The organism is Roseomonas indoligenes, assembly GCF_017813365.1.
Classification (GTDB): Bacteria; Pseudomonadota; Alphaproteobacteria; order Acetobacterales; family Acetobacteraceae; genus Roseomonas; species Roseomonas indoligenes.
On the sequence record NZ_JAGIZA010000023.1, the window covers coordinates 1 to 56,365 of the forward strand.

52 protein-coding genes and 1 pseudogene (1 of these 53 cut by a window edge) are annotated in these 56,365 nt (G+C 70.0%); 36 read left to right on the top strand and 17 right to left on the bottom strand.

Annotated elements, in window-relative coordinates:
- The coding region (locus tag J5Y10_RS24070; protein ID WP_209376679.1) for a LysR substrate-binding domain-containing protein at positions 1–787 on the top strand (787 nt) is incomplete at its 5' end.
- Positions 788–915: 128 nt separating this feature from the next.
- Here the strand turns inward: J5Y10_RS24070 and J5Y10_RS24075 are convergent.
- A complete protein-coding gene (locus J5Y10_RS24075) occupies positions 916–1,710 on the bottom strand; it encodes a FadR/GntR family transcriptional regulator (RefSeq protein WP_209376680.1) in 795 nt (264 codons plus the stop codon).
- Positions 1,711–1,834: 124 nt separating this feature from the next.
- Between J5Y10_RS24075 and J5Y10_RS24080 the strand changes: the two genes are divergently transcribed.
- The 8 genes from J5Y10_RS24080 to J5Y10_RS24115 all read left to right on the top strand — a co-directional run bounded on the left by J5Y10_RS24080 (position 1,835) and on the right by J5Y10_RS24115 (position 8,659).
- Positions 1,835–2,629 carry an SDR family NAD(P)-dependent oxidoreductase gene (locus tag J5Y10_RS24080; RefSeq protein ID WP_209376681.1) on the top strand — a complete coding sequence of 265 codons (795 nt, stop codon included), beginning with the start codon at positions 1,835–1,837 and terminating at the stop codon, positions 2,627–2,629.
- A 5-nt stretch (positions 2,630–2,634) separates the two neighbouring features.
- On the top strand, positions 2,635–3,837 hold the full coding sequence (locus J5Y10_RS24085) for a cytochrome P450 (RefSeq protein WP_209376682.1): 1,203 nt from the start codon (positions 2,635–2,637) through the stop codon (positions 3,835–3,837).
- Positions 3,838–3,847: 10 nt separating this feature from the next.
- Positions 3,848–4,042, top strand: a complete 195-nt coding sequence (locus tag J5Y10_RS24090) for a ferredoxin (RefSeq protein ID WP_209376683.1) — start codon at positions 3,848–3,850, stop codon at positions 4,040–4,042.
- A 44-nt stretch (positions 4,043–4,086) separates the two neighbouring features.
- Positions 4,087–5,358, top strand: a complete 1,272-nt coding sequence (locus tag J5Y10_RS24095) for a CaiB/BaiF CoA transferase family protein (protein ID WP_209376684.1) — start codon at positions 4,087–4,089, stop codon at positions 5,356–5,358.
- Entirely contained in the window at positions 5,358–6,128 is a 771-nt protein-coding gene (locus tag J5Y10_RS24100) for an enoyl-CoA hydratase-related protein (RefSeq protein ID WP_209376685.1), read from the top strand. The genes J5Y10_RS24095 and J5Y10_RS24100 overlap by 1 nt, the downstream gene beginning before the upstream one ends.
- A gap of 10 nt (positions 6,129–6,138) precedes the next feature.
- On the top strand, positions 6,139–7,314 hold the full coding sequence (locus tag J5Y10_RS24105; RefSeq protein ID WP_209376686.1) for an NAD(P)/FAD-dependent oxidoreductase: 1,176 nt from the start codon (positions 6,139–6,141) through the stop codon (positions 7,312–7,314).
- Positions 7,315–7,327: 13 nt separating this feature from the next.
- Complete coding sequence (locus tag J5Y10_RS24110) at positions 7,328–7,621, top strand: DUF1330 domain-containing protein (RefSeq protein ID WP_209376687.1); 294 nt, start codon at positions 7,328–7,330, stop codon at positions 7,619–7,621.
- A 75-nt stretch (positions 7,622–7,696) separates the two neighbouring features.
- Positions 7,697–8,659 (top strand): Bug family tripartite tricarboxylate transporter substrate binding protein, encoded by a 963-nt coding sequence (locus J5Y10_RS24115; protein ID WP_209376688.1) that lies wholly within the window; start codon positions 7,697–7,699, stop codon positions 8,657–8,659.
- Positions 8,660–8,672: 13 nt separating this feature from the next.
- On the opposite strand, the gene J5Y10_RS24120 is transcribed toward J5Y10_RS24115, so the two are convergent.
- Positions 8,673–9,503, bottom strand: coding sequence for an SMP-30/gluconolactonase/LRE family protein (locus tag J5Y10_RS24120; protein WP_245215048.1), 831 nt, complete (start codon positions 9,501–9,503; stop codon positions 8,673–8,675).
- 8 nt (positions 9,504–9,511) lie between these two features.
- Entirely contained in the window at positions 9,512–10,555 is a 1,044-nt protein-coding gene (locus tag J5Y10_RS24125) for a cupin domain-containing protein (RefSeq protein ID WP_209376690.1), read from the bottom strand.
- A 190-nt stretch (positions 10,556–10,745) separates the two neighbouring features.
- On the opposite strand from J5Y10_RS24125, the gene J5Y10_RS24130 reads away from it, so the two are divergent.
- From J5Y10_RS24130 to J5Y10_RS24150, 5 genes are read left to right on the top strand one after another with little or no spacing between them, the layout of a single operon-like run.
- Positions 10,746–11,939, top strand: coding sequence for a 2-methylaconitate cis-trans isomerase PrpF family protein (locus tag J5Y10_RS24130; RefSeq protein ID WP_209376691.1), 1,194 nt, complete (start codon positions 10,746–10,748; stop codon positions 11,937–11,939).
- Between the two features lie 54 nt (positions 11,940–11,993).
- Entirely contained in the window at positions 11,994–13,010 is a 1,017-nt protein-coding gene (locus J5Y10_RS24135) for a cupin domain-containing protein (RefSeq protein ID WP_209376692.1), read from the top strand.
- The gene (locus tag J5Y10_RS24140) at positions 13,007–13,894 is read left to right on the top strand and encodes a fumarylacetoacetate hydrolase family protein (RefSeq protein WP_209376693.1); all 888 of its coding nucleotides are present in this window, start codon (positions 13,007–13,009) and stop codon (positions 13,892–13,894) included. The genes J5Y10_RS24135 and J5Y10_RS24140 overlap by 4 nt, the downstream gene beginning before the upstream one ends.
- A 14-nt stretch (positions 13,895–13,908) precedes the next feature.
- Positions 13,909–14,877 (top strand): Bug family tripartite tricarboxylate transporter substrate binding protein, encoded by a 969-nt coding sequence (locus tag J5Y10_RS24145; RefSeq protein ID WP_209376694.1) that lies wholly within the window; start codon positions 13,909–13,911, stop codon positions 14,875–14,877.
- A gap of 26 nt (positions 14,878–14,903) precedes the next feature.
- Positions 14,904–16,553, top strand: coding sequence for an FAD-dependent monooxygenase (locus tag J5Y10_RS24150; RefSeq protein WP_209376695.1), 1,650 nt, complete (start codon positions 14,904–14,906; stop codon positions 16,551–16,553).
- On the opposite strand, the gene J5Y10_RS24155 is transcribed toward J5Y10_RS24150, so the two are convergent.
- Positions 16,550–17,269, bottom strand: a complete 720-nt coding sequence (locus J5Y10_RS24155; protein WP_245215041.1) for a LysR family substrate-binding domain-containing protein — start codon at positions 17,267–17,269, stop codon at positions 16,550–16,552. The two genes, J5Y10_RS24150 and J5Y10_RS24155, sit on opposite strands and share 4 nt — an antisense overlap.
- A gap of 15 nt (positions 17,270–17,284) precedes the next feature.
- Positions 17,285–17,590: pseudogene (locus J5Y10_RS28950) on the bottom strand (LysR family transcriptional regulator); the annotation flags it as partial.
- A 554-nt stretch (positions 17,591–18,144) separates the two neighbouring features.
- Between J5Y10_RS28950 and J5Y10_RS24160 the strand changes: the two are divergent.
- The 18 genes from J5Y10_RS24160 (at position 18,145) to J5Y10_RS24240 (ending at position 38,998) form a co-directional block, all read left to right on the top strand.
- Positions 18,145–19,093, top strand: a protein-coding gene (locus J5Y10_RS24160; RefSeq protein ID WP_245215042.1) for an IS630 family transposase whose coding sequence is annotated in 2 segments (ribosomal slippage) — positions 18,145–18,488 and positions 18,487–19,093 — 951 coding nt in all. Because the reading frame shifts where the segments join, the coding sequence is not laid out codon by codon here.
- A 749-nt stretch (positions 19,094–19,842) separates the two neighbouring features.
- Complete coding sequence (locus J5Y10_RS24165) at positions 19,843–20,697, top strand: N-formylglutamate amidohydrolase (protein WP_209376697.1); 855 nt, start codon at positions 19,843–19,845, stop codon at positions 20,695–20,697.
- Positions 20,697–21,947 carry a M20/M25/M40 family metallo-hydrolase gene (locus J5Y10_RS24170; protein WP_209376698.1) on the top strand — a complete coding sequence of 417 codons (1,251 nt, stop codon included), beginning with the start codon at positions 20,697–20,699 and terminating at the stop codon, positions 21,945–21,947. Before J5Y10_RS24165 ends, J5Y10_RS24170 begins: the two co-directional genes overlap by 1 nt.
- Positions 21,948–21,972: 25 nt before the next feature.
- Positions 21,973–23,475 (top strand): ABC transporter substrate-binding protein, encoded by a 1,503-nt coding sequence (locus J5Y10_RS24175; protein ID WP_209376699.1) that lies wholly within the window; start codon positions 21,973–21,975, stop codon positions 23,473–23,475.
- 3 nt (positions 23,476–23,478) lie between these two features.
- The gene (locus tag J5Y10_RS24180) at positions 23,479–24,435 is read left to right on the top strand and encodes an ABC transporter permease (protein ID WP_209376700.1); all 957 of its coding nucleotides are present in this window, start codon (positions 23,479–23,481) and stop codon (positions 24,433–24,435) included.
- Positions 24,419–25,255, top strand: coding sequence for an ABC transporter permease (locus J5Y10_RS24185; RefSeq protein ID WP_209376701.1), 837 nt, complete (start codon positions 24,419–24,421; stop codon positions 25,253–25,255). Before J5Y10_RS24180 ends, J5Y10_RS24185 begins: the two co-directional genes overlap by 17 nt.
- Positions 25,252–27,258 carry a dipeptide ABC transporter ATP-binding protein gene (locus J5Y10_RS24190; RefSeq protein ID WP_209376702.1) on the top strand — a complete coding sequence of 669 codons (2,007 nt, stop codon included), beginning with the start codon at positions 25,252–25,254 and terminating at the stop codon, positions 27,256–27,258. Before J5Y10_RS24185 ends, J5Y10_RS24190 begins: the two co-directional genes overlap by 4 nt.
- Positions 27,255–27,926, top strand: a complete 672-nt coding sequence (locus J5Y10_RS24195; RefSeq protein ID WP_209376703.1) for a GntR family transcriptional regulator — start codon at positions 27,255–27,257, stop codon at positions 27,924–27,926. Before J5Y10_RS24190 ends, J5Y10_RS24195 begins: the two co-directional genes overlap by 4 nt.
- The gene (locus tag J5Y10_RS24200; protein WP_209376704.1) at positions 27,923–28,789 is read left to right on the top strand and encodes an N-formylglutamate amidohydrolase; all 867 of its coding nucleotides are present in this window, start codon (positions 27,923–27,925) and stop codon (positions 28,787–28,789) included. The genes J5Y10_RS24195 and J5Y10_RS24200 overlap by 4 nt, the downstream gene beginning before the upstream one ends.
- The gene (locus tag J5Y10_RS24205; protein ID WP_209376705.1) at positions 28,786–31,164 is read left to right on the top strand and encodes a xanthine dehydrogenase family protein molybdopterin-binding subunit; all 2,379 of its coding nucleotides are present in this window, start codon (positions 28,786–28,788) and stop codon (positions 31,162–31,164) included. The genes J5Y10_RS24200 and J5Y10_RS24205 overlap by 4 nt, the downstream gene beginning before the upstream one ends.
- A gap of 420 nt (positions 31,165–31,584) precedes the next feature.
- Entirely contained in the window at positions 31,585–32,448 is an 864-nt protein-coding gene (locus J5Y10_RS24210; protein WP_209376706.1) for a polysaccharide deacetylase family protein, read from the top strand.
- On the top strand, positions 32,441–33,256 hold the full coding sequence (locus J5Y10_RS24215) for a polysaccharide deacetylase family protein (protein ID WP_209376707.1): 816 nt from the start codon (positions 32,441–32,443) through the stop codon (positions 33,254–33,256). The genes J5Y10_RS24210 and J5Y10_RS24215 overlap by 8 nt, the downstream gene beginning before the upstream one ends.
- Complete coding sequence (locus J5Y10_RS24220) at positions 33,253–33,975, top strand: GntR family transcriptional regulator (RefSeq protein ID WP_209376708.1); 723 nt, start codon at positions 33,253–33,255, stop codon at positions 33,973–33,975. Before J5Y10_RS24215 ends, J5Y10_RS24220 begins: the two co-directional genes overlap by 4 nt.
- Before the next feature lie 34 nt (positions 33,976–34,009).
- On the top strand, positions 34,010–35,590 hold the full coding sequence (locus J5Y10_RS24225) for an ABC transporter substrate-binding protein (RefSeq protein WP_245215043.1): 1,581 nt from the start codon (positions 34,010–34,012) through the stop codon (positions 35,588–35,590).
- 72 nt (positions 35,591–35,662) lie between these two features.
- Positions 35,663–35,785 (top strand): hypothetical protein, encoded by a 123-nt coding sequence (locus tag J5Y10_RS28605; protein ID WP_280855959.1) that lies wholly within the window; start codon positions 35,663–35,665, stop codon positions 35,783–35,785.
- 50 nt (positions 35,786–35,835) lie between these two features.
- Positions 35,836–36,660, top strand: a complete 825-nt coding sequence (locus tag J5Y10_RS24230; RefSeq protein WP_209376710.1) for a polysaccharide deacetylase family protein — start codon at positions 35,836–35,838, stop codon at positions 36,658–36,660.
- Positions 36,657–37,412: a polysaccharide deacetylase family protein gene (locus J5Y10_RS24235; RefSeq protein WP_209376711.1), complete on the top strand. Its 756-nt coding sequence runs from the start codon at positions 36,657–36,659 to the stop codon at positions 37,410–37,412. The genes J5Y10_RS24230 and J5Y10_RS24235 overlap by 4 nt, the downstream gene beginning before the upstream one ends.
- 29 nt (positions 37,413–37,441) lie before the next feature.
- Positions 37,442–38,998, top strand: a complete 1,557-nt coding sequence (locus tag J5Y10_RS24240) for an ABC transporter substrate-binding protein (RefSeq protein WP_209376712.1) — start codon at positions 37,442–37,444, stop codon at positions 38,996–38,998.
- Between the two features lie 1,029 nt (positions 38,999–40,027).
- On the opposite strand, the gene J5Y10_RS24245 is transcribed toward J5Y10_RS24240, so the two are convergent.
- The 8 genes from J5Y10_RS24245 to J5Y10_RS24280 all read right to left on the bottom strand — a co-directional run bounded on the left by J5Y10_RS24245 (position 40,028) and on the right by J5Y10_RS24280 (position 47,759).
- Positions 40,028–40,285 carry a hypothetical protein gene (locus J5Y10_RS24245; protein ID WP_209376713.1) on the bottom strand — a complete coding sequence of 86 codons (258 nt, stop codon included), beginning with the start codon at positions 40,283–40,285 and terminating at the stop codon, positions 40,028–40,030.
- 278 nt (positions 40,286–40,563) lie between these two features.
- Positions 40,564–41,220: a DNA oxidative demethylase AlkB gene (alkB, locus tag J5Y10_RS24250; protein ID WP_245215044.1), complete on the bottom strand. Its 657-nt coding sequence runs from the start codon at positions 41,218–41,220 to the stop codon at positions 40,564–40,566.
- Positions 41,210–41,914, bottom strand: coding sequence for a 2OG-Fe(II) oxygenase (locus J5Y10_RS24255; protein WP_209376714.1), 705 nt, complete (start codon positions 41,912–41,914; stop codon positions 41,210–41,212). The genes alkB and J5Y10_RS24255 overlap by 11 nt, the downstream gene beginning before the upstream one ends.
- On the bottom strand, positions 41,911–42,438 hold the full coding sequence (locus tag J5Y10_RS24260) for a methylated-DNA--[protein]-cysteine S-methyltransferase (protein ID WP_209376715.1): 528 nt from the start codon (positions 42,436–42,438) through the stop codon (positions 41,911–41,913). Before J5Y10_RS24260 ends, J5Y10_RS24255 begins: the two co-directional genes overlap by 4 nt.
- Before the next feature lie 100 nt (positions 42,439–42,538).
- On the bottom strand, positions 42,539–43,612 hold the full coding sequence (gene ada, locus J5Y10_RS24265; protein ID WP_209376716.1) for a bifunctional DNA-binding transcriptional regulator/O6-methylguanine-DNA methyltransferase Ada: 1,074 nt from the start codon (positions 43,610–43,612) through the stop codon (positions 42,539–42,541).
- A 202-nt stretch (positions 43,613–43,814) separates the two neighbouring features.
- Positions 43,815–44,510, bottom strand: coding sequence for a flavin reductase family protein (locus J5Y10_RS24270; protein WP_209376717.1), 696 nt, complete (start codon positions 44,508–44,510; stop codon positions 43,815–43,817).
- Positions 44,511–46,101: 1,591 nt separating this feature from the next.
- The gene (locus J5Y10_RS24275; RefSeq protein ID WP_209376713.1) at positions 46,102–46,359 is read right to left on the bottom strand and encodes a hypothetical protein; all 258 of its coding nucleotides are present in this window, start codon (positions 46,357–46,359) and stop codon (positions 46,102–46,104) included.
- Between the two features lie 497 nt (positions 46,360–46,856).
- Positions 46,857–47,759, bottom strand: coding sequence for an MBL fold metallo-hydrolase (locus J5Y10_RS24280; protein WP_209376718.1), 903 nt, complete (start codon positions 47,757–47,759; stop codon positions 46,857–46,859).
- 85 nt (positions 47,760–47,844) lie between these two features.
- Here J5Y10_RS24280 and J5Y10_RS24285 point away from each other — a divergent pair, with 85 nt between their 5' ends.
- Positions 47,845–48,852: a Bug family tripartite tricarboxylate transporter substrate binding protein gene (locus J5Y10_RS24285; RefSeq protein ID WP_209376719.1), complete on the top strand. Its 1,008-nt coding sequence runs from the start codon at positions 47,845–47,847 to the stop codon at positions 48,850–48,852.
- A 177-nt stretch (positions 48,853–49,029) separates the two neighbouring features.
- On the opposite strand, the gene J5Y10_RS24290 is transcribed toward J5Y10_RS24285, so the two are convergent.
- On the bottom strand, positions 49,030–50,001 hold the full coding sequence (locus J5Y10_RS24290) for a LysR family transcriptional regulator (protein ID WP_209376720.1): 972 nt from the start codon (positions 49,999–50,001) through the stop codon (positions 49,030–49,032).
- A gap of 138 nt (positions 50,002–50,139) precedes the next feature.
- Between J5Y10_RS24290 and J5Y10_RS24295 the strand changes: the two genes are divergently transcribed.
- The 3 genes from J5Y10_RS24295 to J5Y10_RS24305 are packed head-to-tail and all read left to right on the top strand — an operon-like array spanning position 50,140 to position 53,167.
- Positions 50,140–51,198, top strand: a complete 1,059-nt coding sequence (locus tag J5Y10_RS24295) for a Bug family tripartite tricarboxylate transporter substrate binding protein (RefSeq protein WP_209376721.1) — start codon at positions 50,140–50,142, stop codon at positions 51,196–51,198.
- A gap of 8 nt (positions 51,199–51,206) precedes the next feature.
- Positions 51,207–51,614 (top strand): allophanate hydrolase-related protein, encoded by a 408-nt coding sequence (locus tag J5Y10_RS24300; protein WP_209376722.1) that lies wholly within the window; start codon positions 51,207–51,209, stop codon positions 51,612–51,614.
- 5 nt (positions 51,615–51,619) lie between these two features.
- Complete coding sequence (locus tag J5Y10_RS24305; protein ID WP_209376723.1) at positions 51,620–53,167, top strand: sulfatase; 1,548 nt, start codon at positions 51,620–51,622, stop codon at positions 53,165–53,167.
- A gap of 356 nt (positions 53,168–53,523) precedes the next feature.
- On the opposite strand, the gene J5Y10_RS24310 is transcribed toward J5Y10_RS24305, so the two are convergent.
- The 3 genes in view from J5Y10_RS24310 to J5Y10_RS24320 are tightly spaced (each overlapping or abutting the next) and all read right to left on the bottom strand, a layout consistent with a single transcriptional unit that may run on beyond the window.
- Entirely contained in the window at positions 53,524–54,837 is a 1,314-nt protein-coding gene (locus J5Y10_RS24310) for a M20 family metallopeptidase (protein ID WP_209376724.1), read from the bottom strand.
- Entirely contained in the window at positions 54,834–55,616 is a 783-nt protein-coding gene (locus J5Y10_RS24315) for an N-formylglutamate amidohydrolase (protein WP_209376725.1), read from the bottom strand. The genes J5Y10_RS24310 and J5Y10_RS24315 overlap by 4 nt, the downstream gene beginning before the upstream one ends.
- Positions 55,616–56,365, bottom strand: partial view of a type I glutamate--ammonia ligase gene (locus tag J5Y10_RS24320; protein WP_209376726.1) — the 3' portion only. Its footprint extends 558 nt past the window's final position; the window shows 750 of its 1,308 coding nt (coding positions 559–1,308); the start codon falls outside the window, past its right edge; its stop codon occupies positions 55,616–55,618. Before J5Y10_RS24320 ends, J5Y10_RS24315 begins: the two co-directional genes overlap by 1 nt.

The window sequence follows — 56,365 nt, forward strand, 5'->3', positions numbered from 1 at the left end:
CCAGCAGATACGCGGCCTCGAGGAGGAACTCGGCGTGCAGCTCTTCGACCGCATCGGCCGCGGCCTCGTCCTCAACGAGGCCGGGCGCCTGTTCCTGGAGGAGGCGCGCGACCTGCTGCGCCGGGCCGAAAGGGCCGCCGCGACGGCGCGGGAAGCGGGCAGGGGGGAAGTCGGGCGCATTCGGGTCGGGTTCACGGCCTCCACCTGCTTCAACCCCGCTGTTACCCGGGTGCTGAAGACCTTCCGGGAGGCCTGGCCGCGGGTGGAACTGGTGCTGGAGGAGGGCCGCTCCAGCCTGTTGCAGTCGGCGCTGGAAGGGGGGCGGCTGGACGCGGCCTTTCTGCGACCGCCCCTGGGCTCGACGGACCACCTCGACTTCGTCCTCGTCGCGACCGAACCGATGGTGGTGGCTCTGCCGGCCGGTCACCGGCTGGACGGACGCAAAAGCCTCGCCCTCGAGGAGCTTCGGGACGAGACCTTCATCCTCTACCCCCGCGCAACCGGGCCCGGACTGTCCGAGAACGTTGTTGCGGCCTGTCAGAAGGCCGGGTTCACGCCCCGTGTCAGCCAGCAGACACCGCAGCTGGCAACCACCGTGAACCTTGTCGCGGCCGCGATGGGTATTGCGGTCGTGCCGGACTGCATGCGCCAGCTGCGCCCGGACAGCGTGTGCTATGTGCCGCTCCGGGACGGGTCGCTGAAGGCGGAGTTCGGCCTAGCCTGGAAGCGGCAGGACCGGTCGAGAGCGGTTCATCACCTGATCCGCACGGCATCGCCGTCTTCCTGAGAGCGTCCCGGAAGGAGGCTGATGGTTTGCGGACCATCGCGGATGCGGAACGCTGCCCCGCACATTCATCGCCTCACCTTCCCTCCACCTCAGAAGCCCCAGGGGGTCAGGGATCGGCGGACGCGCGGTCAGCCGTTGGCCGCTGGAGCACGCCGGCGAGGATGCTTTCCGCTGGGGTGCTGACTCCCCCCATCCAGCCAGTACTTGTGCAGCTCGTGCAGGTAGCGTTCGACCACCTGCAGCGCCTCCTCGGAGTCTCTGCGGCGAAGACATTCCAGGAGGGCACGGCGGGCGCGGATCACCCGGTCGTCGGAGACGGATCCGATCCGCGTCACCCAGTCCCGCAACATGCCGACCAAGGCATCTGCCAGCGCGACAAGGACGCGGTTTCCGCTTGCCTCGGCCAAGAGGTGGTAGAACTGGATCATCAGCTCGGACCGCTGACCCGGATCATCCTTCAGGGCCTCGGCACGATCGACATTCGCCTGCATGGCAGCGAGGTCGGCCTCGGTACAGGCGGGCAGCGCCTCCTGTAGCAGCATGATTGTCACCGCGCGGATCGCGTTGGTGAGATCCGCCACGGAGAAGTCCGTCAGGGCGAGAGGACCCATCCGTTGATCGCCGGAGGCCTGCTCGCCGCGCTCCGCCACGAATGATCCGCCGCGCGCTCCCTTCCGGAGGCTCAGGGTACCCGTGATCTCCAGCATCCGCAGGGCCTCGCGAAGCGTGTTGCGGCTGACCTCGAGCTGGGCCGCCAGGATGCGCTCCGCAGGCAGCTTGTCGCCGGGCTGAAGCGCGCCGTCGGCGATCATCCGCTGGATCTGGCTGGTGATCTCCTCGATGGCCCGGCGCGGACGGGCCGGCGAGAAGCGGGGGCCCTTCCGCTCCTCGGGCTGGGGCGATGGGCGCTGAAGATGGGTCATCACGCGGTCCTCATGACCTTCGTCTGGCAAGGCGCGGCTCGGCGATCAAGGGCCAAGGGGCACATGGCGCTTGACCCTGCTGAACTCGGAGACTAATGGTCCTACCAATGAACAGGAGGACAGCGTGCAGGACGGGTTCAAACCTGGTGCCGGTACGGTGGTGGTAACGGGGGCCGCCAGCGGCATCGGCCGCGCGATCGCCCGGCGGCTCTCCTTGGCCGGTGCGCCGCGCACTGTTCTCCTGGACCGCGACGGGGCCGGGGCGGCGCGTGCCGCTGAGGCGATCGGCCCCCATGCGCGGGCCATGGGAGTGGATGTCCGCGATCCAGCGGCCATCGAGGCGGCGGTCGCACGCATCGAGGAGGACGGGCCCATCTCGCTCTGGTGCTCCAATGCGGGCGTCCACCGCGGGCAGGGCCTGGGCGAGGCGAGCGACTGGGACGCCTCGCTCGCCGTCAACCTGCACGCCCACCTGCATGCGGCGCGCGCCGTCCTGCCCCGCATGGTCCGGCGGGGAACCGGCCACTTCGTCATCACCGCCTCCGCCGCCGGCCTGCTGGCCGATCCGCGCTGCGCGCCCTATTCGGTCAGCAAGCACGCGGCCGTTGCCCTGGCCGAATGGCTTGCCATCGCCCATGGGGGTGACGGCGTGACCATCGCCTGCCTCTGCCCGGAGGGTGTGCGCACCGCCATGACGGCCGCGGACAGCGCGGCCCTGGGCACCGAGGTCCTGGAGCCCGAGGCGGTGGCCGACTCGCTGCTGGAAGGCCTTGCCGAGGGCCGCTTCCTCATCCTTCCCCACTCCCGCACCGCCGAGTACGAGCGCCGCCGCGCAACGGACCGGGGCCGCTGGATCGCCGGGATGCGACGCGCGCGCCAGCGCGCCGCGGGCGCAGCCCCTCTTCACGCCGCAGGATGACGCCGATGGCCCTGGACCTAGCCGAACTCTCCTATCCCATGCAGCGGAGCTGTCCTTTCCACCCGCCGGAAGCCTACGCGCCGCTGCGGGAGAACCAGCCTTTCGCCCGGGTGCGGCTCTGGGATGGGTCCCACCCCTACCTGCTCACCCGCTACGAGGACATCCGGGCGGTGCTGGCGGAGCCGCGCTTCTCCTGCGAGCCCGTGCGGGAGGGATTCCCGCACGTCTACGAGGGCCGGATGGTGGCCGACAAGGCCGATCGCTCCTTCCTGCGCCTGGACAATCCCGAGCACGACCGGCTCCGCCGCATGGTGACGAAGGAGTTCACCGTGAAGAAGGTGCAGGCGCTGCGCCCCTACATCCAGGCCACGGTGGACCGGCTGATCGACAACTACGCCGCCATGCCGCAGGGCAGCGACTTCGTCGAGCACTTTGCCGCGCCGCTGCCGACCGACATCATCACGCTGCTGCTCGGCATTCCCTACGAGGATCACGAGATCTTCCGCCGGGCGACGCGCATCCAGTTCGGGTCGAGATCCACCCCGGCGGAGGTGCGGGAATCCCTGGCCGAGCTGTTCGGCTACCTGGATGCCCTGATCACCCGCAAGGAGGCCGAGCCGGCGGACGATGTCGTCTCCCGCCTCGTGCACGACCAGTACCGGCCCGGTCACATCGACCGGATCACCCTCATCAACATCGTCCGCCTCCTGCTCAGCGCCGGACACCAGACCACCCAGAACATGACCGCACTGGGCGTGCTGACGCTGCTGCAGCACCCGGACCAGCTCGCCCTCATCCGTGCGGACGCCTCCCTCATCCCGGGGGCGGTGGAGGAGCTGCTGCGCTTCTCCAGCATCCTCCACACCGGTGCCCGCCGCGTGGCGCTGGAGGACATCGACGTGAACGGCCATCTCGTTCGGGCGGGAGAGGGGGTCATCTGCTCCATCCCGGCCGCCAACCGTGACGGGGAGCTCTTCCCCGATCCCGACCGCTTCGACGTGACCCGCGATGCCGGCCCGCACGTCGCCTTCGGCTTCGGCGTGCACCAGTGCCTGGGGCAGGTGCTCGCGCGGGCGGAGCTGCAGATCGTCTACGAGACGCTTTTCCGCCGTCTGCCGGAGCTGCGCCTAGCCGTGCCGTTCGAGAGCCTGCGCTTCCGGCACGACATGTTCGTCTACGGCGTGCACGAGCTGCCGCTGTCCTGGTGAGGAGGAAACCATGCGCGTCACCATCGACAAGAGCCGCTGCATCGCCGCGGGCCAGTGTGTCCTCAACGCCCCCTTCGTCTTCGACCAGGGCGAGGAGGATGGGATCGTCATCCTGCTGAAGGAGGATCCGCCGCCGGAGCAGGAGGAGCACACGCGGCGCGCGGCGCGGCTCTGCCCCGCCGAGGCGATCAAGCTCCACGACTAGGGCCGCCCGAAGGGCAGTCCGAGAGAGCGGCAAGGGAGGATGGCGTGGGAACCGGGGTGATGGAGCGGGCGGCGGAACGGCCCGCTGCGGCAGGAGCGCCGGCGCTCGCCGGCATCAAGGTGCTCGACCTGACGCAGTGGGAGGCCGGGTCGGTCGCGGCGCAGACTCTCGCTTTCCTGGGTGCGGACGTGATGAAGATCGAGCGGCCGAAGGGGGGCGATCCCGCACGCATCGCCTCCGCGGATTCGGCGGACGCGGATTCGCTCTACTTCCTGGTGCTGAACGCCAACAAGCGCGGCGTGACGCTGGATCTCGGGAAGCCCGAGGGGAAGGCGCTGCTTCGGCGCCTGATCGAGCGGAGCGACGTGCTGCTGGAGAACTTCGCCCCCGGCACCATCGAGCGGCTGGGCTTCGGCTACGAGGCAGTGAGCGCCATCAACCCGCGCATTGTCTACGGCTCCGTCCGCGGTTTCAGCGACGAGAGCGCGTACCGGGACTTCCGCTGCTTCGACGCCATCGCGCAGAGCATGGGCGGTGCCGTCTCCATCAGCGGGGAGCCGGGCGGCGGCCCCGTGAAGCCGGGGCCGACCTTCGCCGACACCGGCACGGCGATGCACCTGGCGGTCGGCATCGTGGCGGCGCTGCACCAGCGCCACGCCACGGGGCGTGGGCAGCACGTGAAGGTGGCGATGCAGGAGGTGGTGGTGAACTTCTGCCGCATGGGCTTCGCCCGGCAGCAGATCACGGGCCGCGCCGCGGAGCGCGTGGGCAACGGCTCCCCCAGCTCCTCCTCCGCGCCCTCCGGCATCTTCGCCTGCGCGGGCGGCGGGCCGAACGACCACTGCTTCATCTACACGGCACGCGACTCCATTACGGGCAACCGCCAGTGGAATACGCTGCTCCGGGTGATCGGACGGGAGGAGCTGATCGGCGACCCCCGCTACGACGAGCCGCAGAAGCGCTTCGCCCGCCAGGAGGAGGTGGACGCGATCATCGCGCCCTGGATGCTCCGGCACGACAAGCGGGAGGCGATGGCGCTGCTGAACGGCGCCGGAGTCCCGGCCGGCGCCGTGATGGACACCTCCGACCTCATCGACGAGCCCTCCTTCCGCGCCACCGGCATGCTGACCGCCGTGCAGCACCCGAAGCGCGGGGAGATCGTGCTGCCGGGCTGGCCGGTGCGGATGAGCGAATCTCCGACGCCGCCGACGACCTGCCCGCCCCTGCTGGGCGAGCACACGGAGGCCGTGCTCGACGAGATGCTGGAGCTGACACCGGAGGAGATGCGGCGGCTGAAGACGGAGGGCGTGATCTGATGGAGGGCGCGGACACCATCGACCTGTCCCGCGAGGGGCCGATCGCGGTCATCACCCTGAACCGCCCGCAGGTGCGGAACGCGATCGACCTGGCCGCGGCCCATCGCCTGGCGGCGGCCGTGGACGCGGTGGAAGCGGACCCGGCGATCCGCGTCGCGATCATCACGGGGGCGGGCGAGGTGGCCTTCAGCGCGGGGGCGGACCTGCGGGCCCGGGCGCGCGGCGAGGGCCGCGCGGTGATCGCGCCCCACGGCTTCGCGGGCTTCGTGCGCCGCCCCCGGCGCAAGCCCTTCATCGCCGTGGTGAACGGCTTCGCGGTGGGCGGCGGGCTGGAGATCGCCCTAGCCTGCGAGCTGGTCGTGGCCGCGCCGCATGCGAGCTTCTCCCTGCCGGAGCCCATGCGCGGGCTGATCGCCGGCGGCGACTGCCTGCCGTCGGTCTTCCGCCGCCTGCCGCCCGCCCTTGCATGGGAGGTGGCGCTGGCGGGCCGGCGCCTGACGGCCGAGGAGGCCCTGACAGCGGGCATGGTCAACCGCGTCGCGCCAGACGCGCTGGGCGCTGCGCGGGAGATGGCGCGCGCCGTGATAGTGGGCGCCCCGCGCGCGATCGAGGGCACGATCGCGCTGGCGCGGCGGCTCATGGCCGCGGCCCCGCCCGATTACGACGCGCTGGCGGAGCGGACGCAGGCCGCCTTGATGGCGACCGCCGATGCGGCGGAGGCGGCGCGCGCCTTCGCCGAGAAGCGCGCGCCCGTCTGGACCGATGCGTGAGGAGGCCGGCATGGCGCGCGTTGTTATCGTCGGGGCTTCCGTTGCCGGGGTGGGCGTCGCCAATGAGCTGCGGCGCCTCGGCCATGCGGGCGAGATCCTACTGGTCGACGGCCAGGACCACCTGCCCTACGACCGTCCGCCCCTTTCCAAGGCGGTGCTGCTGGGCGAGGAGGCGGATGCGGGCCTGCCCTTCCACGAGGCCGCGCACTACGCCGGGATCGGCGTCGAGCTGGTGCTGGGCCGGGCCGCCGTGTCGCTGGATGCCGCCACGCGAACCATCACCCTGGCCGACGGGACGCGGCTGCGGGGTGATGCGGTCGTCATCGCCTCCGGCGCGCGGGCCCGGCGCTTTCCCGCGGGGCTTGCCGAGGGCCCGGTCTGGACCATCCGCGACCTAGCCGACGCCCACGCGCTGCGGCGCCAGCTTCGCCCGGGGATGCGGCTGGCCGTCGTCGGCGGCGGCTTCGTCGGGGCGGAGGTCGCCTCCAGCGCGCGCAAGCTGGGCCTGGAGGTGGCGGTCTTCGAGGCGGCGCCCCTGCCCTTCCTGCGGATCCTCGGCCCCACCGTAGCCGCAGAGCTGGCGGCGCTACACGAAGGTGCGGGCGTGGCGCTCCGCTGCGGGATCACGGTGGACCGCATATCCCGGCACGGGGCGGCGCAACGCCTGCACCTCTCGGACGGCGGATCGGAGGAGGCGGACCTCGTCGTGGCGGGGCTGGGATGCCTGCCGAACGTCGAGTGGCTGGAGGGATCGGGCCTGCCTCTCGTCAACGGCGTCGTCTGCGACGCCTTCGGCCGGACGGGGGTGGACGGCATCTTCGCGGCCGGTGACGCGGCAGCTTGGTTCAGCCCCCTCGCGGGCCGGCACGAGCGGCACGAGCACTGGACGGCGGCGCGCGAACAGGCGCGGATCGTCGCCGCCGCCATCGCGGGCACGGAGGCGACCGCCTGGGAGGCCTTCGTGCCCTACTTCTGGTCCGACCTGCACGGGCGCCGGGTCCAGGTGCTGGGCGACACGGCGGGGGCCGAGGAGGTCTCCTTCGCGCACCGCGACGAGGCGCGCGGCGCCTTTCTAGTGGAGTACCGGCACGGCGGCCGCATCGTCGGCGTGGCCGGCTGCAACGCGGGGGCGCGGACCATGCGCTACCTCGCACAGCTCGCCCCCGCCGCCGCGGAAGCGGCCTAAGGGGCGCGCCGCCATGCCCGCCTACATGGTCGCCGAGGTGGAGTTCATCCCCGGCCCCGCGCTGGACCACTACCGCGCCCTCGCCGGCGCCGCCATCGCCGCGCATGGCGGCACCTTCCTCGTCCGCGGGCAGGAGAAGACGGTGACGGAGGGCGAGCACCGCTTCCGCCGCGTCATCATCGTCGCCTTCCCGTCGCTGGACGCGGCGGAGCGCTGGTACCGATCGGCGGAGTACGCCGAGGCGCTGCGCGCGAGCGGGAAGGCGATGCACCGCACGCTCTACCTCGTCGATGGCGTGCCGCCGTGAGCTGAGGTGGCGCAGGTCACGACCGGCAGGCAACGACCCGCCGGCGCATGGGGAACGTCCAGGGAGGACAGCAGCATGTTCAAGTGGACCGCCGCGGCCATCGGGGTACTCGGTGCCTGGGCCGCCCAGGCGCAGCCTCCGGGCCAGGACTGGCCCAACCGGACCATCCGCGTGATCTCCCCCTATGCGCCTGGCGGCGCGGCGGACGCCACGGCGCGGCTGGCAGGGCAGGAGCTGCAGCGCATCCTCGGCCAGACCGTGGTGGTGGAGAACCGCTCCGGCGCCAGCGGCACGATTGGAGGAGAGGTGGTGCGGCAGGCGGCGCCGGACGGCTACACGCTGCTCGCCTCGCCCAGCTCGCACATCCTGGCGCGCCACGTGCTGCGCGCCGCGCCCTACGACCCCCAGGCAGATTTCACCCCGGTCGCGCGCTTCGCCGAGGGACCGATGCTGGTGCTGGTGAACCCGGCCATGCCGGCGGGCACCATTGCGGAGGCGCTGCCGCTCGTGCGGGCGAACCCCTCCCGCTTCACCTTCGGCCTAGGCGGCCTGGGCGCCGCGAGCCATCTTGCGGTGCTGCAGTTCCTGCGGCAGGCCGGGGTGGACCTCGCCATGGTGGCCTATCGCGGCTCGGCGCCGGCCCTGACCGACTTGGTCTCTGGCAACATCCAGCTCATGATCGATCCCGGCGGCTTCCCACTGGTGCAGGACGGCCGGCTGAAGGCGCTGGCGATCACGGGCTCCCGCCGTCATCCTCTCCTGCCAGGCGTGCCCACCGCGGCCGAGAGCGGCATGCCGGGGCTGGAGATGGTGGGGTGGTACGGCCTGTGGGGTCCGAAGGACCTGCCCGCGCCGATCGTGACGCGGCTGAACGCGGCCATGGCGCAGGCCGTCCAGCAGCCGGCCGTGGTGCAGCGCCTCTACGCGCTGGGCCTAGTGCCAGCCTCCAGCACGCCGGCGGCCCTCGTCCAGTACATCCAGGAGGATCTGGCGCGCAGTGCCACTCTCCTGCAGGAGGCGCACTACCAGCCCGAGTGAGCGGCGGGGCGGCCTAGCGGAAGGGGTGGAGCGCCAGCCCTTCCGCGCCGACATCGAGCGCGAGGACCTGCCCGCGCCCCGCCGCCGTGACGATCAGCACGCCTCCCATAAAGCAGAGGTTCGTCGTCATTGTGCCCTCGCCCAGCTCGATGCGGCGGAGAGGCGCGCCGGAGGGATTGAACACCTCCACCCCACCGGAACCCGGCGTGCAGGCCCAGATCTTCCCTTCCACATCGATGGCGAGCCCATCCGGTCTTGCCTTTGCGGTGGTGCAGAGAACGCCGTCGGAGGAGGGGATGCCCACTGCGCCGAGCGAGAGGCGCTCGATCGCGCGGTCATGCGTGCAGGCTAGGTAGAGGTGGGCGCCAGAGGCGTCGAAGGCCCGGCCGTTCGGGAAGTGGCGGCCCTCGATCATCACCTCGCATCGTCCGGTCTCCGGGTCGCATGCAATGACGTGGCCCTCGACCGGCTCGTGCAGCGCCCGGTCGGTCAGGGGATCTGTGACCCAGAGGCGGCCATCGGGACCGAAGGCGAGGTCGTTGGGCGCCTCGAAGGGAAAGTCGAAGGCGTACTCCACGCGCCCGTCGTGGATCCGCTGCACGCCGGGCCGCGCGGCCCCCGAGGCGCCGAAGATGCCGCCGTTCTGCGCGACGTACAGCGCATCCCCGGACCAGGCCAGCCCGTTCGGCCCGCCGCCCGTCATGTGGCTTTCCAACAGGCGGCCGGAGGCATCGAGAACGTGGACCAGACCCGCGCTGATGGAGGCGATTGCCAGGCGCCCGTCCGGGTGCACCGCAGGTCCCTCGATGAAGCCGAGGCCGTCCGCCAGGATGCGGGGCTGCATGGCCACGCTCAGCCCTCCTCCGTGCGGTGCAGTCCCAGGGCCTGCAGCACGGGGATGTCGTTCACCTGGAAGAGGATGGCGGGCTCCGCGCCGTCATTCGCGTGGCTGTGCAGGGCCCAGGGGGGCAGGGCAATGAAGTCGCCCGCACCCCAGTCGAAGACTTGGTCCTCCACCCGCATCCGTCCCGCGCCGCGCACGGCGTGGTAGACGACGCTGCCGGTGTGCCGATGCGCCCGCGTGCGCGCTCCGGGGCGCAGCATCTGCAGCGCCGTGCCGAGCGCCGGCAGGGCGGGGCCGCCCGTCAGCGGGTTCTGGTACTCGAGGATGACGTCGTCGAAGGGATCGGGATCCAGCCCCGCCGCCTGCTGTAGCGCCGCCAGGGCACGATCCCAGGTATAGGCGAGGATCGGGCTGGCCCGGCCGTGATGGGCGCCGCCCGGCGGCCGCATGATGCCGCTGCCGAACTCGCGGAAGGACCGGTCCTGCACGCGGGAGACGGGCTGGCGCGGCACCTCCGACCCCTCGAAGGAGACCGCGTGCAGCGCCCGGACAAGGGAGATGTCCAGCACGTCCAGCCAGACCATGGGCCTGTCGCCCTTGTTCTCGTGGTCGTGCCAAGTGCCGCTGGGGGTGAGGACGAGGTCGCCCTCGTTCATCTCGTAGAGTTCGCCGTCCACCACGGTGTCCGAGCCGCGCCCCTTCATGATGAAGCGCAGGGCCGTGGCCGCGTGGCGATGAGCGGTCGCGACCTCGCCGGGCAGGATGTACTGGATGGAGGCCCAGAAGGTCGGGGTGGTGCCGTAGGGCAGGCCGGGATTGGCCAGCCGCAGCGTGCGCCGCTGCCCACCGGCCTCCAGCTTCAGGCTGGCGCCTATCTTCTCCAGCAGCCCGGCCAAGTCCTCGGCCCGCCAGTGCAGGGGCACCATGCTGCTGCTGGGCGTGCGCGTGAAGAGCGGCGGGTCGCCGGGCTGGGCGACGGCGATGTTGTGCGCGGCCAGCTCCGCCGCCAGCTCCGCGCGGGCGTCCGCATCCGTCATGACAGCCTCGGCCATGTCGGTCCTCCCCTGATTCCGGGCACCTATGGCCCGGCTTTGCCGCCGAGGTGAGCCGCGCGAGCCGACCCTGTCCAATACGAAATCGCCGCCCTTCTCATACGAACAAGACGTAGTGCTTTTCTCGGAACGCCGTGTGCAAGGTATGGGCGAAGCCGCCACGCAGAGGGCCGGCACGGAGGAGATGGGCATGCCGAGACAGGACGCGCATCGCGACCTAGCCGGCCGGGAGTCGGGAGGCGTGAGCGCCGTTCGGGCACCGAGGCGGGAGAGCTACCCGGCGGTGTTCATGCGCGGTGGCACCAGCCGCGCCCTATTCTTTCACCGGCGCGACCTGCCGACGGGCAGCCCGGGCGACGACACGGCGGATTGGGACCGCATCTTCTGCGCCGCGCTCGGCACGCCGGACCCGAACGGGCGCCAGCTGGACGGCATGGGCGGCGGCATCTCCTCGCTCTCCAAGGTCGCGGTGATCGGCCCGCCGAGCCGGGCGGATGCCGACGTGGACTACACCTTTGCCCAGGTCGCGATCGGCGAGCGCGTGGTGGGCTACCGCGGCAACTGCGGCAACATCTCCTCCGCCGTCGGGCCCTTCGCGGTGGAGGAAGGGCTCATCCCCGCCCCCGCGGACGGCGAGGCGGTGGTCCGCATCCACAACACCAACACGGGCAAGATCATCGAGAGCCGCTTCGCGGTGCGGGACGGCCTGCCCGTGGAGGCAGGCGGGATGGAGCTTCAAGGCGTCGGGGCGGGCGCGCCGATCCGCCTGACCTTCCGTGATCCCGGCGGCGCGGCGACCGGGCGGCTGCTGCCAACCGGCAGGGTGGTGGACCAGCTGGAGGTCGAGGGCCTCGGCAGAGTCGAGGCCTCGCTCGTGGATGCCGCCAATCCCGTCGTTTTCGTCGGTGCCGCCTCCATCGGGCTGCGCGGGGACGAGACACCGGGCGAGCTGGACGCCTGGTCCGGCCGGCCGCTTTTCGAGGCGATCCGCGTGCGGGCCGCGGTGGCCATGGGCCTGGCGAGTGAGGAGGAGGCGCGGCGGAGCCTGAAGAACCTGCCGCTCGTCTCCCTCGTCGCCGCCCCGCGCGGGAGTGTCGCGGCTGTTGCCACGCGGATGATCTCCTCCGGCCAGCCGCACAAGGCCACGCCGTTGACAGGTGCCATGTGCCTGGCCATCGCCGCGCGCCTGCCCGGCAGCGTGGTGCAGCGGGCCCTGCGCCCGGGTGCTGCGGAGGAGGGTGACTTCGTCCTCGAGCACGCCTCCGGAACCCTCGCGGTCGCCGCCGTGGTGGAGAGGGGCGCGGCGGGGCCGGTGGCGCGGGAGGCCGTGGTGTACCGCACCGCGCGCCGGCTGATGGAGGGGCGGGTCTACCTCCGCCCCTGAGACAGGCTCGCTGGAAGAACGACGCCTCGAGGAGGCGCATGGAGGATGGATCCGATGCTCATCGAACAGGCTGGAACCGGTGCAGGGGCCGCGCCGCCGTCGCCGGAGCGACTGGCGGCCGCAGCGAGCCTGCCGGAACTCTACGGGCTGCTGGAGCCCCTCTCCGTCGGGCCGGGCTGGGCCAAGCCGACACCGTCGATCTGGCCCTCGCCGAAGGAGACCTTCCGGCCGGCGCACTGGGACTACGCATGTGCCAAGGCGGCGCTCGACGCGGCCGGGCACCTGGTGGACACGAAGCTCGCGGAACGGCGCAACCTCATCCTCGCGAACCCTGTCGAGGGCAACACCTACGCCACCGCGCGTACGCTGGTGGCCGCCTACCAGATGATCCTGCCGGGCGAGCAGGCGCGCTCGCACCGCCACACGCCGAACGCGCTGCGCCTGATCGTGGACGCGGAGCCCGGCACCTACACGGTGGTGGACGGAGAGCGCCTGCCCATGCTGCCGGGCGACGTGCTGCTGACGCCGAACTGGCGCTGGCACGGCCATGGCAACGACGGCACCGCCCCCGCCTACTGGATCGACGTGCTGGACGCACCGCTGGTGCAGTTGCTGGAGCCCATGTTCCTGGAGCACCACCCGGAGGTGTACGAGCCGGTGCGCGCGACCGCCGAGACCTCGCCCATGTGGTTCCCCTGGGCCGAGACGCAGCGTCGCCTGGAGGCCGCCGCGCCGACGCCGGAAGGCCCCTGGGGCACGGCCGTGGCGCTCGGCGATCCGGCCATGGAGACGATCGGGCTGGCCATGATGCGCCTCTCGCCCGGCATCGCCACCGCCCCCCACCGCACGACCGCCAACAACGTCTTCGCCGTGGTCCAGGGCGAGGGTGAGAGCAGCGTGGACGGGGAGAGCATCTCCTGGCGCCGCGGCGATGTCTTCGTAGTGCCGGCCTGGAGGCCCCAGTCGCACAGGTCGGATGATGGTGCCGTCCTGCTGCGCGTCACCGACGAGCCCGCCATGGCGCGGCTTGGCTTCCTTCGTGAGACGGCTGGTCAAGGAGCAATCGCATGAAACTCGCCGTCTTTGACGACAACCGGCTGGCGGTCGTGGAGGGGGAAAGTCTCTACGACGTGACGGACGCCGTCCCGAGCCATGGGTCCGTCTGGCCGCCCGTGTTCATGCAGCACGTCATCTCCGATTGGGCCGCAACGGCGCCTCGCCTCTCAGAGGCGCGCCAGGGCGCCCCGGCCATCCCGCGCAATTCGGTGACGCTGCGCTCGCCCATCCCCTTCACCGGCAACATCGTCGCGGCGCCTGCGAACTACACCAAGCATGTGGGCGAGCTGGGGGACCGTGGCGTCACCGCGAAGGGGAACTCCGCCCGCGACGTCGGCTTCTTCCTGAAGGCCACCTCCTCCCTTTCCGGCGCGGACGAACCCATCGTGCTGCCGGTGAACTCCGGCCGGCGCTTTGACCACGAGACGGAGCTAGGCGTCATCATCGGCCGCACCTGCCGCAACGTCCGGCGCGATCAGGCCCTGGACTACGTGTTCGGCTACTCCTGCCTGATCGACCTGAGCATGCGCATCGAGCCCGGCCGGCCGGCGGAGGAGCGCTGCACGCGGAAGTCCTTCGACAGCTTCACCCCGCTCGGCCCCTGGATCGTCACCGCGGACGAGGTGCCCGACCCGCAATCCCTCTCCAACCGCCTCTGGGTGAACGGCGAGCTGCGTCAGGAGGCGAATACGAGCGAGATGACGGTCGGCGTCGCCGAGCTGATCGAGCTGATCTCCTCCGTGATGACGCTGCGCCCGGGCGACGTGATCGCCTCCGGCACACCGCAAGGCGTGGGGCCGGTGGTGCCCGGGGACCAGGTGACGATCGAGATCGAGCGCGTGGGCCGCATGACGCTGAACGTGGTCGCCGCGGCCGAGGCCGCGCCGCGCATTTTCTAGGGGAAGGAAACGACATGCGTAGAAGAGCGCTTCTCGCCGCACCGGTGCTGGCGCTCGCGGCGCGGGCCGCGCGGGCACAGTCCTGGCCCGCGCGCCCTGTCCGGGTCATCATCCCCTTCCCGCCGGGCGGGGGCATTGACATCCTGGTCCGCGCCGTAGGGGCGGAGCTGTCCGCCCGCTGGGGGCAGCCGGTGGTGGTGGAGAACCGCGCCGGTGCATCCGGCATCATCGGTGCCGAGGCCGCGGCACGCTCCGCGCCCGATGGCTACACGCTGCTGGGCACGGTAAACCAGACCTTCACCACCAACCGCTTTCTCTTCCGCACGCTGCCCTACGATCCCGACCAGGGCTTCACCCCTGTCAGCCTCATGGTGCAGAGCGACCACATGCTGCTGGCCCATCCATCGGTGGAGGCCGACGACGTGGCCGGGCTGATCCGCTTGGCCAAAAGCAAGCCCGGCAGCCTGACCTACGGCTCCTTCGGCAGCGGGACGCAGCCGCAGCTGGTCTATGAGGCGATGAACCAGCACGAGAAGCTGGACATCCTCCACGTGCCCTACAACGGCATCGCGCCCCTCATGCTCGCCACCACCCGCGGCGAGGTGATGCTGGCGACGGGAAGCGCGAGCGTGGCCGGGGAACTGATCCGCACGGGGAAGATCAAGGCCCTGGGCACCGCCGGTGGCCGTCGCATCGGCCAGTTCCCGAAGGTACCGACCACGGCCGAGCAGGGCTATCCCTACATCCGCGCCTCGATCTGGTACGGGCTCTTCGCCCCGGCCGGTACGCCGGATGAGGTGGTAACGCGGCTTGGGAACGACGTGCGCGCGGTTCTCAACACGCCGGCCTTCACCCAAGCGCAGGTAACCAACCGCGGGCTGGACCTAGTGGCCAGCGACGGCGCCGCGCTCACGCGCGAGATCCGCGACGAGACCGCCTCCGTCGGCGAAATCATCCGTGCGGCCCGGATCGAGCCGCAATGAGCAGCCCAGGACAGGAGGGGACGGCGATGAACGCGACGCAGCGGGTGCTTGTGGTGGGGGGCGGTCCGGTGGGGCTGGCCCTTGCGGGGGAGCTGGGCTGGCGTGACATCCTCTGCACCCTGATCGAGAAGGGGGACGGACGCGTCGTCCAGCCGAAGATGGACTTCGTCGGTGTCCGGACGATGGAGTTCTGCCGCCGCTGGGGCATCGTGCCCTGGGTCCACGAGGCCGGTTACAACCGCGCCTACCCGCAGGACTGCGCCTGGGTCTCCTCCCTCAACGGCTACGAGTTCGGGCGGGAGGTCTTCGCGCCCCTGAAGGATGAGCCGAGGCTGCCGCAGAGCACCTATTCCCGCGGCGAGCGCTGCCCGCAGAACTTCTTCGACCCTGTCCTCTCCCGCTTCGCGAGCAGCTTCCCCACGGTGACGATCCGGCGTGAGACCGAGCTGCTGCGCTTCGAGGATGATGGCACCCGCGTGACCGCCCGGCTCAAGGATCTTCGCAGCGGGGCCGAGGACACGGTCGAGGCCGCATACCTCGTCGGCTGCGACGGCGGTGCCAGCACGGTCCGGGAAGCGCTGGGCATCCCAATGCAGGGCTCGCCCGTCCTCACCTATACGACGAACTGCATCTTCCGCTGCGAGAACCTGGAGGCCCTTCACGACAAGAAGCCGGGTTACCGCTTCATCTTCATCGGACCCGAGGGAACCTGGGCCACGATGGTGGCCATCAACGGCCGCGACCAGTGGCGCTTCTCCCTCGTCGGGGACGACACGCGGCGCCAGCCGGGCGAGGCGGAGATGCGGGCCGCTATCGTCAAGGCGGTGGGGCGGGAGTTCGACTTCGAGATCCTCTCCATCATGCCCTGGGTCCGCCGGCAGCTCGTGGCCGACGGGTACGGCAAGGGCCGCGTCTTCATCGCCGGCGATGCGGCGCACCTTACCTCCCCTACGGGGGGCTTCGGCATGAACATGGGGATCCAGGATTCCGTCGATCTTGGCTGGAAGCTGGAGGCGGTGTTGCAGGGCTGGGGCGGGCCGGAGCTGCTGCAATCCTACGAGGTTGAGCGGCGACCGGTGGCCATTCGCAACGTCAACGAGGCAACGGGCAACCTCAAGCGCATGCTCGCTCCGCGCGACGCAAAGCCTTCCCCCGCCGTATTCGAGCCAGGGCCTGAGGGCGACCAGGCCCGCAAGGAGTTCGGCGACCGCTACACGGAGATGATGAGGAGGGAGTGGTACACCCCAGGCATCCATCTCGGCTTCGTCTACGAGAGCTCACCGGTCATCGTGCCGGACGGCACGCCGCCCCCGCCGGACGAGGTCAGCACCTATACCCAGACCGCCCGGCCCGGGTCGCGCGCGCCGCATGTGTGGCTCGCCGAGGACAGGTCCACACTGGACCTCTTCGGGCGCGGCTTCGTCCTGCTGGTCTTCGGGGAGGGCGACGCGCCGGCCCTGGTCGAGGCCGCGGAGGGGGGGGGCCTGCCGCTGACCGTCCACCGCATCGACAACCGGGCGGCGGCGGAGCTCTATGCCCGCCACTTCGTGCTGGTGCGGCCCGACGGGCATGTGGCTTGGCGGTCCGACCAGGCTCCGGACGCCTCGGAGGCGGCGCGGATCGTTTCCGTGGTGCGGGGCTGCGGGGCCGGGGCCATGCGGCAGGCCGCGGCCTAGGCCGGGGACTGGCGGGGTTCGTCCAGCCGCGCCTCCTCGCTGAGCGCGGCGACGAGCACGGGCAGGAGCGGCGAGGCATCGCCTCGCCGCCAGGCGATGCTAGTGACCATCCGGGCGCTGACTGCACGGAGGGGCCGGAAGGCGACGTGCGGCGGCTGGAGGGCGGTGACGGAGGCCGGCACGATAGCCACGCCGATGCCGGCCGCTACCAGTCCGATAAGGGTGTGCATGTCCTTCACTTCCTGGACGATCTGCGGCGTGCGACCCGTCTGGAGGAACACGTCAGCGATCCGCGCGGCATAGTCGGAGCCGGGGCGCTGTGTGACCACGATGAAGGGCTGCGGAAGCAGGGTCTCGGGATCGAGCACCTGCTCGTTCACAAGCGGATTGTCCGCCGGTAGTGCCACGACGAAGGGCTCCTCCTGTATGACCCGGATCTCCAACTCGGGGTCGGTCACGGAACCCCGGAGCACGCCGACATCAATCTCCTCCGCCGTGAGGGCGTGCACCTGCTGCGCGACGGTCATCTCCTCGACCCGCACCGTAATTCCGGGATGGGTCTGAGCTAGGCGGCGGAGCACTCGGGGAATGAGCGTGTAGATGGTGGCGTAGACCGCGCCGATGCCGATCACGCCCTGGCGGCCATCCCGGATAGCCCGGACCTCGTCCGCCGCGCGGGCCGCCTGCTGCAGGATATGCCGGGTGTGACGGACCATGGCCTCGCCCGCCGGAGTAAGTGAGACTCGGCGCTTGTCGCGCAGGAACAGGGACGTGCCTAGCTCCTCCTCCAAGGCGCGGATCTGGGCGCTGAGGGGTGGCTGGGCGATCCCAACCCGAAGCGCGGCACGCGTAAAGTTAAGCTCCTCCGCAACGGCCAGGAAATAGCGGAGCTGTCGGAAGTCCAAGACGCTGTCGCTCCTGTTTTCGAGGCCGGACTGGCAGATTGGGTTGCCGGCGAGGGCAGGAAACAGGGGATGAGTTATGTTGTGGCCACGCGTACCCGTCCAGGCATTGCTTCCGGCCCGAGCAGCTACCATCACGTTACCGGTTGCCTTCCGGCTGCTCGTTGCGGCAATTCAGGTTGCGCGATAGGCGCAGAGCATCTGTCTGCTTTTTTCCCCTTTTCCCCGGCGAAGCTAGGAGGGCGCGGCCTGTGATCAGGCAGCGCGCCGCTAGGCGCGCCAGTCCATTAAACGCCGTCCAGTGAAGTCGACCCGATCCACCTCCCGCCTATGAGCGGCGACCGTCAAAGCCGCCAAGTAACGCTGAACTCGGATGCAGGTTAGGCATCACTGACGGGGAAGGGATCCGGGAGTGCCTGTGGAAAACAGGACGCACTTGCCAGCGCTTTGCCTCCCCGAGGCAAAGCACCTCGGCCACTACTGCCCGCAACAAGGGCATGCTTCTTGACCGTCACACAACGCTATCCGAAAGTCCTACCAGACTAACGCAAGCTATTGAACCAATTGATAATCTTGCGTTTCTCGTCGCCGAGCACTATAGTCTTATCCGAGCGAGTAGAGTCGGAAGTGCTTGCCCGACGCGGGGCGGATCTGATTCACCCTGAGGGCTGGATTGGAGGCCAGCCTCCATGGCCAAGGCGTTGTCCGAGGACTTGCGTTCGCGGGTGATCAGCGCGGTGGACGGGGGCTTGTCGCGTCGGGCGGCGGCGGAGCGCTTCGAGGTGTCGGTGGCGACAGCCATCCGCTGGGTGCAGGTGTTTCGCACCACCGGCACTCGATCCGCCCGTGCCTGTGGCGGCGACCAGCGGTCCCACCGCATCGAGGCCTATCACGACGTTCTGCTGGGAGCGGTCAAAGCCCGGGTCGATATCACCCTGGCCGAGCTGTCCGACCTGCTCTGGCGCGAGCACGGCGCCCGTTTCACGCCAAGCACCGTCTGGCGGTTCCTCGACCGCCACGCCATGACCTTCAAAAAAAACGTCCCACGCCAGCGAGCAGGACAGGCCCGACGTCGCGGCCAGACGACGCGCCTGGTTCGACGCCGGGCCTGACCTCGACCCGGAGCGCCTGGTCTTCATCGACGAGACCGGCGCCTCGACCAGGATGGCCCGCCTGCGCGGCCGGGCGCCCCGCGGCGAGCGCTGCCGCGCATCGGTCCCGCACGGCCATTGGAAAACGACGACCTTCACCGGCGCACTGCGTCTGTCGGGTATGACCGCGCCTATGGTCCTCGACGGCCCTATGAACCGGGAAGCCTTCCGCGCCTACGTCGATCAGGTCCTGGTGCCGACGCTCCTGCCCGGTGACGTCGTCATTATGGACAACCTGCCCGCCCATAAGGGGCCGCACACCCGGACCGCCATCGAGACTGCAGGCGCGCGCTTGCTCTACCTCCCGCCCTACTCCCCGGACTTCAACCCCATCGAGAACGCCTTCGCCAAGCTCAAAGCCCTCCTGCGCAAGGCCGCCGCAGGATCCATCGACGACCTCTGGAACGCCATCCGTGACGCAGTCCCGCATTTCACCCCACAGGAGTGCGCCAACCTCTTCACCGCAGCAGGTTACGAGCCTGAATAATCGGATTCTGCTCTAGCGCCGTCTTCCGCGCTGCACGCATACGGGTGGCGGGAACGGAGAGGAAGATCGAACTCAGGGCCATCTACCCGGTGTCAGCTTTCCGTCCGACCAGGTGATCACGGAGACGATTGGGATCGGCGTGGAGGGCAACCTTCTCGTCCGCGACGTCGATTTGGGCGAGGAGGTGGTGCAATGGGTTCCCCCGTTCTTCAGGGCTGAGCTTAGGCCAGCTGCTGGCAAGGGCATCCACGGCGCGGATCGGTTCCATCCTCTCGCCAAGCTCGTGGGCAGCGCTCCTGCCGCCCCGAGATGACCGATCAGCCGCGTCGGGTTGACGAGGAACTGCATCAGGGTCTCGACGACAAGCCGCCCGAGGTCGATCGCCCGGATACGGCTCCCGCCGGTTACAAATTGATGCGAGACGCCGTAGCGGTATCGCACGTCGCGGTGGACGGCATGGATCTGGTAAAGTGGTCGACAGAGGTATCGTCCGCGAGAGCCAGCAGTAGGGCCGGGTTGCGGCTGCGGTCCGAGGGACCAAAACCTCGCCATTCGGATGACGATGTCCAACAATTCGCTGATCGGCACCCGGCGAAAAAGCCGCGAAGGCCTGCCACCGGAGGACGATGAGGAACCTGGCAGACACGTCGACATGAGACAACACGCTAGAGACCGTCAACACGATGCTTGACAGCTCAGAACGAACTATCCCAACGTGAATATATCGCAAATATTTTAGGGAGCAGTCGGTGGAGTACAGGCGCGGAGTATATCTTTACACCCCGCCGGAAGGAGTTGGAGCGCCGAGCGTCTTCGACGTCCCGCGCAGCGGCCGTGAGTACCCTCTGGGCTTCCACAGCACGGCCCCGTTCAACGACGTCCATTTTCTCGTGTCGCAGTACGTGGAGGAGATCTGGGCGGAGGCTCCCCGCTCGGGCAGCGGCCTTCTCTATGCCACCTTCGTCAACAATTGGATCGATGCGAACCGGGGTGAGCGCGACATTGATCCTGCCCTGCTCCTGGAACCCTGGCCCGAGCCGCTGGACCCCACAGACAAGTCGAACCGACTGGGAATGGGGCTAATCCATAGCAAGGCCCGTGGCCATGCCCTCTACCCCGACAAGCTCTCCGTTGCCGAGGTAAAGCATCGCATCGAGCACTACTGGCGCCCCTACCACACTCGCCTCGCAGAGCTGATTGAGGAGCGCCGGCAGAAGTTCGGCATCGCCTTCCACCTGAGCTGCCACTGCATGGGCACGATCGGGCCGGTCACGGCCCACGACCACGGCCTGCGCCGCAAGGACTTCTGCCTCAGTGACCGCGACGGCACCACCAGCTCTCGTGATTTCATGGGGGTGATCGCGGAGGCGATGCGTAAGCGTGGCTACAGCGTGACCTTCAACGATCCCTTCAAGGGCGCCGAATCCATCCGGCTGCACGGCAAGCCGGCTTCCGGCGTGCACAGCGTCCAGATCGAGGTCATCAAGGAGCTCTTCATGGACGAGGAGACCTTCCAGAAGAAGCCGGACTTCGACAAGGTCCAGGAGGACCTTGGTGAGGTGGCGGCGGACATCGCGGCCTATGCGCGGAGCCAGGCGCGCTGATGGACAAGGCAGGCCTCCTCGCGCGGATCGAGGCGGACCGCGACGGCATCATCGGCTTCCTGGCCGACTTCGTCCGCGCGCCCTCCCCGAACCCGCCCGGCGACACGCGGGAGGCGACGGCCGTCGTCACCCGCTTCCTGGCGGAGAGGGGCCTGCCGCACTGTGTCATCGCCGCGCAGGACCATCTGCCGAATGTCGTCGGCTCCTTCGAGGGCGGTGGGCCCGGCAACCACCTCGTCCTGAACGGACATATCGACGTCTTCCCCGCCGGGGATGGCTGGACCCGCGATCCCTGGAGCGGTGCGATCGAGGGCCGCCGCCTCTGGGGCCGCGGGACCGCCGACATGAAGGCGGGAACGGCAGCCTCCATCATGGCTTATGCTTATCTCTACCCGCATCGGGAAGGGCTCCGCGGCCGCCTGACCCTGACCGCCGTCTCCGACGAGGAAACCGGCGGGAAGTACGGGGCGAAGTTCCTGCTAGAGGAGCACGCGGAGGAATGCCTCGGCGATGCCGTGCTGAACGGCGAGCCCGGCGGCCTGCGGACGGTGCGCTTCGGTGAGAAGGGCACGCTGCGCCTCACCTTCACAACGCGCACCACGGGCGGCTTCGGCGCGGCGACCCATCGCAGCGCCAATGCGGTGAAACTCGCCGCGCGGCTGATCGGGGAGCTGGAGGAGCTCACCGCCTTCCCCGTCTCCCTGCCCGCACCGCTCGCGGCCATCCTGAGCGAGCCCGGCACCATGGCCGCGCTCGACGGTGTCATGGGCCCGGGCACCATGGAGATGATCGGCAAGGTCAGCGTCAATATCGGCGTTATCCGCGGCGGCGCGAAGGTGAACATGATCCCCGGCCTCTGCGAGACGCAGGTGGATATCCGCCTGCCGCCAGGGCTGGACAAGGCGCCGGTCATGGCGCGCATCCAAGAGATCCTGGGGCGTCATCCGGAGACGGAGGTGGAGGAGCAGGCGGCCGCCAGCAATCCGGCGAGCTGGTCCGATCCCGCGCACCCGCTGGTCGGGCTGGTGCAGGCCAATGTCCGGGCCCTCGGGCATGAGACGCCCCTGCCGGCCTGCAGCCTCGGCGGCTCGGACTGCAAGTTCTGGCGCTACCGCGGCGTGCCCGCCTTTTACTACGGCGTCTCCCCGGACCGGCTGGCGGGGCCGGACGAAGGCGTCGACCTGGACGAGTTCTTGCACGTCGTGAAAGTCCATGCCGCCACGGCCTGGGATTACCTCGGTGGTCCCTGACCCCATCACCCAAAAGGAGTTTGCGATGCGGCGACGCAGCCTTCTGGCCTCCGGCCTCGTCATCGGGGCTCCGGCCCTGCCGCGATCGGCGGCCGCCCAATCGGGTGGCGTGCTGCGCGCCACGCTGAACGCGAACCTGAACAACCTCGACCCCGCCCGCGCCGGGATCGCGGAGGATTACGTCTACTCCAACCTCGTCTTCAACGGCCTGACGCGGATCGACGAGGAGCGGAAGCTCCATCCCGACCTCGCGGAGTCCTGGGAGTCCTCGCCCGACCTGAAGAGCTGGACCTTTCGCCTGCGCCGCGGCGTGAAGTTCCACCATGGGCGGGAGATGACGAGCGCCGATGTTCTGGCGACCTACAAGCGCATCCTCGATCCCTCCACGGGCTCCCCGGGCCGCAGCCAGATCCTGATGGTCGCCAATGTCGAGGCGCCGGACAGCCACACCGTGCGCTTCGACCTCTCCATCCCCTACGGCGACTTCCCGTCGCTGCTGATGGAGCGCCAGCTCAAGATCATCCCGGCCGACCGGCTGGACAAGCTCTCCACCGAGCCTTCCGGCACCGGCCCCTTCCGCTTCGTCTCCTTCCAACCCGGCGACCGCCTGATCCTGGAGCGAAACCCGGAGTACTTCGAGGCCGGCATGCCGAAGCTCGCGGGCGTGACCTTCCGGATCATCCCTGAGGACGCAGCGAAGGTCGCAGCGCTGAAGGCCGGCGACATCGACATGATCTGGAACGTGCCGCTGGAGGCGGTGGAGGGGCTGGAGCGCGAGCAGGGCATCAAGGTGGACGAGGCAACCACCGGCACCTGGGACGGGCTGGTGCTGAGCAACGTCCAGAAGCCCTTCGACGACGCCCGCGTCCGCCGCGCCGTGCTGCTGGCGCTGGACAAGGCCGCGCTCGTCCGCTTCGCCGTCTTCGGGCGCGGGGCACCGACCCACACACCGATCCCGCCGGGCAGCCCCTTCTTCAACGGCGACATCGGCTTCCGGCCGAACATCGCGGAGGCGAAGCGCCTGCTGGCGGAGGCCGGCTATCCGAACGGCTTCTCCGTCCCGCTCATCGTTCCGGTTGGGCGCCCGACCCGCGAGCGGATGGGCTTGGCCGTGCAGCAGATGCTGCGCCCCCTCGGCATCCAGGTCGAGCTGCGGCGCCTGCCCTACAACCGCTTCAACGCCGAGGTCACGGGCAAGGCGGTGTTCTACGCGGACGGCTACTTCGCCCGCCCCACCGCCGACACGGCCACCTATCCCTGGTTCCACAGCACGGGTACCTGGAACGGCACGATGTGGCACTACAAGAACGAGGAGGTGGACCGGCTGCTGGATGCCGCCCGGGCCGCGCGCACGCCGGAGGAGCAGGCCACCCTCTACAAGCGCTTCCAGCAGGTGGTGACGGAGGATCCGCCGGGCATCATCGCCTACATGCTGAACTTCGCCACCGCTTACCGGACGCGGCTGAAGGGCTACCGCACGCACCCCTATGCCTGGCTGGACCTGCGCAACGCGACGATCGAGGGCTGACCGGTGGGCGCCTACATCGCCAAGCGGCTCGCAGCCATCCTGCTGGTGCTCCTGGCGGTGTCGGCGCTGATCTTCTGGATCACCCAGGTCCTGCCGGGCAACGTCGCCTACTCCATCCTCGGGCAGTTCGCGACGCCGGACCAGATCGCGGCGGTGGAGGCGAAGCTCGGCCTCGATCGCCCGATCATCGTGCAGTACGGCGACTGGATCGGGGGCGTGCTGCGGGGTGACTTCGGCCGTTCCATGCTGATGGACCGGCCGGTGGCGCCGCTGGTGCTCAATGCGATGGGGAACTCCATCCAGCTCGCGGTCATCGCCATGGCGCTTGTGACCGTCATCGGGATCTGGTCCGGCGTCTGGTCCGCCCTGCGCTACGGGCGGCTGGGGGACCGGGTGGTGTCCTCCCTTAACTTCATTTCACTGGCGATCCCCGAGTTCTTCTGGGCCATCGTATCCCTCATGATCTTCGCGGGGCTGCTGCGTTGGCTTCCCGCCACCGGCTACACCTCGATCAGCGAGGGCGTGGGCCCCTGGGCCTCGCACCTCGTGCTACCGGTGATCACCCTCGTCGCCGGCCTCGTGCCCCATGTCTCGCGTCTCACGCGGTCGAGCATGGTGGAGACGATGCGGGCGCAGTACGTGGTGGCCGCCCGGGCCAAGGGCCTCACCGAATCCCGCATCGTCTGGCACCACGCGCTGCGCAACGCCCTGCTACCCACGATCACCATCCTGGCCATCGATGTCGGTGTGCTGATGGGCGGCATCGTGGTGGTGGAGACGGTGTTCTCCTATCCCGGCCTCGGCCGCCTTCTGATCTTCGCGGTTGAGCAGAAGGACATCCCGGTCATCCAGGCCGGCGTCCTCGTCATTACCGCGATCTACGCCTTCGCCAATCTCGGCGCGGACATCCTCTACAGCCTTCTCAATCCCAGGATCCGATACCATGGCGCGGCTGAATAGGGGCGGCAGGCTGCCGGCCTCGCTCCTCGTCGGCGGCGGCCTCTTCGCCCTGCTGGTCGCCGTGGTGGTCGCGGCGCCCTGGGTCGCGCCCTATCCCTACGACGAGATGGACATCATGGCGATCAAGGAGGCGCCCTCCGCCGCCCACTGGCTCGGCACGGACGAGTTCGGGCGGGACGTGCTGAGCCGCCTCCTGATCGGCGGGCGCACCTCCCTCTTTCTCGGCGCCGCCGCCACCGCGGTCAGCCTCGTCATCGGCATCCCGCTCGGCCTTCTCGCCGGCTACGTGCGCGGCTTCGTGGACGAGGCGATGATGCGGATCATCGACGTGCTGATGTCCGTGCCCCCGATCCTGATGGGCCTGCTCATCCTCTCCGCCACTCGCCCGAGCGTGTGGAAGACCGCCATTGCGGTCGGCATCATCTACGTGCCTGTCATGACGCGCCTCGTCCGCAGTGTGGCGCTGGACCTTTCACGGGAGGAATTCGTGCTCGCCGCCCAAGGGCGCGGCGAGCGGCTTCCATGGATCCTGCTGCGGGAGATCCTGCCCAATGCCTGGCCCTCCATCATCGTGGAGGCCTCGCTGCGGATGACCTTCGCCGTCATGCTGGCCGCGGCCCTCTCCTTCCTCGGCCTCGGCGTGCAGCCGCCTAGTTCCGACTGGGGGCTGATGATCTCGGAGGCCCGTCCCTTCATCGACAGCGCCCCCTGGATCGTCCTCGGGCCCGGCCTCGCCCTCTGCGTGACGGTGGTGGCCATCAACCTCATGGGCGACGGGCTGCGGGACCTGCTCGATCCGCGCATGCGGGGCCGCGCATGACAGCGCTGCTGGAAATCGAGGACCTTGCCATCGCCTACGGCACCGCGCGCGGCCCGATGCAGGCGGTGGAGGGCTTCTCCGCCCGGGTGGAACGCGGCCGCACCCTCGGCATCGTCGGTGAGTCCGGATCGGGCAAGAGCACGGTGGCCCTTGCCCTGATGGGCCTCCTCCCCGCCGGTGCCCGGGTCACCGCGGGCTCCATGCGGCTGGCGGGCGAGGAGCTGACGACGATGACGCCGGAGAAGCGCCGCCTGACCCGTGGGCGGCGCATCGGCATGGTCTTCCAAGACCCCTTCCTCTCCCTCAACCCCGGCCTGACCGTCGGCGCGCAGGTGTCGGAGCCGCTGACCGTGCATCGCGGCCTGGACGCCGCCGCCGCCATGGCTGAGGCGGCGCGCCTGCTGGACAGCGTCGGGATCGGGCGCGCGGTGGAGGTCGCCGCCTCCTACCCGCACCAGCTCTCCGGCGGCATGCGGCAGCGCGCGATGATCGCCACCGCCCTGGCCTGCGACCCCGAGATGCTGGTGCTGGACGAGCCGACCACCGCGCTAGATGTGACGATCGAGGCGCAGATCCTCGACCTCCTCCTCGGCCTGCAGAAGGACCGGGGCGTGGCGATGGTCTTCATCAGCCACAATCTCGGCGTCATTCAGCGCGTGGCGCACGAGGTCGCCGTCCTCTACGCCGGGCGAGTGATCGAGCAGGGCTCGGCGGAGGCGATCCTCTCTGCCCCGCAGCACCCCTACACCGCCGGCCTGCTGGGATCGCTGCCGACGCTGGACCATCGCGGCCATCGCCTGACGCCGATCCCGGGCGGCCTTCCCGACCCGTTCCGGCCGATGCACGGCTGCAACTTCGCCCCGCGCTGCCGCTACCGCGAGGAGGCCTGTGTGGCCGAGCGGCAAGTGTTGCGCTCCCTGGCGCCGGACCAGCTCGTCCGCTGCCGCCGCGCGCCGCTGGAAGACCCGGCCCCGGCCGCGCCGGAGCCGGCGCGCGCCCGCTGGGCGGCGGCCGATGGGGCAGGGCCCGTGGTGGAGATCCGGGAGGTCAGCAAGACCTTCTCCCGCGGCGGCTGGGCGGCGGGCCTCTTCGGCCGCGCGCCGGCCACAGGGCTGCGGGCGCTGGACGGCGTCTCCCTTCGGATCGAGCCCGGCGAGATCGTGGGGCTCGTCGGTGAATCCGGCTCGGGCAAGTCCACCCTCGGCCGCTGCGTCATCCGCCTCGTTCAGCCCGATGCGGGCGAGATCACGGTGCAGGGCCGGGACGTGCTGCGTGCCTCCGGCGGGGCGCTGCGGCGCACCCTGCTGGCGACGCAGATGATCTTCCAGAACCCCAGCTCCTCGCTCAACCCGCGCCACACCGTCGCGCAGGCGATCGGCCGCCCGGTGCGCCTCTCCGGCTGGAAGGAGACCCCCGTCGCGGCCCGGGTGACGCAGCTGCTGGAGCTCGTCCGCCTGCCCGCCACCTATGCCGAGCGCTACCCGCACCAGCTCAGCGGCGGCGAGCGCCAGCGCGTGGGCATCGCCCGCGCCCTGGCCACCCGCCCGAGCGTGCTACTCTGCGACGAGGCGGTCTCGGCGCTCGACGTCTCGGTCCAGGCCTCCATCGTGAACCTGCTGGCCGACCTGCGGGACGAGCTGGGCGTGGCCATCCTGTTCATCTCGCACGACCTCTCCGTCGTGGCGCATCTGGCGGATCGCGTCGCCGTCCTCTATCGCGGCCGCCTCGTCGAGGAAGGACCCACGGAGGAGATCCTGCGCGCGCCGAACCACCCCTACACGGAGGCGCTGCTCTCGGCCGCGCCCCTGCTCCGCACCGGGGAGCGCATCCGCCTGCGCGGCGAGATCGACACCGCGGCGCCGATCCCTGGCTGCTGCTTCACCGGCCGCTGCCACCGCCGGATCGACGAGCGCTGCGACACGGTGCCGCCCCCCCTGCGTCAGGCCGCCACGGACCACGGCATTCTCTGCCACATCCCGGTCGAGGAGCTGGCCGCGCGATGAGCGCCGCCGGGACAGCCGCGCGGCTCCGCCCGGCGGAGCCGCTGGGCCAGCGCGCCTACGCCGAGATCGAGGGGATGATCGTCACCGGTGCCCTCGAGCCCGGGGCCATAATCGGACAGAAGGCCCTGGCCGCCATGCTCGGGCTCGGCCTGACGCCGGTGCGGGAGGCTATGCTGCGACTGGAGGCCTATGGGCTGGTCGAGGTCGTGCCCCGCAGTGGCTTCCGCATTTCCGAAGCCGATTTCGCGCAGCAGTTCCTGCTGCTGGAGGCGCGGCGGGAGCTGGAGCGCGGCCTGGCCCGCGCCGCCGCTCTGCGCGCCCGCCCGGAGGAGCGCCGCCGGATGCGCGAGACCGGGGAGGCCCATGTCGCGGCCGCCCGGACCGGCGACCGGCAGGCCGTCGCGCGCTGCGACCGCGAGTACAAGGAGCTTCTCGTCCAGGCCTCGCGCAACCCCTATCTCGCCCGCGCCATCGCCCCGATCCATGCCCTCTCCCGCCGCTTCTACTTCACCCATGCCGGGGCAGTGCTGCCCGAGGTGGCGCAGGCCTGCGCGACCGTGGTCTTCGCGGCCGCGGAGGGGGAGGCACAGGCGGCGGCCGAGGCCTCGGACGGGTTGATGGATCTTATCGAGGCCTTCAGCCAAGTCTCCCTGGGGCGCCGCCCGTGAGGCTGCCGCACAGGCTCGTGGAGGGTGTCCTCCGGCGGGACGACCCGGCCATCCCCGGCCCGCTGGTGATCGACCTACCGCAGAGCGGCACGCACTACCCGCCGGAGTTCGACGCGGTCGCCCCCCTGCGCGCCCTGCAGGGCAACGTGTCCCTTTACGTCGATGCCCTTTACGCCGACGCGGTGGAGGCTGGCGCCTCCGTGCTGACGGCGATTTTCGCCAACAGCGTCATCGAGCCGAACCGCGCCGAGGACGACATCGACGAGAGCCTGCTGGATGCGCACTGGCCCGGCGGTGCCAGGCCGGGTCCGAAGGTCGGGCTGGGCATCGGGCTGATCGCCGCCTTCGGCCGTGGGCGCACCCCGATCTACGATCGCAAGCTGACGGTCGCGGAGGTCCAGGCGCGGATCGCGCGCTACCACCGCCCCTACCACGCCGAGCTCGCCCGCATGATGGACGAGGCACACCACCGCTTCGGGCGGGCTTACCACCTCAACTGCCACCGCATGGGGCCGGTCGGCACCCCCATGTCGCCCGACCCCGGAGAGATCCGCGCCGACTTCTGCATCGGCGACCGGGACGGCGCCAGCAGCGCCCCTGACTTCCGGGACCGGGTCGCCGCCACCCTCTCGCGGCTGGGCTACACGGTCGCGATCAACCGGCCCTTCAAGGGTCAGGAGATCCTGCGGCGCCATGGCGATCCCGGCCGGGGCCGCCACAGCCTGCAGATCGAGATCAACAGCCGCCTCTACCTTGAGGCGGACGGCATCACGCGCTCCACCAGTTTTGAGACCGTGCGTGGGCACCTACAAGACATGGTGGACGACGCCCTGGCCTTCACCCGCGGCGCGACGGCGGGATGACGGGCTGCACCGGCATTGGCGCCTCCGTCCGGCGCCGCGAGGACCGCCGCTTCCTCACGGGGCGTGGGCGCTACGTGGCGGACCTGGAGCGGCCGGGCATGCTGCACGCCTGCTTTCTCCGCTCGCCCCACGCCCATGCGCGGCTCCTGGCGCTGGATCTGGCCCCGGTCCTCGCCATGCCCGGCGTCGTCGCGGCCTTCGGCGGGGCCGCCTTGCAGGCGGACGGCGTCCTGAGCATCCCGACCGGCTGGAAGGTCACGGGCACGGATGGGCGCCCTATGGCGGAGCCTCGCCACCCGCCGCTGGTGCTTGACCGGGCGCGGCACGTGGGGGAGCCGGTGGCGGTGGTGATCGCGCGCGACGCCCGGCAGGCGCGCGACGCCGCCGAGGCGCTGGAACCGGAGTGGGAGGTCCTGCCGGCGGTGACGGACAGCGCGGCCGCCCTGTCGCCCGGCGCTCCGGCTCTGTTCGACGACGTGCACGGGAATCTCTGCTGCGACTGGTCCATCGGCGACGCAGCGGCCGTGGAGGCGGCCTTCGCCCACGCCCGGCACGTCACGCGCCTCTCCCTCGTGAACAACCGGCTCGTCCCCCATCCCATGGAGCCGCGCGCCGCCCTGGCGGAGCACGACCCCGGCACCGGTCAGACGACCCTCTACACCACGAGCCAGAACCCGCACACCATCCGCTCCACCCTGGCCAATTCCGTGCTGCGCATCCCTGAGAGCCTTTTGCGCGTCGTCTCCCCGGATGTGGGGGGCGGCTTCGGCACCAAGATATTCCTCTATCCCGAGGAGACGGTGCTCACCTGGGCGGCACGGCGCCTGGACACGGCGATCCGCTGGGTGGGCGACCGCTCCGAAGCCTTCCTCACCGACGTGCAGGGACGGGACCACCGCACGGTGGCGGAGCTCGCGCTCGACGCGGAGGGCCGCTTCATCGGGCTGCGCGTGGACACGATGGCCAATCTCGGCGCCTACCTCTCCGGTGCGGGGGCGGGGATCCCCACCTACTACTACGCGCCGCTGCTTGCGGGCGTGTACCGCACGCCCGCCATTCACTGTCGCGTGCGCCTGGCCTTCACCAACACCGTGCAGGTGGACGCCTATCGCGGCGCCGGCCGGCCGGAGGCGACCTATGTGCTGGAGCGGCTCGTGGATCAGGCAGCGCGGGAAACCGGGCGAGACCGGGTCGCGCTGCGCCGCCTGAACTTCATCCGCCCCGAGGACTTCCCATACCGCACACCGGTCGGGCTGGAGTACGACGTGGGCGACCATGGCGCCTGCCTGGACGCGGCGCTAGCGGCGAGCGGCTTCGAGGGTTTCGAGGAGCGGCGGCGCGAGGCGGCCGCACGAGGGAAGCTACGGGGACTGGGGATCTCCACCTATGTCGAGATCGCCGGCGCCACGCCATCCCGGGTGGCCGGGCAGCAGGGGGCCAGAGGTGGACGGGCGGAATCTGCTCAGGTGCGGGTGCATCCGGGCGGTGACGTGACGGTGTTCAGCGGTGCCCACAGCCACGGGCAGGGGCACGAGACCGTCTTTGCCCAGATCGTGTCGGAGAGGCTGGGCGTGCCGATCGATCGTGTTCAGGTCGTTCAGGGCGACACGGCCCAGGTACCGTTCGGCCGTGGCACCGCGGCCTCGCGCTCGCTCATTGTTGGAGGATCCGCGATCCTGCGCGCTGTCGAGAAGGTGGTCACGAAGGGGCGCCAGATTGCCGCGCATCTCATGGAGGTACCGGAGACGGACCTGGTGCATGAGGACGGCCGCTTCGCCGTTGCTGGCACCGATCGGGCGATTTCGTTCCAGGAGGTAGCGCGCGCTGCCTACACCCTGCACGAGTATCCCGCCGGGCTGGAGCCCGGCCTGGACGAAACGGCGTTCTACGAGCCGGAGAACTGGACCTTCCCCGGCGGGTGTCACGTTGCCGAGCTCGAGATTGATCCGGAGGCGGGCGAGGTAGAGCTTGTCGCGGTCACGGCAGCCGACGACGTCGGCAACGTCGTCAATCCCATGATCGTGGACGGCCAAATCCATGGCGGGCTCGCACAGGGCATGGGGCAGGCGCTCTTGGAGGGGCTGCCATACGACGAGGCCGGGCAACCTCTCGCAGCTTCGCTGCAGGACTACAGCCTGCCGCGGGCCGCCGACCTGCCTTCCTACACGGTGGTGATGCGCCCGACTCCCTCTTCCGGGAATGCCTTTGGAGCCAAGGGGTGCGCGGAGGTCGGGTCAGTCGGCTTACCGCCCGCCATCATCAACGCCGTTCTTGATGCCCTGCGTCCTCTAGGCGTGACCGACATCGATATGCCCGTCACGCCCGAAAAGATCTGGAAGGCTGTCAGCTCAGCCTCCCTTCTCCATGGGAAGTAATCTCCGCTGAAATTCCCGTGTGCAGTGTGCACCACTGCTCGTGAAGGTAAGGAAAATTAGACATCAGTTCCGGGAATGGCCTGATCCTGATGGGGCGGAAGTTCTGGAAAAGACCCTCTAAGGGCGAAACTGCTGTTCTTTTTGCTTTTGGCCGAGAACGGGTAGGGGAGGGGACCGACCTGACTGGATCTTCCCACGACTGTGGGAGCCGTCGGCAACAGCTATGTCGGTCGGCAGAGATGGCCGAAGATTTCGCGAGCGACATAGCTGCCTGAGGCAGCGGATGGTCTCGAGCCTGCTCCTTCCCTCGGCGGTGCGGCGCCGAAAGGAACCAGAATACCGTAGTTTCTACTTCGGCAGTGTATTGACGCCGATATTGGCACCAATCTTAACTGTGGTCCCGAGCTTGGGAGCTGATCCTTGCTAGCTGTCACATCTGACCAAGCCCGTGCTTGGCGTGCCGCGCGCCCCGGGCGCCCGCCCTGGCTGGGCGGCGCGCGCTGCGTCGTCGCCATCACCATCGATTTCGACGGTGCATCCAACGAACTGGGGAAGAAGATCTACCCGGCCGGCAGCCATTCCCACGGGCTCTACTCCGCCCGCCGAGGGGTGCCGCGCTATCTGCGGCTGCTGGAGCGCGCGGGCATCCCCGCCACCTTCTTCGTGCCGGGGCGGGACGCTGAGCTGTTCCCGGAGAGCGTGCTCTCCCTCCGCGACGCCGGGCACGAGATCGCGGCCCATGGCTACCTGCACGAGGGATGGGAACTGGGGCCGGAGGAGCCGGAACTGTTGGCACGGTCCCATAAGATCCTGACGGATCTCCTCGGCACGGAGCCTCGGGGCTGGCGCTCTCCCTCTGGCCGAAAGACGGGGCGCACGACCCGCCTGCTGCGCGACATGGGCTATCGCTACGACGCGAGCGAGAAGGACTTCGACCTGCCCTACTTTCCCGTGCTGGACGGGGAGGAGGCGCGGGACATCGTGGTGCTGCCGAACAACACCTCCTCGCTGGACGACTTCCCCTTCTACCGCGTGAGCTGGCGTCCGCCCTCGGAGGTGCTGCAGCACTGGAAGGAGGAGTTCGCCGCGATCTACGCCGAATCCGGTTACTTCATCCTCACCATCCATCCGCGCGCCGGCTTCGGCTCCGGCACCCCGGCCCGGGCGGCGATGGTGGAGAGCCTGATCCACCACATCCAGGGGCACGAGGGCGTGCGCTTCGTCCGGCTCGGGGAACTAGCCGACCACTGCCTCACCCATCCGGAGGCCTTCTCCCATGGCTGATGTCCCGATGGACCTAGCCGTCACGGTCGACCTGCAGCTGGAGAGCCGCGACCTGCGGGAGATCGGGCCGGATGGCCTGCACGGCCGCTTCTCCTACGGCCGCTACGGTGCGCGCGTGGGCGTGCGGCGCCTCCTGGACCTCCTGGCTGCGCACCGCATCCCCGCAACCTTCTTCGTCCCCGGCAGCGAGGCGGAGCGGCACCCCGCGATGATCGAGGCGATCCTGGCCGACGGCCACGAAATTGCCGCCCACGGCTGGGCCATGGAGGATCCGGCCGGGCTCGGCGCGGAGGAACCTGCCCTGTTGGAGCGCGCCCACGCTGCCCTGTCCCGCACTGCCGGCACTGCGCCGACGGGCTGGCGCACGCCCACCGGTACGATGACGCCGGAGACGCTCCGCCTCCTCGCCGGGCTGGGCTACCGCTACGACAGCTCCCACCAGGATGACGACCGTCCCTATGTCCATATTTTGAAGGACGGAGTCCGGATCGCGGAGATCCCGCGCAGCGAGGTGCTGGACGACGCCACCTTCCACGCCGTCCATATGCCGCACGACACGCTGGAGCGTGCCTGGCGGGAGGAGTTCGACGCGCTGGTGGCGGAGGGCGAGGGCCTCCCCTGCCTTACGCTCAACCCTCGCGGCGACCGCGGCTCCGGCCGCGGCAGCCGCATCGCCGCGGTGGACCGCTTCCTCGCCCGCGCGGCCGAGGTGCCGGGGCTGCGCTTTCGCACGGCCCGCGCCATCGCGGAGGACCTGCTGGCCGCCGATGCCGGCCGCGCCTACCCGGTGCTGGACGCGCGCCCGTGACCACGGGCGGCGCCACGCGGCGTCGTCGCGGCGCGTCGCCCCAGGAGGAACTGGCGGAAGGAATTGAGGGCGGGCAGCGCCGCGGCATCCTGCTTCCCACCGCCGGTCCGCGCGCGGAGCCCGTCCACGCCGCTTTGGCGCGGCGGCTGCGGGAGGACATCGTCTTCGGCCGCTGGTTCCCCGGCACCTGGCTGAAGCAGAGCGAACTGGAGCAACACTACGGCGCCGGCCGGTCCGAGGTGCGCGGCGCCCTGGCGGAGACCACACGGCACGGGCTGGTGGAGCACGAGCCCAATCGCGGCTACCGCGTCACCCGCCCCGACCCGGTGCGCCAGGCCGAGCTGCGCGCCGTGCGCGCGGCGCTGGAGGGCGCGGCGGCGGAGCTGGTAGCAGCCAACGCGACCCCCGCCGACATCGCCCTGCTACGCGATTCGGCCGAGACCTTCGCCGCGGCCGTGCCGGATGGCGACCGCCACGTCCTGGTAGGCGCTAACCACGGCTTCCACCGCAGCCTGTACGCGCTCTGTGGCAACGCCACGATGGCGGAGCTGATCCGCGACCTGCGGGAGCGTGCTATCTCCGGGACCACCGGCCGCTGGGCCACGCCGCGCGGCCTAGTCGAGACGGCCGCCCAGCATTTGCGGATGGTTGAGGCCATTGCCGCCCGCGATGCGCCGGCGCTGCGCCGCTTGATCGAGACCCACATCCTCTACTTCTGACCTCAATTCTGGACCGGACCGGGAGCCCATGACGATGCACAGACGCAGCTTGCTGGCCGCCACCTCGGCTCTGCCCCTCGCGCGGGCCGCCATAGCGCAGCCCGCCAATGCGCGCGTGCTGCGCTATGTTCCGCCCGCTGACCTCTCCTCGCTTGATCCCATCTGGACCACCTCAGTCGTCGCCCGGGACCACGGCTTCCTCGTTTATGACACGCTTTACGGCGCGGACGCGACGTTCCGCCCGCAGCCGCAGCTCGCCGAAGGCCACACGGTTGAGGAGGACGGCCGCAGCGTGACCATCACGCTCCGCCCGGACATCCGCTTCCACGACAACGAGCCGATCCGCGCGGCCGACTGCGTCGCCAGCCTGCGCCGCTGGATGGCCCGCTCCATCACCGGCCAGAAGATCGCGGAGGTGACGGATTCGCTGGAGGCCGTGGACGACCGCCGCCTGCGCTTCCGCCTGAAGCGACCCTTCCCGCCGCTGATCGAGCTACTCTCCCTCCCCTCCGCCCCCGTACCCTTCATCATGCCGGAGCGGGTGGCGCGAACCGATCCCTTCCAGCAGATCACGGATACTACCGGCTCCGGCCCCTACCGCTTCCTGCGCGACGAGTACCGCTCCGGTGCCCAGGCCGCCTATGCGCGCTTCGACGGCTACAAGCCGACGAACGCCGGCGGCACCGGCCTCTCCGCTGGCCCCAAGGTCGCGCATTTCGAGCGCGTGGAATGGAAGACCATCCCTGACGGCGCCACCGCCGCTGCCGCCCTTCAGCAGGGCGAGATCGACTGGTACGCCCAGCCCCAGCCAGAGCTGCTGGACCTGCTCAGCCGCGACCGCAACGTGCAGCTGCAGCGGGCGGAGTTGGTGCCCACCATCGCCACCATGCGCTTCAACGCGCTGCACCCCGTCTTCTCCGACAAAAGGATGCGCCGCGCGCTGCTGCCCGCCATCGACCAGACGGATTTCATCGCCGCCGCTGTCGGCACCGACCCCCGCCGCTCTGTGACCCCCGCCGGCGTCTTCCCGCCCGGCTCCCCCATGGCCAGCGACGTGGCGCTGGAATCCCTGACCGGCCCGCGCAGCACGGACCGCGCCAAAGCCCTGCTGAAAGAGGCCGGCTACAGCGGCCAGCTCGTCCGCATGATCGGACCCACCGACATCCTTGTCCCCTCCGCCCTGGTGCAGGTGGGCGCGGACCTGTTCCGGCGGTTGGACATCAACCTGGACCTGCAGCTCTCCGACTGGGGCAGCCACACCCAGCGCCGTGCGAACCGCGAGCCGGTGGAGAAGGGGGGCTGGTCCGTCGCCTTCTACTCCTTCCCGGGCCTGGATTTCCTGAGCCCCGCCACGCACTATCTGGCGCGCGGTAACGGCACCTCCGGCTGGTTCGGTTGGCCCACAGCGCCAAAGCTGGAAGCCCTGCGGGAAGACTGGTTCAACGCCCCCGACCAGAACGCACAGAGGGCCGTGGCCCGCGACATCCAGCGCGAGGTGATGGAGGAACTGCCCTTCGTCCCGCTCGGCGCCGTGGTGAACTACACAGCCCTGCGGAAAGACCTGCGCGACCGCGTGGTCGGCTTCCCCATCTTCTGGAACATCCGGCGCGGGTGAGGTCCTTCGGGGCAGTCTGTGGCAGGGGCGGAAGAAGGAATTCTCCCTCGCTCTTGATTCCTCCCCATCATCGTGAACCTGCGCGAGCACCTGGGCATCCTAGCCTCCCTGCAGGCAGGCGAACGGGAGAAGGCGGCGCTGCACATGCGCCAGCACCTCGCCGCCGCCATGGCGCTGCATCCCGCTGCGGGTTGATCCTTGGCATTCCATAGTGCATCGTCCTCTCGGCTGAGGGCTAATCCCGCATGAGCGCACCATCCCGCTGGCCCGAAGAGGCACGCTGCGTCATCTGCGTCACCGTCCACATGGACGGGCCGGCGGTGGAGGCGGGAAAGGGCCTGAATCACCTCGGCATTCACTCCCGCGGCCGCTACGCCGCCCGCCGCGGCATCCCCCGCAGCCTGGAGGTGCTGGCCCGCCACGGCATCCCCGCCACCTACTTCATGTGCGGCTACGACGCGGAGCTCTACCCTGGGCTGATGCGCGACGTGCACGCGGCCGGCCACGAGATCGCCGCCCACGGCTACCGCCACGAGGGATGGGAACTCGGCGACGAGGAGGTCGGGCTGCTGGAACGCACCCACGCCATCCTCTCCGACTGCGTGGGCGAGGCGCCGGTCGGCTGGTGCTCCCCCTCCGGCCGCAAGAGCGCCGTCACGCTGCCGACGCTCCGGCGCCTCGGCTACGTCTATGATTGCAGCGAGAAGGACGAGGACCTGCCCTACCTCGCCAGCATCGGCGGCGCGATGGCGGAGGACTTCATCATCCTGCCCAACAACACCGTCTCGCTCGATGACGCCCCGCTCTACGTGCAGGGCCAGGCGAGCGCCGCCGAGGCCCTGGCGAACTGGCTGGAGGAGCTGGAGGCGATCGCGGCCGGCGACGGCTACCTGCACTTCATCATCCACCCCCGCGCCGGCTACGGCTCCGGCACGCCCGCCCGCATGGCGGCGGCGGACCGCTTCCTCGCCGCGGCAAAGGCTGTGCCGGGCGTAGCCTTCGTCACGCTAAAGGAGCTGGCGGCGCACTGCCTTGCCCAGCCCGGCACTTGGCGGAGCCCGCGCGGATGAGCGCCACCCTCCTCCTCACCGTCAACGTGCAGGGCCTCGGGCCGGAGCGTGCCGAGGCGCCGGGCACGCCACTCTTCGGCCGCTTCGCCCATGGCGGCTACACCGGGCGCATCGGCCTCACGCGGCTGCTGGACGCGCTGCGCGACCTCGGCGCGCCGGCCACCTTCTTCTGGCCTTCCACTGAGGCGGAGGTCATGCCGGCGTTGTTGGAGCGCTGCCTCGCCGAGGGCCACGAAATCGCTGCGCATGGCCACGACTTCGAGGACCACATGGCGCTCGAACCCGCGCGCGAGGAGGCTCTGCTGGAGGAGGCGCACGCGACCCTGGCACGCCTCACCGGCTCTGCCCCGGTCGGCTTCCGCGCGCCCACCGGAACGCTCTCCGCGAACACGCTGCCGATCCTCGCCCGGCTCGGCTACCGCTACGACAGCAGCTTCGTGGACGACGACGCCCCCTACCCGCTGGCTGAGGACGGTGGCGGCACCATGATGGAACTGCCCTGGAGCGAGGGGCTGGCCGACGCCACGCATTTCCGCCGCCGACTGACCCAGGACCGGGCGGAGACGATGCTAAACGAGGAACTGGACGCGCTTTTGCCGGTGGCGGGCTACGCCCTCCTAACCCTGCACCCGCGCGCCGATCTCGGCCTCGCACGCGCGGCCCGCCTGCCGATCCTCCGCCGCCTGGTCGAGCGCGCGGCGGCCCTCGGCGCCACGCCCCGCCGCTGCCGTGACGTGCTTCCCCAGCCGTGATCCCCTTCCCTGACTCTGGGAGACCGCCCATGAGAGCCCTCGTCCGCGTCGCCGCCCTCGGCCTCCTCGGCACCGCCCTCGCCGCAGCACCCGGACAGGCGCAGACCGTGCTGCGGGGCATGATCGCCTCCGACATCCGCGGCCTCATGCCGGGTATCAGCACCGACGTCGCGACGGGCGCCGTGCTGCAGCACCTCTACGAGGGACTCGTCGCCTGGCGCAGCGACGGCAGCGTCGCGCCCATGCTGGCGGAGCGCATCGAGACCTCCGACGACGGCCGCGCCGTCACTTTCACTCTGCGCGAGGGGTTGCGCTTCCATAATGGCGCCCCCTTCACCTCTGCCGAGGTGGCCTGGACCTGGAACCGCTACCTCGATCCCAAGGCCGCCTGGCCCTGCCGCACCAACTTCGACGGCAGCCGCCAGTTGAAGATCACGGGTGTGGAGACAGATGGTCCCCTCCGCGTTACTTTCCGGCTCGCCGAACCCTCGCCCGTCTTCCTCTCCATGATGGCCCGCTCGGATTGCGACAGCAGCGGCATCGCCCATCCAGACTCGGTGGACGCGGAGGGCCGCTGGACCCGCGCCATCGGCACCGGTCCCTTCCGCCTGGAGGAGTGGCGCCGCGGCCAGTTTGTGCAGCTCGCGCGTTTCGACGGCTACGTCCCGCGCAGCGAACCGGCGGACGGGCTCGCCGGCGGCAAGCGCGCCCTGGTGGACCGCCTGCGCTTCACCCTCATCCCCGATCCCAGCGCCGCCCGCGTGGCGCTGCAGGCCGGCAACCTCGACGTGGTGCAGGAGCTAGAGCCGACGGTCGCGAAGGAGCTGCAGTCCGTGCCCGGCCTGCGCATCCTCCACGCCCCCACTGCCGGGCTGAACACGATCCTCATCCGCGGCACAGACCCTGTGCTGGCCGATGCCCGCGTGCGCCAGGCCATCATCGCCGCCACAGACTCCGCCGATATGCGCGAAGGGCTCTACCAGGGCTTCGGCGCCCCGGGCGGTTCTCTCGTCCCCACCGCCAGCCGCTACTACGGCGCCGCGCAGAAGGAGGAGATCGCCTACGATCCTGCCCGCGCCGCCGGCCTGCTCCGCCAAGGCGGCTACCGCGGCCAGCCCATCACCATCACCACCAACAGCCAGTTCGGGCTGATGAAGGACACCGCCATCCTCCTTCAGGCCCAACTTCAGGCTGCCGGGATGAACGCCCGCGTGGAGGTACTGGAGTTCGGCGCCCAGTTGCAGCGCTACACGCGCGGCGACTACCAGCTGATGATCTGGAACATCACTCCCTACCTCGATCCCGTCTTCACCTTCGACCGCTTCATCGGCCCCGCTGAGGGCCCCGCCGACAAGGTGTGGCGTAACCCTGCCGCCAACGAGGCCCTCGCCCGCCTCTCTGCCCTGCCGGAAGGCGAGGCCCGTCAACCCGCCTTCGACGCCCTACACCGTCTCTTTCTTCAGGACGCTCCGCTGATGGTCTGGACGAACCGCGAGACGATCAGCGGCGTGCGCGCGAACGTCAGGGGTTTCGAGCCGTGGCCGGGCCTGAAGCCGAGGTTCTGGAATGTATCGGTCATGCCATAGCGTGTCGGGACTGACTGCCAGCAACGTTCTCTTCTGGATTAATGAGCCCTGAGCTTGGGGCGTTCTCTTTCTGCTGAAGCCGGGGTGCCCCCGGGCAGCATCGCCGATCGGGGCGAGAGGCGTCCTTGTTGCCGTAGTGAGCTTCCCTGATTCCTGATGCAGTGAAATCGATGCGCAACTGCCGGAGAAAGGCTCACTTTCGAGAGCAGACGGTCCTGAGAAATCCTTTTTCGAGGCTGAAATCCCGGTTCCTTTTCCTCATGGCAGGGAAGGGGAGAGACGGGTTCGGGCCTGACTACACCCCCAACCAGCGAATCGGATTTTCGTTATACATCAGCGGCTTACGTCGGCGATCCAGCCCTTGGAGGTGGCCCGGCAGCCCGTGTCACACAACAGCGTCACACAACGGCCCACCCCTCCCGGCGCCGACTGCGCCGACGCACTACCCGCGCCCGCTCTCGGTGGGCGGCAACACATGCCTGGGACTGCGCCTCGGCGCGAGACAAACGACGGCGCACGGCATGCGCGACGGCCGTATTCGACCGCTACGGGCAAGCGGTTGAGCGATGTCCAGCCCGATCGTCAGCGGTTTGTCGTCCAGAGGCGCTGGCTCTTAGGAGCAAGGGTGCCCACCGGCACGGGTGAAATCTGCCGGAGGCGGACACCTCCGCCGTTAGCCCCGGCCGTTTGCCGCGCAGCGGCGCCGTCACGGCCAGTTGCACAATACCGTCGAGGTTGCGCGACACCGTATCGGCGAAGGTGTGGTAGTTCCGCGCCGTCAGGGCGCTGCACAGCAACGCCACCGTGCACGGTGCCTCCGCCCCGGCCCCGGCGGCGGGCGCCAGTGGCAGCGCGGCGGCCAGGATCAGCAGCCGGCGGTCGGGGGGGCAGTCGGCACGTTGCGCCGTTTCTTTCAGGGCTGCGTCCAGCGGAACCGTTCGCTGGGCGCGCCGTCTGCCCCCGGCGCCGTGGCTGCGGTGTGGCGGAACACGTCGGCGGTTTGCCCGCCGGGGTCCGCCCGCGCCGCGTTCAGTCCTTGCGGTGGCCGCGGCCGGACTGGGTCTTCTCGGCCCCTGCCGCGGCGGCGTGGCCCTTTTCCGCCTTGCCGGCGGTCGCGGTGGAGGTGTCGTCGGTCGGGGAGTCGTTGTCGGCGGCGGTGGATGCGGCCGGCTTGGGCGAGCCGTGGCCGTGCGTGGTCGGGGCCGGCGGCGGCCCGCCCTCGGTCACGTCGGGGGACGACGGCAGGCGGTTGCCGGGCACCAGGGGGCGTTCGTTCTGGTCGCTCATGGGGGCGTTCCTCGCGGTTCGTGCTCGCGAGGTTAACCCGGCGGGCGCCGGGCGAGTTGCGGCGGGAACATGGCCTTGGACCTGCGCTAACGGTGAAGGCGGAAGCTAGACCAGTGACCGACCTTGGCCGGGAGCGGCATTTCCGCTTCCGGGCGAAGCCCCCGGGACAGCGGCTGTAAGTCAATAGGCGAGCCCTGGCCACTTCCGCGGCTGAGGCGACCTTCAGGTCCGACGTGGGTCCGGTGGCGGCCAGTAGGCGAACATCGCAGGTCGGCAGGTCACCGGGCGACCCTGAAGGTCAGATTGTATCGTCGCTCGCCCGCAGGGCTCTCGCCGCCGCTCAGCGTGTCGACGCCGTGAAAGGTCAGCCGGGCCGGACCACCCCAGACCACCACGTCGCCGTGGAAGAGGCGTATTCGCATGGGCCTGTCGGCCCGGGTAGCGCCGCCCCACAGGAACGTTGCGGGCAGCCCCAGGGAGACCGAGACGATCGGGGCGTCGAAGTCCAGTTCGTTCCGATCCTGGTGGAGCGAGAGCCGGGACCCCGGCTCGTACCGGTTCATCAGGCAGGAATCCGGTTCGAACCCGCGATAACCTGCGACCTCGGCCGCCCGCCCGGCGAGGCGACGGAACGTCTCTGGCATCGCCGGCCACGGTTCACCGGTTTGGGGATCCAACGGATCATAGCGGTAGCCGGTCCGGTCCGTCACCCAGCCGACGCTCCCGCAATTGGTCATCGCGACCGACATCGGCCATCCGCCTGGTGTGACCATGTTCCGGAACGGCGCCCTGGCCTCGACGCGACGAAGATCCTCCAGCAGGGCCGGTGCATCCGGAGCGGCGAAGCCGCCCAGCAGCATGGCACCCGGCCGCAAGGGCATCGCATGTCGGCCTTCCCCGAACAGGTCCGGCGCAAACATCTCCTCAGGCTGCATCGTGGAAGATGATCCCGACCGTGTGTCGGCGCCCGGAGCGCAATTCGCTGACGCCATGCCGCAAGATCACCCGGTAATCCCCTTTGGCGCCACGGTGCGGCCGGCTGTTGACGGCGAACACCACGGCATCACCCCTGGTGAGCGGCACGACCGCCGGGCGCGATTGCATGCGTGGGCGCTGTTCAGTCAGGACGAACTCCCCACCTTCGAATGCCTCCCGCGGCTCCGACAGCAGCGCCGCCACCTGCAGGGGGAAGACGTGTTCGCCGTAGAGGTCCTGGTGGAGGCAGTTGTAGTCGCCCGGCTCGTATTGCAGCAGCAGCGGCGTCGGGCGGCGCTGTCCGGCGGCGTGGCACCGCTCCAGGAACTCCGCATGAGTGGCGGGGAACCGCACGTCCATCCCCATGCGCTCGTGCCAAGCGTTCGCGATCGGAGCGAGCTTCAGGTAGAGGCAGGTCCTCAGCTCCTGCACGAGATCGGGCAGGGGGTAGGAGAAGTAGCGGTACTCGCCCTTCCCGAAGCCGTGCCTGGCCATGATGACGTGACTGCGGAACGCGGGGGTGTCCCCGTACAGGGCGGCGATGGAGTCGCTCTGGTCGGCCGTCAGCAGCCCCGGCAGCACCGCCCAGCCCTGCCGGTCGAGGTCGCCGGCGAGCGCCGTCCAGTCGAACCTCTCGATGCGTGTTACGGTCATGCGGCCTTCTCCAAGGCGAGCAGCCTGCGCTTGCGGTGGACGCCCCAGCGATAGCCGGAGATCGAGCCGTCTGCCTTCAGGACACGGTGGCAGGGAACCACGACGGCGAGACGATTGGCGGCACAGGCTGCGCCCACCTCCTGCGCGGTGAGACCGGTGCCGATCGCCCGGGCAAGCGCACCATAGGTGCGGGTCTCGCCGCTCGGAATGGCGCGCAGCGCCGTCCAGACGGCGAGCTCCCCGGCGTTCCCGCGCATGTCCAGGTCGAAACCGGGTTCGCCGGTGGGCGCATCGAGGTAGCAGGCGACGGCGGACAGCACGGGGCCGATGGCGGTCCCGTTCTCGACGACATCGGCACCCGGAAGCGCCTCGGCCAGCTTACGGCTCAGTTCGTTCCGGTCGGCGCCGAGGAGCACCGCGGCAACGCCGCGCCGGCTGACGGCCACGGCTGCCAGCCCGGTGGTGGTCGGGTGATAGCCGTAGTGGATGGTATCGGCCGCGAAGGGCAGCACGTCGTCGCTCATGTCGCTTGCTCCATCTCTCATGGAGGGAGGATAGGTGGCAGTGCCGTCACCGGCGCTCCGGCTCTTGCTCTCGAATCGAAAGAGGAGCCGGAGCGGGAGATCAGGCAGAGGCAAGCTCACGATTGAGGATCGCGCGCTTGCGTTCGACACCCCAGGCGTAGCCGGAGAGGGCACCGTCGTTTCGAACGACGCGGTGGCAGGGGATCGCGACCGCCAGCCTGTTGGAAGCGCATGCGCCCGCGACGGCCCGTGTCGCCTTCGGCAGGCCGATGCGCTCGGCGACATCGGTGTAGGACAGGGTCTGCCCGACCGGAATGTCACGCAAGGCCTGCCAGACCCGCTGCTGGAATGCGGTGCCGCGAACGTCGAGCGGAAGGTCAAGCCCGACCTGCGGCGACTCCACAAAGCCGACCACCTTCGCGACGATCGCCTCGTAATTGGCATCGGCGCCGATCAACGTCGCCTTCGGGAAGCGATCCTGGAGGTTCCGTGCCAGGGCTTCGGGATCGTCGCCGAGGAGGATGGCGGCGACGCCCCTGGTGCTGGATGCGACCAGGATGGAGCCGAAGGTCGTCTCGCCGATCGCGAAGCGGATCTCCTCTCTCGCCCCGCCCTTGCGGAAGTTCGATGGGGTCATTCCGAGCATGGCGTTGGACGCTTCGTAGAAGCGGCCGCTCGAACCAAAGCCCGCATCGTACATCGCTTCGGTGACACTGTTCTCGCCGGCCAAGGCCTCGCGCAGGCGCCTCGCGCGATGGGCGGCCGCATAGCCCTTGGGCGTGAGGCCGGTGTGCGCCTTGAAGATGCGGTGGAAATGGCCGGGGCTCAGCGAGAGGGCCTCGGCGAGATCCGTCAGCGACGGTGCGGCCTCGCTCGTCTCGATGATCCGGCAGGCCCTGGTGACGATCTCGGCGTTCACGGCCTCAGCGGCCGGCCCGTCGGGCTTGCACCGCCTGCACGCCCTGAAGCCGGTCCTCCGCGCGCTTTCGAGAGTGTCGTGGATGGTGACGTTCTTCGGGTTGCAGCCGCGCGAGGCGCAGGACGGCCGGCAATACACACCTGTCGTGCTGACGGTGTACCAGAACTCGCCGTCGGCGGTCCTGTCGCGGGCGACGATGCGCGCCCAGCGCGGATCGGCGAGGTTTGCGGCAGCCTGCTTGTCCTGGCTGTTCATGGGGTTATTCCTCCTCATCCTGACCCTGAGGTAGCCCGGCCCGTGGCCTGCAACACTCCGGCTGTTGCTCTCGAATCTGAATACTGCGCCCCTGGCCTGCTGTGCGTGCGCCCGTTTCGGACAGTGCACAGCCCTCCCAGGCGAAGCCATGCCTGTTCGGAGGCATGGCTTCGACCTGCTCTCACGCCGGCTGATTGAAAGCTCAGCGAGTCGGTTCGAGAGCTTCGTGGCGGGCCCGATCCAGGTCAGGCATGCGATAGTCCTGCTCGTCGATCTGTGCGAGGCGTGACGGCACGACCTCAGTGTTCGAGACGCCGTAGAGCTTCTGGAAATTCATGATCAGCGGCTGCCACTTGGCGGGGTCGATCCGGTTCCGGTGCCCATCCATGAGCAGACCGGGATCGACGTGAACGCGGGTGATGCGCACTTCGAATGCCGAGATCAGACCCGCGACCTGGGGGTCATCCTCCATGAGATCGTGACGTGCCGCAACGACGGCCTCCAGCTGGATCGGGCACTCCAACGCGCGCGGAGCGGCCACGGTCTGCGATGTGAGGGGGGTCAGGCCAGCCGCCTCGAACTTGTTCGGCTCGTATGAATAGCCCAGCTTCTGCTTCAGCGCCGGGATCTCCCTGGTGCCGGTCAGCCGTGCCAGCCTGTCCACCGCGTCTGCCTGCCTGGCGGATGCCAGGTTCAAAACGCACTGCCCGGTGCGGATCATGTTTTGCGGTGTCTTCGACGCGGTCTGAAGGCCAAGCATACAACGCCATCCCAGCCACCATGCGGACGACATCGGTGCGAGGTTGGCGCTGCCATCCTCGTTCTGCGTGCTGATCAGGACTACCGGGGTCCCGAGATAGAGGATCGACGGCTCGATCGTGACATGGGTGTCGGCCATGAGTGGCTCCGCGGGTTTGTTAGAGAGCCGCTTATGGGGTTGTGCATGCTCCGGGGAACTCCGCTTCCTGCGCTGGAATCGAGCTGCCTTCAGTTGATCGTCCGCTAAGGAGGGTGAAGCGGGCGTACTCGCAGGAGCCTTCGACAGTCGCTCCCACCTATGGCGGCGGCATACGACCCGGGGTGCTAATGTCGGCTTTCGGGAAGTGGTCAGTGCTCCGCGAACTGCCGAATTGGGCGCTTACCGGCAGTCCGTTTGGTTGAACCCTCTTTTCCCCGGCGCAGCCACAAGGCCGCAGTCTGTGATCAGGAAGCGCGCCCTTAGGCGCGCCGGTCCGTCGAACCACTACCTAGGAGACAGACCCTACCTACCCCCACCCATGAACGGCGACCGGCAGGGTCGCCGGGTGGCGCCGAGCTCGGATGCGGGTTGGACGTCACCAACGAGGACGATGCCCATGATTGCCTGTGGAAACAGGACGCGCTTGTGAGCCCTCGGCCCCTCCGAAGCAGAACACCCCGGCCGCTATTGCCCACAACAAGGGCGCTCCTTGACCGTCACACAATGCTGTCCCACATTCCTGCCAAGTCAGCGTAAAGTCCTGAACCAATTAGGGAATCTTGCGTTCCTGGGTGGGAATCCTGGCGCCCCAACCAGCGAATCGGATTTCAATTTTATTTCAGGGACTTACGTCGGCGATCCAGCCCTTGGAGGTGGCCCGGCGGCCCGTGTCACACAACAGTGTCACACAACGGCCCACCCCTCCCGGCGCCAACCGCGCCGACGCACTACCCACTTCGCCCTGCGGGGCGGCCGCTGAGTCTGGCGCCGGCGGCTGCCCACGCGGGTGCTGCGGCACTTCGGGGCCGACGATTCCACGTGCGGATTTCGGGACATTCAGATAGCCCTGGACGCCAGCTTCGAGCGATGGGCGCGCGGCGTGTGATCAGGGCGCGCCGCTCCACCTCACCACCGAGTGGAGGATCAGCGCTCGTCAACGCTTGCTACCCGCGCCCGCTCTTGGTGGGCGGCAACACATGCCTGGGACTGCGCCTCGGCGCGAGACAAACGACGGCGCACGGCATGCGCGACGGCCGTATTCGACCGCTACGGGCAAGCGGTTGAGCGATGCACAGCCCAATCGTCAGCGGTTTGTCGTCCAGAGGCGCTGGCTCTCAGGAGGAAGGGTGCCCACCGGCACGGGTGAAGTCTGTCGGAGGCGGACACCTCCGCCGTCAGCCCCGGCCGCTTGCCGCGCAGCGGCGCCGTCACGGCCAGTTGCACGATACCGTCGAGGTTGCGCGACACCGTATCGGCGAAGGTGTGGTAGTTCCGCGCCGTCAGGGCGCTGCACAGCAACGCCACCGTGCACGGTGCCTCCGCCCCGGCCCCGGCGGCGGGCGCCAGTGGCAGCGCGGCGGCCAGGATCAGCAGCCGGCAGTCGGGGGGACAGTCGGCACGTTGCGCCGTTTCTTTCAGGGCTGCGTCCAGCGGAACCGTTCGCTGGGCGCGCCGTCTGCCCCCGGCGCCGTGGCTGCGGTGTGGCGGAACACGTCGGCGGTTTGCCCGCCGGGGTCCGCCCGCGCCGCGTTCAGTCCTTGCGGTGGCCGCGGCCGGACTGGGTCTTCTCGGCCCCTGCCGCGGCGGCGTGGCCCTTTTCCGCCTTGCCGGCGGTCGCGGTGGAGGTGTCGTCGGTCGGGGAGTCGTTGTCGGCGGCGGTGGATGCGGCCGGCTTGGGCGAGCCGTGGCCGTGCGTGGTCGGGGCCGGCGGCGGCCCGCCCTCGGTCACGTCGGGGGACGACGGCAGGCGGTTGCCGGGCACCAGGGGGCGTTCGTTCTGGTCGCTCATGGGGGCGTTCCTCGCGGTTCGTGTTCGCGAGGTTAACCCGGCGGGCGCCGGGCGAGTTGCGGCGGGAACATGGCCTTGGGCCTGCGCTAACGGTGAAGGCGGAAGCTAGCCCAGTGACCGACCTTGGCCGGAGGCGGCATGTCCACTCCCGGGCTATCAGTGTCGAGAAGCAGACATCAGCGGCCAATTTGCGAACGTGTGGTCGCCCCTTCTAGGGCGCTATTGAAGCATGAGCCTGCGTTCCTGGCTCTTTCCGTACCTTGTGGGACGGCAAGGCACGCATCGGCGCGACGGGGGGCTGCCGCACCGATCTCCAGCATGTCAGCCCTCCTCCTCGAAGAGCCAGAACTGGGTACTGCGGCTCCTGCTGGGTGGCCGGGGCAGAGGACGTTACCGCGGCAGGCTGCGCCTGCACGGCAGCCATGGGGAGGGCGGCCATGAAGGTGGCGGCTATGAGGGTGAGGCGCAGCCGCCTCGTCCTGCGTCCCCGCGTCCGGTCAGCCGGCCCTTCCGACTGCGACCTCGTCGGCTGTGAGGGTGAACTGCATGAGATCCTCGCCGAGCACCAGCTGGCCGTCATAGCCGGCGCGTGTTCGCTGCTCGATCTCCGCGAGGGAGACGGGCGGCGTGCCGGGCGCCCTGATCTGCACGATGTGGGTGAAGGCGGCCAGCCTCGGACGGGTGGCGGAGAAGATCTCCGCCGCCTGCTCCGGGGAGGTGTGGTGGTCCGCGATGGCCCTTGAGATGGAGTGGTCCGCCAGGCCGGGCGGCAACCCGCAGACCTCGTGGACGAGCAGGTCCACCCCGGCGCCGTACCGGACGACGTTCGGGTGCGGCTTCGTGTCGCCGGAGAGGAGGACGCTGCGCCCGCCATGGTCGATGCGGAAGCCCACGGCCGGGCGGATGTGCTGGCCGTGGTCCACCTCGAACGCCGTCACCCGCACCCCGGCCTCGTCCAGGATCACGCCCCCGCTCGCGGGGAAGTCCCGCGCCTCAATGCGCGTCGCCGCCTCAGGGACGCGCTCGTCCGCCATGCGGATGCGGATGTCGTCCGCGAAGGCTTCCCGGAGATGATGGGCCATCCGTTCCGTGCCGGGCGGGCCGAAGAGGCGCATCGGGGTACGGCGTCCGCCCCAGGCGGGAGGAACGTAGGAGCTCATCCACACATCCGCGAGCCCGTTCACGTGGTCCGAATGGAAGTGGGTGAGGAAGACGGCGGACACCTGCCCCAGAGGGACTCCGCACTGGGCGAGGCGGACGGGGCAGCCGCGCCCGGCATCGAACAGAAGGTTGAGCCCGCCCGCCTGGACGAGCGCGGCCGGACCGAAGCGCTCGGCGCTAGGGTTCGGCGTGCCGGTCCCCAGCAGCGTGACCACCATCCCTCCCGGATCAGCTTCCACGACGTCCTCCGCCCTTTTGCTCTGGCCCTTATCCCACGGCTCGCACATATTGGGTCAATAAGCTAGCCTATAGAGGGAGGAAAGGATGAAACTGCTCGGAGATCGTGCCGTGTTCATGATGCAGCGGCGCCACTTCGGTGCAGCGCTGCTGGCCGGCCTGGCAGCTCCGCGTCTGGCGCCGGCCCAGGAGGCGTGGCCCGCGAGGCCGGTCCGGATCGTCGCTCCCTTCGCGCCGGGCGGCGCGCCCGACGTGGCGATCCGCTTGGCGCTGCCGCGCCTGACCGAGAGGCTCGGCCAACCCTTCGTCGTCGAGAACCGGCCGGGCGGGAACGGCACCATCGCCGCTGAGGCGGTCGCGCGCGCCGCGCCGGACGGCTACACCCTGCTTCTCGCGACGAACTCCGTGGTGGCGATCAATCCGGCCCTCTTTGGCCCGCGCCTGGCCTACCAGCCGGAGAAGGACTTCGTCCCGATCGCGCGGCTGGCGAGGCTGCCCTTCTTCCTCTTCGTGCCGGCGCACTCACCCGCCCGCGACCTGAAGGGGCTCTTCGCCCAGGCCCGCTCGGCCAGGCAGCCCCTGGCTTACGCGACCAACGGTAGCGGCACGGTGGGGCACCTGGCGACGGAGCAGCTTCAGCGCGCCGCCGGGATCGAGCTGACGCACGCGCCCTACCGCGGCTATCCCGCCGCCCTGGCCGACCTGATCGCCGGGCGGGTGGACCTGTGCATCAGCGACCTCACGGTGTTCGGCGGGCCGCTGCGCGGCGGGCAGCTTCGCGCCCTGGCGGCGGTCGCACCCGAACGTTCCCCTTTCCTCCCGGATGTGCCGGCCCTGCCGGAACTCGGCTTCCCGGCCCTGGACGGCAGCGTCTGGTTCGGCCTGTTCGCCCCGGCGGGAACGCCCGAGGGCGTGATCGCCCGGCTGGATCAGGAGCTGAGGGACTGGCTCGCCCTGGAGGCGACCCGTGCGGGCCTCGCCAACATCAGCCAGGAGCCCGCCTATCTCGGCCGCGAGACGCTTCCGGCGCAACTGCGGCAGGAGAGGGCCCGCTACGCCGAGGTGATTGCCAGCGCGGGCATCCGGCCGGACTGACCTCCATGCGGCCTGCCATGAGCCCCTCGGAGGCTTGGGCAGGCTTCCCCGCCGCTCACATGGGCATGGCCGATCCTGCCGCCTCCCCCGCAGCATGGCGTCGGCGAGGATGGGAGATGGTCGTGAGAGCCTCGTCCTCCTCTGGACGCCGGCTCAACGGCATTGGTCACCCACTCCTCAGGGTGCCGGATCGAGACTGCTGCCCGACGTGGCGGAGTGCCCGCCATCGAGGGCCGTGGCACGGGGCCAGCTGCCCTCCGCCACCATGTTGGCGACGCAGTCGCGCATCAGGCCCGCGATGCGGGCCACGGCGTCCGAGCCCGCACGCCCCCTGGCGCGGGCGAGGAAGCGCCGCAGCCGGAGGTCGCCGATCGGCACGGCCCTCAGCGTCCCGGCCTCCAGTTCGGCCCTGACGACGGCCGCCACCTCCACCATCGGCCCGACGCCCGCCAGGACAAGCTGCCGTCCGACGACCGCCGTGTCGACCTGGGCGAGCGGTGACAGGGCCTGCCCTGCCTGAGCCTGAGCGGCCATCAGCATGCGCTGCATGGGACCATCCGGCGGGCCGGTGACCACCAGCGGCAATCGGCCCAGCGCGGCCAGTTCCACCCTGTCCTTGGCAAGCTGCGGGTCGTTGCGCAGGCCGATCAGGCAGACCGGCTCCTCCAGCAGCGGTGTTAGGAGGAAGCGGGACGGGTCCGTCGGGCCGTTGAGGATGGCGACGTCGACACGCCCCTCGTGGATCCACGTCTCGAGCACGGGGCTGGCCGCCGTCGTGATCCGCAGCCGCACATGGGGATAGCGGCGAAGGCTCAGCGCGGCCAGGCGCCCTCCGAAGAGCTCCGCCACGCTCGGCGAGAAGCCGAGGGCGACCGTGCCCTGGGGCTCCCGAGGCTGCGCGCGCGCCTCTTCCAGCAGGGCGCCGGCCTCGGCGAGCACCGCCTCCGCCCGGGCCAGCAGCACCTCTCCCTCGGGCGTCAGGGCGACGCCCCGGGCGTGGCGCTCCAGCAACTGGACCCCGAGCTCCGCCTCCAGCTTCGCGACCTGCCGGCTGAGCGCGGGCTGCGCCACCCGCAGCAGGGCAGCGGCCCGCCCGAAGTGCCGCTGGCGCCCGACGACCGTGAAGTAGCGGAGCTGGCGCAGTTCCAAGGGGATGATCCATGCCGGTCCGGCATCGGGCCTGTCGCCCGATGGTCTTGGACTTGCGGGGCATGGTGGCGCGACGATGGCTGAAAATAAAGCCGCCCCGCGCCGGGCTTGCCGGGGCTCCGGAGGAGACAACCACCCATGCCGACCGACATCCCTCCTGACTTTCGCGATCCGGCATCGACAGGGGCGAAGTGCATCGAGCCGGAAGCCCCGGCCGGGTGCTGCCGCCGCGAACTCCTCGGCGCCTCCCTCCTGATCGGGGGCGCCGCCCTGGCGCGCCAGGCCGCGGCGCAGGATCCCTGGCCCTCCCGCCCCGTCAGCATCGTCGTGCCCGGGCCCGCCGGCGGCACGGGGGACGTGATCTCCCGCTCCATCGTGCCGATCCTGCAGGCCTCCTTCGGGCGGCCGGTGGTGGTGGACAACCGGCCGGGGGCGAACGGCGAGGTGGGCACCCGCTTCGTGGCCCGCAGCGCCGCTGACGGCTACACGCTGCTCATGGGCTCGATCGGCCACTTCGCCATCAACTTCGCCCTGCGCCCTAGCCTCAGTTACGACCCGGTGAAGGACTTCGACCCCGTCACCCTGGTGGCGACCACGCCCAACGTCCTCGTCGTCAACCCGCAGAACCCGGCCCGGGACCTGCCATCGCTCGTCGCCTGGATGAAGGGCCGGGGCGACCGCACCTCCTACGCGACGAGCGGCGTCGGCTCCTCGGACCAGCTGACCATGGAACTGTTCAAGCAGCTCACCGGCACCCAGGCCCAGCACGTGCCCTATCCCGGCGGCCCCCCGGCCCTGACCGACCTCATGGCGGGGAATGTCGAGATGGCCTTCTTCAACCTGGGCAACGTCACGAACCATGTGCGCGAGGGACGGCTGCGGGCGGTCGTGATCACCTCGCCCGAGCGCTCCTCGCTGTTGCCGGACGTACCGACGGGGGTGGAATCCGGGCTACGCGACCTCGTCGTCACCTCCTGGCAGGCGATGATGGTGCCGGCGGGCGTGCCGGCCCCGGTTGTGGACCGCCTACACAAGGAGATCACCGCCGCGCTGCGCCAGCCGCAGGTGGTTCAGCGCATGGCGGAGATCGGCTTCACCGTCTCGGCCAGCACGCCGCAGGAGTGCCGGGCCTTCCAGGTGTCGGAGATCGGCCGCTGGAAGGCGCTGATCAATCGCCAGGGCATCCGGGCGGAGTAGGGGCGTGCATGACGGACGAGGCCGACTTCCTGCTCGCCGTGGGTAACCACCTGGCGGGCCTGTCCCGGCACCACGAGCTGCTGGACGAGGGGGCCAGGCTCCTTCACCCCGTGCGCACGGCGGCCTCCTACCGCCTGCTGACGCGCGGTGCTGCCGACAGCCCCAATCCGGGGCTGGTCGAGGCGGAGCCGGGGAGGGGCGCCCGCATCGAGGGCGAGTTGTACGCGCTGCCCGCCGGGGCCGTGGCGCGACTGGCCTCTCTCGTCCGCGCGCCCATCCGGCTGGGCCGCGTTCGGCTGGAGGACGGGGCGGAGGTGCACGGCTACCTCTGCGACCCGGCCGAGGCGGCCGGCGCGCGCGACATCAGCGATCTCGGCGGCTGGCGCGCCTTCCTGGCCGGCTCGAAGGGGGAGTAGGCACCGTGCGCGTCGTCTTCGTCCTGTTCGACAGCCTCAACCGCCACGCGCTGGGCGCCTATGGCGGCACCGCCGTGCCGACGCCAAACTTCGACCGCCTGGCGCGGCGCGCGGCCGTGTTCGATACGCACTACGTCGGCAGCCTGCCCTGCATGCCCGCGCGGCGGGACCTGCACACAGGGCGGCTGAACTTCCTGCACCGCGGCTGGGGGCCCCTGGAGCCCTACGACATCTCCTACGCCGCGCTGCTCGGGAAGGCCGGCGTCTACAGCCACCTCATCTCCGACCACTTCCACTACTTCGAGGATGGCGGCGCGACCTACCACCAGCGCTACTCGAGCTGGGAGTACATACGCGGGCAGGAGAAGGACAAGTGGAAGGCGATGGTGGAGCCGCCGCTGGAGCGGTTCAAGGCCATGTACCACCCGCTGCAGCATCCGGCCGAGCTCACGGACGGCCGGCTGAACTACATGGTCAACCGCGAGTACATGAAGGAGGAGGCCGATTTCCCCAGCGTGAAGTGCTTCGACGCGGCGCTGGAGTTCCTGGCCACCAACCGCCACGCCGCCCGCTGGCTGCTGCACCTCGAGACCTTCGACCCGCACGAGCCCTTCTACGCGCCGCCCCGGCTGCGGGAGCGGTTCCGGACCGGGTATGAGGGGCCGATCCTCGACTGGCCGCGCTACAAGCGGGTGACGGAATCGCCCGCCGAGGTCGCCGAGATCCGCGCGAACTACGCCGCCCTGCTCACCCTCTGCGACGAGCAGCTCGGCCGCCTGCTGGACGTGTTCGATGAGGAGGACCTGTGGCGGGACACGGCGCTGGTCGTCACCACCGACCACGGCTTCCTCTTCGGGGAGCACGAGTGGTGGGCGAAGAACGTGATGCCGTTCTACGAGGAGATCGCGCGCATTCCGCTGTTCTTCTGGCATCCCGCGCACCGCTCCGGCGGGAGGCGGGGGGCGCTAACGCAGACGGTAGACCTGATGCCCACGATCCTGGACTGCTTCGGGGTGGAGCCGCCATCGGTGGTGACCGGACGCTCCCTCCTGCCCGTGCTCGACAGCGATGCCAAGCTGCGGGACACCGCGATCTTCGGGATGTTCGGCGCGGCAGTGAACGTGACGGACGGGCGCCACACCTACTTTCGCTACCCGCCGGACATGATGACGCAGGAGCTGAACGAGTACGTTCTCATCCCGCTCCATCAAAAGAACTTCTTCGCGACGGAGGAGCTGGCCGGGGCGAGCCTCGTGGAGCCCTTCGGCTTCACCCAGGGCATGCCGCTGCTGAAGGTGCCGGCGCGCCCTGGGCAGACGACGCGGGAGCCGCCGCACGGGCTCTTCGACGAGGCGCGGACGGTGCTCTACGACCTCACATCGGATCCCGGCCAGGCCTCGCCGATCGTGGACGAGGCGGTGGTCACGCGCCTGACGGCAGGAATGGTCGAGGCGATGTGCCTGCACGAGGCGCCGGACGAGGCGTTCCTCCGCCTGGGGGTGGAGCCGCCTCGAACAGCTCACCGTGGCCGGACGATTTCGGAGGCCTCGTGATGGTGCCGCCGCGCTGGCTCACCTGGCTGATGCTCCTCACATCAAGGTGGAGGGGGCGCTATCGGCCGGAGCGGCGCTACATGCGCGGCGGCTGAACCTGCCAGACTGAATGGGCGGCTGCAACAATCCCAATCCACCTTGCGGGCGGCTAGCTTGATCGAAATGCGCTCGTCAGCGCGGCGATGCGAACACAATCCCGCACCCGGCATTGCAAGGTAGCGATGTCCGCTCTTGAGACGAACGCCAAGGCCACTGAGTGGCAGAGTTGGGCGCGAAGCAGCCGTGGCTGGGTCTGGCCGACTTCGCCCGGGTGGGTTCAGGGCGACCGTTACCTGAGCGGTCAACCGTCACGGCGTTCATGTCCTCAGTCCGCAGAAACGCACGGTGGCGGCGGCGATCATCTGCGCTGCTTCCAGCAGCGAGGCTAGGTCCACGGACTCGTCCGGTCCGTGGGCATCCGCCGAGAGCGCGCCGTAGACGATGCCCTTGATACCGTGTGCGGCGTAGTGCGCCGCATCCGTCACCCCGAGCGCGCCCTCGAAGGTCACGGGCAGCCCTGCGGCCTCGCGGCTCTCCCTCAAGGCCCGGGAGAGCGGGTGGTCCACCGGCGTGTCCACGGGCGGGAAGTGCAGGCCGTAGAGATCCCAGATGACCTGGGGCGGGTGCTCGCGCAGCCAGGGGTCGGAAGCCGCGAAGCGGGCGATGCAGGCCTCGAACTCGCGCCGGATATCGGCGGAACGCTCGTGCGGTAGGAACTTCAGGTCGAAGTCGATCGTGCAGGTGTCCGGCACGATGGCGGGGTTGCTGAGGATCGTCGGCATCCCGTCCGGCCCGCATCCCGCGCCCGCCACCATCACGCCGGGGCTGATCGTGTTCATCCCCGGCGGCATGCCGGGGTAAGAGCGGTTCACGCCCCACTCCGTCTCCAGCTCCCGCACCGCGCCCAGAAGGCGCGCGCCCAGTTCGATGGCGTTCACGCTGCGCCCGGAGCTGCGCGCGGGGTGGTCGCCGGGATAGATGGAGGCGAAGCGGCGCGAGGAGTGGCCGTTCAGCCCGCGAACCACCACGCGCACCCATTCCAGCCCGCCGGCCGAGGGGCGGATAGTGCCGCCGCTGCTCTCCGCCACCAGCACGGCGCCGGGAGCGGGCTGGCGCGCAGCGGCCTGCATGGCGCCGAAGCCACCGGCCTCCTCGTCCACCACCGCGTGGAATTCCAGCCGGCCGTCCAGCACCAGGCCGAGACCCCGGATGGCGCGGCAGGCGGCGATGCAGGCGGCCAGCCCGGCCTTCATGTCGCCGGCGCCGCGCCCGTACATGCGGCCGTCCCGGATTTCCGCCCCGAAAGGATCGGTGGTCCAGGATGCCCGGTCGCCCACCGGCACCACGTCCACATGGCCGCAAAGGGCGAGGCTGCGCTCCTGGCCTCCCGCCCAGTGGCCGTAGAGGTTCGGGCGGTTGGGCAGAGGGAAGCTCCGCTCGGTCGTGAAGCCCAAGGCGCGCAGTTCGGCCTCGATCGCGTCCTGCACCTCGGCCTCCCGGTTCTGGGCGGGGTCGGCGACGAACTTCGGGTTCACGCTGGGAATGCGGACGAGGCGTTGCAGCAGCGCGACGGTGTTATCGTGTTCCCGCGCTACGGCCTCGCGCAGCGGGGCTTCCCAGGCTTCGGTCATGCGGGCTCCTTCGCGGGCAGGGCGGCGGCCAGGGCGCGCCGGATCGGGGAGACGAGGCGATCCGCCCAGTGCCGCGCGGCCGCGTCATCGGCCAGCAGGTTCTGGCGGATCTCGATGAGCAGGGCGGGCAGGCCGCGGCCATCACCGTGGACGGGCACGGTATAGTCGTCGCCGACCTCGATGCGGTACGGTTCGTTCTCGCCCACCGCGAGGCCAGAGGCGGACAGGCCTTCGATCAGCGGCATTGCGAAGTCCTTCGCGCCGTCGAAGAGAACTCCTGCCTCCCACGGCCGGCGGATGCCGCGGAAGATCGGTGTGAAGCTGTGCACCCCGATGATCGCGGTGGGCCGCCCAGCCGCTTGGCGGGCGTCCAGATGCGCTGCCACGGCGTTCTGGAACGGGTGGAACAGCGCCTCCTCCCGCGCGCGGCGATCTTCCGCGGAAAGGGCAAGGTTGCCGGGGATCGCCGTGTCCTCGCTGCGCTCCGGGATCGAAGCGGAGACGCCGAGGGGGCGGTTGCAGTCGATGACCAGCCGGGAATAGCCGGTCTCGAACAGCGGCGCGTCCAGAGCGCGGGACAGGGCCCCGGCCAGCGCGGCGGCGCCGATGTCCCAGGCGATGTGGCGCCGCAGCTCCTCCGATGGGAGGCCGAGATCACCTAAGCGGCGCGGCAACCTGTTGCTTGCGTGCTCACAGAGCAGCACGAGGGGCGAGGCGCCGCCGAGGTTCCGCGCGGTGAAGGCCGGCGGCTCGTCGGGCGACAGCAAGCGGGCGGACATTAGTAAATCGCCGCGTAGCGGTCGCAGAGTTCCTCCGGCGTCAGGTCGGCGACGAGGGACAGTTCCTTCCGCTTCACCGCGACGAGGCAGTCGCTCAGCACCGGCGGCAGCCAGGACTGCACCGCCGCGTCGGCGCGAAAGGCTTCCAGCGCCGCGGGAAGGCTCTCCGGAAGGCGATGGGCGCCCAGTCGCGCGCGCTCCGCCTCCGTCATCCCGGAAGGGTCGGTGTTGACCAGCGGCGGCTGCGCCAGCCCGGCGCGCAGCCCCTCCAGCCCCGCGAAGATCAGCGCGGCCAGGGCCAGGTAGGGGTTAGCCGTGGCGTCGGTGGCGCGGAACTCGAAATTCGCGACCTTCGCCGGATCGGTGCCGGGCAGCTCCGGGATCGGGCAGATCCGCAGCGCCGCCTCCCGGTTGCGAAGGCCGAGGCAGGAATAGGCCGCGCTCCAATGGTGCGGGACTAGGCGCAGGTAGGAGAGGGGGCTCGGCGCCGTCAGCGCCAGCAGCGCGGGCATGTGCCGCACCACCCCCGCCGCGAAGCGCCCGGCGGCTTCGGAGAGGCCGCCGGGCCGCGCGGGGTCGTAGGTGGCGGGCTGCCCTTCCCGGTCGCGGAAGCTGAGATGGATGTGCACGCCGTTGCCCACGCCGTCCGGCGCGGTCTTCGGGGCGAAGCTGGCGCGCCAGCCCTGGTGGGCGGCCAGTTCCCGCACGATCATCCGCAGCGCGACCGCCCGGTCCGCCGCGGCCAGCGC

Excerpts from the sequence above, each read along its gene's own strand:
- J5Y10_RS24260 (WP_209376715.1), bottom strand. The coding sequence starts at position 42,438 with ATGAGCGACGACGTGCTGCCCTTCGCGGCCGATACCATCCACTACGGC.
- J5Y10_RS24150 (WP_209376695.1), top strand. The coding sequence starts at position 14,904 with ATGAACGCGACGCAGCGGGTGCTTGTGGTGGGGGGCGGTCCGGTGGGG.
- ada (WP_209376716.1), bottom strand. The coding sequence starts at position 43,612 with ATGAACAGCCAGGACAAGCAGGCTGCCGCAAACCTCGCCGATCCGCGC.
- J5Y10_RS24190 (WP_209376702.1), top strand. The coding sequence starts at position 25,252 with ATGACAGCGCTGCTGGAAATCGAGGACCTTGCCATCGCCTACGGCACC.
- J5Y10_RS24240 (WP_209376712.1), top strand. The coding sequence starts at position 37,442 with ATGAGAGCCCTCGTCCGCGTCGCCGCCCTCGGCCTCCTCGGCACCGCC.
- J5Y10_RS24235 (WP_209376711.1), top strand. The coding sequence starts at position 36,657 with ATGAGCGCCACCCTCCTCCTCACCGTCAACGTGCAGGGCCTCGGGCCG.
- J5Y10_RS24270 (WP_209376717.1), bottom strand. The coding sequence starts at position 44,510 with ATGGCCGACACCCATGTCACGATCGAGCCGTCGATCCTCTATCTCGGG.
- J5Y10_RS24140 (WP_209376693.1), top strand. The coding sequence starts at position 13,007 with ATGAAACTCGCCGTCTTTGACGACAACCGGCTGGCGGTCGTGGAGGGG.
- J5Y10_RS24300 (WP_209376722.1), top strand. The coding sequence starts at position 51,207 with ATGACGGACGAGGCCGACTTCCTGCTCGCCGTGGGTAACCACCTGGCG.
- J5Y10_RS24230 (WP_209376710.1), top strand. The coding sequence starts at position 35,836 with ATGAGCGCACCATCCCGCTGGCCCGAAGAGGCACGCTGCGTCATCTGC.
- J5Y10_RS24115 (WP_209376688.1), top strand. The coding sequence starts at position 7,697 with ATGTTCAAGTGGACCGCCGCGGCCATCGGGGTACTCGGTGCCTGGGCC.
- J5Y10_RS24135 (WP_209376692.1), top strand. The coding sequence starts at position 11,994 with ATGCTCATCGAACAGGCTGGAACCGGTGCAGGGGCCGCGCCGCCGTCG.
- J5Y10_RS24090 (WP_209376683.1), top strand. The coding sequence starts at position 3,848 with ATGCGCGTCACCATCGACAAGAGCCGCTGCATCGCCGCGGGCCAGTGT.
- J5Y10_RS24255 (WP_209376714.1), bottom strand. The coding sequence starts at position 41,914 with ATGACCGTAACACGCATCGAGAGGTTCGACTGGACGGCGCTCGCCGGC.
- J5Y10_RS24285 (WP_209376719.1), top strand. The coding sequence starts at position 47,845 with ATGAAACTGCTCGGAGATCGTGCCGTGTTCATGATGCAGCGGCGCCAC.
- alkB (WP_245215044.1), bottom strand. The coding sequence starts at position 41,220 with ATGCAGCCTGAGGAGATGTTTGCGCCGGACCTGTTCGGGGAAGGCCGA.
- J5Y10_RS24295 (WP_209376721.1), top strand. The coding sequence starts at position 50,140 with ATGCCGACCGACATCCCTCCTGACTTTCGCGATCCGGCATCGACAGGG.
- J5Y10_RS24185 (WP_209376701.1), top strand. The coding sequence starts at position 24,419 with ATGGCGCGGCTGAATAGGGGCGGCAGGCTGCCGGCCTCGCTCCTCGTC.
- J5Y10_RS24105 (WP_209376686.1), top strand. The coding sequence starts at position 6,139 with ATGGCGCGCGTTGTTATCGTCGGGGCTTCCGTTGCCGGGGTGGGCGTC.
- J5Y10_RS24170 (WP_209376698.1), top strand. The coding sequence starts at position 20,697 with ATGGACAAGGCAGGCCTCCTCGCGCGGATCGAGGCGGACCGCGACGGC.
- J5Y10_RS24215 (WP_209376707.1), top strand. The coding sequence starts at position 32,441 with ATGGCTGATGTCCCGATGGACCTAGCCGTCACGGTCGACCTGCAGCTG.
- J5Y10_RS24075 (WP_209376680.1), bottom strand. The coding sequence starts at position 1,710 with ATGACCCATCTTCAGCGCCCATCGCCCCAGCCCGAGGAGCGGAAGGGC.
- J5Y10_RS24315 (WP_209376725.1), bottom strand. The coding sequence starts at position 55,616 with ATGTCCGCCCGCTTGCTGTCGCCCGACGAGCCGCCGGCCTTCACCGCG.
- J5Y10_RS24205 (WP_209376705.1), top strand. The coding sequence starts at position 28,786 with ATGACGGGCTGCACCGGCATTGGCGCCTCCGTCCGGCGCCGCGAGGAC.
- J5Y10_RS24145 (WP_209376694.1), top strand. The coding sequence starts at position 13,909 with ATGCGTAGAAGAGCGCTTCTCGCCGCACCGGTGCTGGCGCTCGCGGCG.
- J5Y10_RS24120 (WP_245215048.1), bottom strand. The coding sequence starts at position 9,503 with ATGCAGCCCCGCATCCTGGCGGACGGCCTCGGCTTCATCGAGGGACCT.
- J5Y10_RS24155 (WP_245215041.1), bottom strand. The coding sequence starts at position 17,269 with ATGGTCCGTCACACCCGGCATATCCTGCAGCAGGCGGCCCGCGCGGCG.
- J5Y10_RS24310 (WP_209376724.1), bottom strand. The coding sequence starts at position 54,837 with ATGACCGAAGCCTGGGAAGCCCCGCTGCGCGAGGCCGTAGCGCGGGAA.
- J5Y10_RS24125 (WP_209376690.1), bottom strand. The coding sequence starts at position 10,555 with ATGGCCGAGGCTGTCATGACGGATGCGGACGCCCGCGCGGAGCTGGCG.
- J5Y10_RS24100 (WP_209376685.1), top strand. The coding sequence starts at position 5,358 with ATGGAGGGCGCGGACACCATCGACCTGTCCCGCGAGGGGCCGATCGCG.
- J5Y10_RS24225 (WP_245215043.1), top strand. The coding sequence starts at position 34,010 with ATGCACAGACGCAGCTTGCTGGCCGCCACCTCGGCTCTGCCCCTCGCG.
- J5Y10_RS24195 (WP_209376703.1), top strand. The coding sequence starts at position 27,255 with ATGAGCGCCGCCGGGACAGCCGCGCGGCTCCGCCCGGCGGAGCCGCTG.
- J5Y10_RS24130 (WP_209376691.1), top strand. The coding sequence starts at position 10,746 with ATGCCGAGACAGGACGCGCATCGCGACCTAGCCGGCCGGGAGTCGGGA.
- J5Y10_RS24245 (WP_209376713.1), bottom strand. The coding sequence starts at position 40,285 with ATGAGCGACCAGAACGAACGCCCCCTGGTGCCCGGCAACCGCCTGCCG.
- J5Y10_RS24085 (WP_209376682.1), top strand. The coding sequence starts at position 2,635 with ATGGCCCTGGACCTAGCCGAACTCTCCTATCCCATGCAGCGGAGCTGT.
- J5Y10_RS24275 (WP_209376713.1), bottom strand. The coding sequence starts at position 46,359 with ATGAGCGACCAGAACGAACGCCCCCTGGTGCCCGGCAACCGCCTGCCG.
- J5Y10_RS24110 (WP_209376687.1), top strand. The coding sequence starts at position 7,328 with ATGCCCGCCTACATGGTCGCCGAGGTGGAGTTCATCCCCGGCCCCGCG.
- J5Y10_RS24175 (WP_209376699.1), top strand. The coding sequence starts at position 21,973 with ATGCGGCGACGCAGCCTTCTGGCCTCCGGCCTCGTCATCGGGGCTCCG.